67 protein-coding genes (2 of these 67 cut by a window edge) are annotated in these 57,671 nt (G+C 40.6%); 5 read left to right on the forward strand and 62 right to left on the reverse strand.

Annotated features, from left to right (window positions below; genetic code table 11):
* From panD to JOD45_RS07195, 10 genes are all read right to left on the reverse strand, one after another.
* On the reverse strand, nt 1-225 hold the 5' portion of the coding sequence (gene panD / locus JOD45_RS07150; protein ID WP_205003187.1) for an aspartate 1-decarboxylase. It extends 168 nt beyond the left edge of the window; 225 of the gene's 393 nt are visible here — the first part of the coding sequence; its start codon is at nt 223-225; the stop codon falls past the left edge of the window.
* Nucleotides 200-1,096, reverse strand: coding sequence for a pantoate--beta-alanine ligase (gene panC, locus JOD45_RS07155; protein ID WP_205003188.1), 897 nt, complete (start codon nt 1,094-1,096; stop codon nt 200-202). The genes panD and panC overlap by 26 nt, the downstream gene beginning before the upstream one ends.
* Nucleotides 1,097-1,106: 10 nt before the next feature.
* Complete coding sequence (gene panB, locus JOD45_RS07160; protein ID WP_205003189.1) at nt 1,107-1,928, reverse strand: 3-methyl-2-oxobutanoate hydroxymethyltransferase; 822 nt, start codon at nt 1,926-1,928, stop codon at nt 1,107-1,109.
* A 297-nt stretch (nt 1,929-2,225) separates the two neighbouring features.
* Entirely contained in the window at nt 2,226-3,212 is a 987-nt protein-coding gene (locus JOD45_RS07165; protein WP_205003190.1) for a biotin--[acetyl-CoA-carboxylase] ligase, read from the reverse strand.
* On the reverse strand, nt 3,205-4,398 hold the full coding sequence (locus tag JOD45_RS07170) for a CCA tRNA nucleotidyltransferase (RefSeq protein ID WP_205003191.1): 1,194 nt from the start codon (nt 4,396-4,398) through the stop codon (nt 3,205-3,207). Before JOD45_RS07170 ends, JOD45_RS07165 begins: the two co-directional genes overlap by 8 nt.
* Before the next feature lie 15 nt (nt 4,399-4,413).
* Complete coding sequence (gene bshA, locus JOD45_RS07175) at nt 4,414-5,541, reverse strand: N-acetyl-alpha-D-glucosaminyl L-malate synthase BshA (protein WP_205003192.1); 1,128 nt, start codon at nt 5,539-5,541, stop codon at nt 4,414-4,416.
* Entirely contained in the window at nt 5,538-6,251 is a 714-nt protein-coding gene (gene bshB1, locus JOD45_RS07180) for a bacillithiol biosynthesis deacetylase BshB1 (protein ID WP_205003193.1), read from the reverse strand. The genes bshA and bshB1 overlap by 4 nt, the downstream gene beginning before the upstream one ends.
* Before the next feature lies 1 nt (nt 6,252).
* Nucleotides 6,253-6,663, reverse strand: a complete 411-nt coding sequence (mgsA, locus tag JOD45_RS07185; RefSeq protein WP_205003194.1) for a methylglyoxal synthase — start codon at nt 6,661-6,663, stop codon at nt 6,253-6,255.
* Between the two features lie 10 nt (nt 6,664-6,673).
* Nucleotides 6,674-7,477 (reverse strand): 4-hydroxy-tetrahydrodipicolinate reductase, encoded by an 804-nt coding sequence (gene dapB, locus JOD45_RS07190; protein WP_205003195.1) that lies wholly within the window; start codon nt 7,475-7,477, stop codon nt 6,674-6,676.
* The gene (locus JOD45_RS07195) at nt 7,477-7,821 is read right to left on the reverse strand and encodes a MazG nucleotide pyrophosphohydrolase domain-containing protein (protein WP_205003196.1); all 345 of its coding nucleotides are present in this window, start codon (nt 7,819-7,821) and stop codon (nt 7,477-7,479) included. The genes dapB and JOD45_RS07195 overlap by 1 nt, the downstream gene beginning before the upstream one ends.
* A gap of 159 nt (nt 7,822-7,980) precedes the next feature.
* On the opposite strand from JOD45_RS07195, the gene JOD45_RS07200 reads away from it, so the two are divergent.
* Nucleotides 7,981-8,853: a YitT family protein gene (locus JOD45_RS07200; RefSeq protein ID WP_205003197.1), complete on the forward strand. Its 873-nt coding sequence runs from the start codon at nt 7,981-7,983 to the stop codon at nt 8,851-8,853.
* Between the two features lie 23 nt (nt 8,854-8,876).
* Here the strand turns inward: JOD45_RS07200 and JOD45_RS07205 are convergent, their stop codons facing one another.
* From JOD45_RS07205 to sleB, 41 genes are all read right to left on the reverse strand, one after another.
* Entirely contained in the window at nt 8,877-9,569 is a 693-nt protein-coding gene (locus JOD45_RS07205) for a zinc metallopeptidase (RefSeq protein WP_205003198.1), read from the reverse strand.
* Nucleotides 9,570-9,677: 108 nt separating this feature from the next.
* Entirely contained in the window at nt 9,678-10,454 is a 777-nt protein-coding gene (locus JOD45_RS07210) for a sporulation protein YpjB (RefSeq protein ID WP_205003199.1), read from the reverse strand.
* Nucleotides 10,455-10,531: 77 nt separating this feature from the next.
* Nucleotides 10,532-11,128, reverse strand: a complete 597-nt coding sequence (gene lhaT, locus JOD45_RS07215) for a lipoprotein heptaprenylglyceryl N-acetyltransferase LhaT (protein ID WP_205003200.1) — start codon at nt 11,126-11,128, stop codon at nt 10,532-10,534.
* A gap of 141 nt (nt 11,129-11,269) precedes the next feature.
* On the reverse strand, nt 11,270-12,037 hold the full coding sequence (locus tag JOD45_RS07220; protein WP_205003201.1) for a menaquinol-cytochrome c reductase cytochrome b/c subunit: 768 nt from the start codon (nt 12,035-12,037) through the stop codon (nt 11,270-11,272).
* A 32-nt stretch (nt 12,038-12,069) separates the two neighbouring features.
* Entirely contained in the window at nt 12,070-12,741 is a 672-nt protein-coding gene (qcrB, locus tag JOD45_RS07225) for a menaquinol-cytochrome c reductase cytochrome b subunit (RefSeq protein WP_205003202.1), read from the reverse strand.
* Between the two features lie 3 nt (nt 12,742-12,744).
* On the reverse strand, nt 12,745-13,251 hold the full coding sequence (locus tag JOD45_RS07230) for a ubiquinol-cytochrome c reductase iron-sulfur subunit (RefSeq protein ID WP_205003203.1): 507 nt from the start codon (nt 13,249-13,251) through the stop codon (nt 12,745-12,747).
* A 133-nt stretch (nt 13,252-13,384) separates the two neighbouring features.
* On the reverse strand, nt 13,385-13,852 hold the full coding sequence (locus JOD45_RS07235) for a YpiF family protein (RefSeq protein WP_205003204.1): 468 nt from the start codon (nt 13,850-13,852) through the stop codon (nt 13,385-13,387).
* Nucleotides 13,853-14,062: 210 nt separating this feature from the next.
* Complete coding sequence (locus JOD45_RS07240) at nt 14,063-14,608, reverse strand: ReoY family proteolytic degradation factor (protein WP_205003205.1); 546 nt, start codon at nt 14,606-14,608, stop codon at nt 14,063-14,065.
* 117 nt (nt 14,609-14,725) lie between these two features.
* Nucleotides 14,726-15,979, reverse strand: a complete 1,254-nt coding sequence (locus JOD45_RS07245) for a tetratricopeptide repeat protein (protein WP_205003206.1) — start codon at nt 15,977-15,979, stop codon at nt 14,726-14,728.
* Nucleotides 15,980-16,187: 208 nt separating this feature from the next.
* A complete protein-coding gene (gene aroA, locus JOD45_RS07250; RefSeq protein WP_205003207.1) occupies nt 16,188-17,480 on the reverse strand; it encodes a 3-phosphoshikimate 1-carboxyvinyltransferase in 1,293 nt (430 codons plus the stop codon).
* A 9-nt stretch (nt 17,481-17,489) separates the two neighbouring features.
* Nucleotides 17,490-18,590 (reverse strand): prephenate dehydrogenase, encoded by a 1,101-nt coding sequence (locus JOD45_RS07255; protein ID WP_205003208.1) that lies wholly within the window; start codon nt 18,588-18,590, stop codon nt 17,490-17,492.
* A 98-nt stretch (nt 18,591-18,688) separates the two neighbouring features.
* Nucleotides 18,689-19,543, reverse strand: coding sequence for a tryptophan synthase subunit alpha (gene trpA / locus JOD45_RS07260; protein ID WP_205003209.1), 855 nt, complete (start codon nt 19,541-19,543; stop codon nt 18,689-18,691).
* Nucleotides 19,530-20,732, reverse strand: coding sequence for a tryptophan synthase subunit beta (gene trpB / locus JOD45_RS07265; RefSeq protein ID WP_205003210.1), 1,203 nt, complete (start codon nt 20,730-20,732; stop codon nt 19,530-19,532). The genes trpA and trpB overlap by 14 nt, the downstream gene beginning before the upstream one ends.
* Nucleotides 20,719-21,375: a phosphoribosylanthranilate isomerase gene (locus tag JOD45_RS07270; protein WP_205003211.1), complete on the reverse strand. Its 657-nt coding sequence runs from the start codon at nt 21,373-21,375 to the stop codon at nt 20,719-20,721. The genes trpB and JOD45_RS07270 overlap by 14 nt, the downstream gene beginning before the upstream one ends.
* Nucleotides 21,372-22,136 (reverse strand): indole-3-glycerol phosphate synthase TrpC, encoded by a 765-nt coding sequence (gene trpC, locus JOD45_RS07275; RefSeq protein WP_205003212.1) that lies wholly within the window; start codon nt 22,134-22,136, stop codon nt 21,372-21,374. The genes JOD45_RS07270 and trpC overlap by 4 nt, the downstream gene beginning before the upstream one ends.
* Nucleotides 22,129-23,151 (reverse strand): anthranilate phosphoribosyltransferase, encoded by a 1,023-nt coding sequence (gene trpD, locus JOD45_RS07280; RefSeq protein ID WP_205003213.1) that lies wholly within the window; start codon nt 23,149-23,151, stop codon nt 22,129-22,131. Before trpD ends, trpC begins: the two co-directional genes overlap by 8 nt.
* A complete protein-coding gene (gene trpE / locus JOD45_RS07285; protein ID WP_205003214.1) occupies nt 23,144-24,646 on the reverse strand; it encodes an anthranilate synthase component I in 1,503 nt (500 codons plus the stop codon). The genes trpD and trpE overlap by 8 nt, the downstream gene beginning before the upstream one ends.
* A gap of 301 nt (nt 24,647-24,947) precedes the next feature.
* Nucleotides 24,948-26,042, reverse strand: a complete 1,095-nt coding sequence (gene aroB, locus JOD45_RS07290; protein WP_205003215.1) for a 3-dehydroquinate synthase — start codon at nt 26,040-26,042, stop codon at nt 24,948-24,950.
* Nucleotides 26,024-27,190, reverse strand: a complete 1,167-nt coding sequence (gene aroC / locus JOD45_RS07295; RefSeq protein ID WP_205003218.1) for a chorismate synthase — start codon at nt 27,188-27,190, stop codon at nt 26,024-26,026. The genes aroB and aroC overlap by 19 nt, the downstream gene beginning before the upstream one ends.
* Before the next feature lie 372 nt (nt 27,191-27,562).
* A complete protein-coding gene (gene ndk, locus JOD45_RS07300) occupies nt 27,563-28,006 on the reverse strand; it encodes a nucleoside-diphosphate kinase (protein WP_205003219.1) in 444 nt (147 codons plus the stop codon).
* 143 nt (nt 28,007-28,149) lie between these two features.
* Entirely contained in the window at nt 28,150-29,118 is a 969-nt protein-coding gene (gene hepT, locus JOD45_RS07305; RefSeq protein ID WP_205003220.1) for a heptaprenyl diphosphate synthase component II, read from the reverse strand.
* Between the two features lie 21 nt (nt 29,119-29,139).
* Nucleotides 29,140-29,850, reverse strand: a complete 711-nt coding sequence (locus JOD45_RS07310; protein ID WP_205003221.1) for a demethylmenaquinone methyltransferase — start codon at nt 29,848-29,850, stop codon at nt 29,140-29,142.
* 3 nt (nt 29,851-29,853) lie between these two features.
* Nucleotides 29,854-30,657, reverse strand: coding sequence for a heptaprenyl diphosphate synthase component 1 (locus tag JOD45_RS07315; protein WP_205003224.1), 804 nt, complete (start codon nt 30,655-30,657; stop codon nt 29,854-29,856).
* Between the two features lie 272 nt (nt 30,658-30,929).
* Entirely contained in the window at nt 30,930-31,139 is a 210-nt protein-coding gene (gene mtrB, locus JOD45_RS07320; RefSeq protein WP_205003287.1) for a trp RNA-binding attenuation protein MtrB, read from the reverse strand.
* 65 nt (nt 31,140-31,204) lie between these two features.
* Nucleotides 31,205-31,768 (reverse strand): GTP cyclohydrolase I FolE, encoded by a 564-nt coding sequence (folE, locus tag JOD45_RS07325; RefSeq protein WP_205003225.1) that lies wholly within the window; start codon nt 31,766-31,768, stop codon nt 31,205-31,207.
* A 175-nt stretch (nt 31,769-31,943) separates the two neighbouring features.
* On the reverse strand, nt 31,944-32,216 hold the full coding sequence (locus JOD45_RS07330) for an HU family DNA-binding protein (protein ID WP_205003226.1): 273 nt from the start codon (nt 32,214-32,216) through the stop codon (nt 31,944-31,946).
* Between the two features lie 267 nt (nt 32,217-32,483).
* Entirely contained in the window at nt 32,484-33,071 is a 588-nt protein-coding gene (locus tag JOD45_RS07335) for a hypothetical protein (protein WP_205003227.1), read from the reverse strand.
* Nucleotides 33,072-33,099: 28 nt separating this feature from the next.
* Entirely contained in the window at nt 33,100-33,345 is a 246-nt protein-coding gene (locus JOD45_RS07340; RefSeq protein ID WP_205003228.1) for a hypothetical protein, read from the reverse strand.
* A gap of 208 nt (nt 33,346-33,553) precedes the next feature.
* Nucleotides 33,554-35,032, reverse strand: coding sequence for a stage IV sporulation protein A (spoIVA, locus tag JOD45_RS07345; protein WP_205003229.1), 1,479 nt, complete (start codon nt 35,030-35,032; stop codon nt 33,554-33,556).
* A gap of 174 nt (nt 35,033-35,206) precedes the next feature.
* On the reverse strand, nt 35,207-35,920 hold the full coding sequence (locus JOD45_RS07350) for a hypothetical protein (protein ID WP_205003230.1): 714 nt from the start codon (nt 35,918-35,920) through the stop codon (nt 35,207-35,209).
* A 34-nt stretch (nt 35,921-35,954) separates the two neighbouring features.
* The gene (locus JOD45_RS16545) at nt 35,955-36,146 is read right to left on the reverse strand and encodes a DUF2768 family protein (RefSeq protein ID WP_205003231.1); all 192 of its coding nucleotides are present in this window, start codon (nt 36,144-36,146) and stop codon (nt 35,955-35,957) included.
* Between the two features lie 193 nt (nt 36,147-36,339).
* Nucleotides 36,340-36,600 (reverse strand): stage VI sporulation protein F, encoded by a 261-nt coding sequence (locus JOD45_RS07360; protein WP_205003232.1) that lies wholly within the window; start codon nt 36,598-36,600, stop codon nt 36,340-36,342.
* A 79-nt stretch (nt 36,601-36,679) separates the two neighbouring features.
* Nucleotides 36,680-37,735 (reverse strand): NAD(P)H-dependent glycerol-3-phosphate dehydrogenase, encoded by a 1,056-nt coding sequence (locus JOD45_RS07365; protein ID WP_205003233.1) that lies wholly within the window; start codon nt 37,733-37,735, stop codon nt 36,680-36,682.
* A gap of 44 nt (nt 37,736-37,779) precedes the next feature.
* Nucleotides 37,780-38,373 (reverse strand): glycerol-3-phosphate 1-O-acyltransferase PlsY, encoded by a 594-nt coding sequence (plsY, locus tag JOD45_RS07370; RefSeq protein WP_205003234.1) that lies wholly within the window; start codon nt 38,371-38,373, stop codon nt 37,780-37,782.
* 18 nt (nt 38,374-38,391) lie between these two features.
* The gene (der, locus tag JOD45_RS07375) at nt 38,392-39,708 is read right to left on the reverse strand and encodes a ribosome biogenesis GTPase Der (protein ID WP_205003235.1); all 1,317 of its coding nucleotides are present in this window, start codon (nt 39,706-39,708) and stop codon (nt 38,392-38,394) included.
* Between the two features lie 278 nt (nt 39,709-39,986).
* Nucleotides 39,987-40,583 carry a YphA family membrane protein gene (locus JOD45_RS07380; protein WP_205003236.1) on the reverse strand — a complete coding sequence of 199 codons (597 nt, stop codon included), beginning with the start codon at nt 40,581-40,583 and terminating at the stop codon, nt 39,987-39,989.
* A 96-nt stretch (nt 40,584-40,679) separates the two neighbouring features.
* Nucleotides 40,680-41,828 (reverse strand): 30S ribosomal protein S1, encoded by a 1,149-nt coding sequence (gene rpsA / locus JOD45_RS07385; protein ID WP_205003237.1) that lies wholly within the window; start codon nt 41,826-41,828, stop codon nt 40,680-40,682.
* 213 nt (nt 41,829-42,041) lie between these two features.
* Nucleotides 42,042-42,626, reverse strand: coding sequence for a 1-acyl-sn-glycerol-3-phosphate acyltransferase (locus JOD45_RS07390; protein WP_205003238.1), 585 nt, complete (start codon nt 42,624-42,626; stop codon nt 42,042-42,044).
* Nucleotides 42,623-43,300: a (d)CMP kinase gene (gene cmk / locus JOD45_RS07395; protein WP_205003239.1), complete on the reverse strand. Its 678-nt coding sequence runs from the start codon at nt 43,298-43,300 to the stop codon at nt 42,623-42,625. The genes JOD45_RS07390 and cmk overlap by 4 nt, the downstream gene beginning before the upstream one ends.
* A 267-nt stretch (nt 43,301-43,567) precedes the next feature.
* Complete coding sequence (gene ypeB / locus JOD45_RS07400) at nt 43,568-44,890, reverse strand: germination protein YpeB (RefSeq protein ID WP_205003240.1); 1,323 nt, start codon at nt 44,888-44,890, stop codon at nt 43,568-43,570.
* A 15-nt stretch (nt 44,891-44,905) separates the two neighbouring features.
* On the reverse strand, nt 44,906-45,634 hold the full coding sequence (gene sleB / locus JOD45_RS07405) for a spore cortex-lytic enzyme (RefSeq protein WP_380898118.1): 729 nt from the start codon (nt 45,632-45,634) through the stop codon (nt 44,906-44,908).
* 261 nt (nt 45,635-45,895) lie between these two features.
* Between sleB and JOD45_RS07410 the strand changes: the two genes are divergently transcribed.
* Complete coding sequence (locus JOD45_RS07410; protein ID WP_205003242.1) at nt 45,896-46,870, forward strand: asparaginase; 975 nt, start codon at nt 45,896-45,898, stop codon at nt 46,868-46,870.
* 57 nt (nt 46,871-46,927) lie between these two features.
* Here the strand turns inward: JOD45_RS07410 and JOD45_RS07415 are convergent, their stop codons facing one another.
* From JOD45_RS07415 to JOD45_RS07440, 6 genes are all read right to left on the reverse strand, one after another.
* On the reverse strand, nt 46,928-47,929 hold the full coding sequence (locus JOD45_RS07415) for a YpdA family putative bacillithiol disulfide reductase (RefSeq protein ID WP_205003243.1): 1,002 nt from the start codon (nt 47,927-47,929) through the stop codon (nt 46,928-46,930).
* 75 nt (nt 47,930-48,004) lie between these two features.
* Entirely contained in the window at nt 48,005-49,279 is a 1,275-nt protein-coding gene (locus tag JOD45_RS07420) for a Glu/Leu/Phe/Val family dehydrogenase (protein ID WP_205003244.1), read from the reverse strand.
* A gap of 261 nt (nt 49,280-49,540) precedes the next feature.
* Nucleotides 49,541-50,452, reverse strand: a complete 912-nt coding sequence (locus tag JOD45_RS07425; RefSeq protein ID WP_205003245.1) for a D-alanine--D-alanine ligase family protein — start codon at nt 50,450-50,452, stop codon at nt 49,541-49,543.
* A 246-nt stretch (nt 50,453-50,698) separates the two neighbouring features.
* Complete coding sequence (locus tag JOD45_RS07430; protein WP_205003246.1) at nt 50,699-51,307, reverse strand: genetic competence negative regulator; 609 nt, start codon at nt 51,305-51,307, stop codon at nt 50,699-50,701.
* A gap of 192 nt (nt 51,308-51,499) precedes the next feature.
* Complete coding sequence (locus JOD45_RS07435; protein ID WP_205003247.1) at nt 51,500-52,264, reverse strand: metallophosphoesterase; 765 nt, start codon at nt 52,262-52,264, stop codon at nt 51,500-51,502.
* A gap of 14 nt (nt 52,265-52,278) precedes the next feature.
* A complete protein-coding gene (locus JOD45_RS07440) occupies nt 52,279-52,650 on the reverse strand; it encodes a hypothetical protein (RefSeq protein WP_205003248.1) in 372 nt (123 codons plus the stop codon).
* A gap of 143 nt (nt 52,651-52,793) precedes the next feature.
* On the opposite strand from JOD45_RS07440, the gene JOD45_RS07445 reads away from it, so the two are divergent.
* From JOD45_RS07445 to JOD45_RS07455, 3 genes are read left to right on the forward strand one after another with little or no spacing between them, the layout of a single operon-like run.
* Nucleotides 52,794-53,015: a spore coat associated protein CotJA gene (locus JOD45_RS07445; RefSeq protein WP_205003249.1), complete on the forward strand. Its 222-nt coding sequence runs from the start codon at nt 52,794-52,796 to the stop codon at nt 53,013-53,015.
* A gap of 4 nt (nt 53,016-53,019) precedes the next feature.
* The gene (locus JOD45_RS07450) at nt 53,020-53,289 is read left to right on the forward strand and encodes a spore coat protein CotJB (RefSeq protein ID WP_205003250.1); all 270 of its coding nucleotides are present in this window, start codon (nt 53,020-53,022) and stop codon (nt 53,287-53,289) included.
* A 27-nt stretch (nt 53,290-53,316) separates the two neighbouring features.
* Nucleotides 53,317-53,886, forward strand: coding sequence for a manganese catalase family protein (locus tag JOD45_RS07455; protein WP_205003251.1), 570 nt, complete (start codon nt 53,317-53,319; stop codon nt 53,884-53,886).
* A 29-nt stretch (nt 53,887-53,915) separates the two neighbouring features.
* On the opposite strand, the gene JOD45_RS07460 is transcribed toward JOD45_RS07455, so the two are convergent.
* The 5 genes from JOD45_RS07460 to JOD45_RS07480 form a co-directional block, all read right to left on the reverse strand.
* The gene (locus tag JOD45_RS07460) at nt 53,916-54,365 is read right to left on the reverse strand and encodes a DUF2663 family protein (RefSeq protein ID WP_205003252.1); all 450 of its coding nucleotides are present in this window, start codon (nt 54,363-54,365) and stop codon (nt 53,916-53,918) included.
* A gap of 80 nt (nt 54,366-54,445) precedes the next feature.
* A complete protein-coding gene (locus tag JOD45_RS07465) occupies nt 54,446-54,718 on the reverse strand; it encodes a hypothetical protein (RefSeq protein ID WP_205003253.1) in 273 nt (90 codons plus the stop codon).
* Between the two features lie 3 nt (nt 54,719-54,721).
* Entirely contained in the window at nt 54,722-55,309 is a 588-nt protein-coding gene (locus JOD45_RS07470; protein WP_205003254.1) for a CPBP family intramembrane glutamic endopeptidase, read from the reverse strand.
* Nucleotides 55,306-56,805: a RecQ family ATP-dependent DNA helicase gene (locus tag JOD45_RS07475; protein ID WP_205003255.1), complete on the reverse strand. Its 1,500-nt coding sequence runs from the start codon at nt 56,803-56,805 to the stop codon at nt 55,306-55,308. The genes JOD45_RS07470 and JOD45_RS07475 overlap by 4 nt, the downstream gene beginning before the upstream one ends.
* Nucleotides 56,806-57,671, reverse strand: partial view of a YpbB family protein gene (locus JOD45_RS07480; RefSeq protein ID WP_205003256.1) — the 3' portion only. It continues 184 nt past the right edge of the window; the window shows 866 of its 1,050 coding nt (coding positions 185-1,050); the start codon falls outside the window, past its right edge — the gene reads right to left on this strand; its stop codon occupies nt 56,806-56,808. It lies immediately after the preceding gene.

Genomic DNA, 57,671 nt, shown 5'->3' on the forward strand with positions numbered 1-57,671 from the left:
TGCGGCGCCGTTAAGGCAAATCATTCCAGAACCGCGCTTACCTGCAATGACATATGTTTCAAACCTGGCACCATTATTATTATTTACTATTTGCACTTTTTCATTTTCGACAATATCAACGGATTCAAGTATGTCAGCGTCAATTGTAATACTGCCGACATAATTTAAATTGGCATCAGTAACCCTTGCTCTATGGATTTTACTTTTCATTAATGTTCGCAGCATATGGTTCCCCTTCTAACTTATTGTTGACATTTGCAACGATATTATCGATTAACCTGGCATGCTCATATTGAACAGCGCAAGCGATTATAAAACGGCCATTCAGCAGCTCTTTTGACTGTAGATCGGGATAACCGAGCACTTCAACATAATCAATCTTCCCGAGGCGGAGATGCGTTTCTAAATATAAAGTGACTTGGCTCTTAATATGAGCTGCTGACCTTTCTCCTTTATTAACTAATAACAAACCTTCTTTAAGCCCCTGATACAGATGGACAGCTTCTTTTCTTTCATCGGATGATAAGCGAATATTTCGCGAACTTTTTGCTAAACCGTCTTTTTCTCGAATAGTTTGGCATGGCACTAACTGAATAGGGTAATGAAAATTTTTAATCATGCTGTCAACAACAGCCACCTGCTGGGCATCCTTAAGCCCAAAAAACACTTTATCAGGCATTACGATATTGAAAAGTTTGACCAAAATCGTTGCTACGCCGTCAAAATGCCCCGGCCGGCTGCTTCCGCATAAGACATCGACACGATCTTTAACTGTCACCAGCATTGATTCACCTAGTGGATACATCTCGTCAACATTAGGATTAAACACAATATTGACGCCTTCCTTTTCTGCGATGATTTTGTCACGCTTAATATCTCTTGGATAAGTCTCAAAATCCTCATTAGGCCCAAATTGTGCAGGGTTAACAAATATACTGAGAACAACAATGTCGCACATAGCTTTAGCATGGCGGATTAACGATTGATGTCCTTCATGCAAATATCCCATTGTCGGTACAAAGCCGATGGTTTGCCCCTTTTCTTTCAATTGCTGAATGGTTCGATTCATTTCTTGAGCAGAATATATCATTTGCATAAGGCATCACCTACCGTACTTGGCTGTTAAACAGCGTTGTGTTAAATGAATGTTCTGGTTGCGGAAAAGCCCTTTGTTTAACGTCCGCCACATATGTCTTGAGGCCGGTGACAATATCATCAGAAATATGCGCGTATTGCTTTACAAATTTAGCAACACGCTCAACGCCGTAATCAATTAAATCATGGTAAACAAGAACTTGCCCGTCCGTTTTCGGGCCCGCACCAATGCCGATTGTTGGAATGGATAACTGTTCAGTAACAGCCTCAGCTAATTGCCATGGCACGCATTCCAAAACAACTGCAAAGGCGCCTGCCTTTTCAACTGCCTTGGCATCTTCTATTAATTGATTTGCTTCTTCTTCAGTTTTGCATTGAACTTTATAACCGCCTAAAACGCCGACAGATTGCGGTGTCAGCCCTAAATGACCGACAACCGGTACACCTGCTCCGGTTAAATGTTTGATCATATCAACGACGTTGCCGCTGCCTTCAACTTTAACCGCATGTGCACCGCCTTCCTGTACAAGACGCTTCGCGTGATGAAGCGTTTCAGATGCACTGCTGTGATAGGTCATAAAAGGCATATCAGTCACAACAAAAGTATCTTTAGCTCCCCGGCGAACAGCCTTTGTGTGCAGGATCATATCCTCCAGAGTTACATTGACTGTTGACTCATAACCAAGCGCCACCATTCCTAATGAGTCCCCGACAAGCAATAGATCAATGCCTGCTTGTTCAGCTAATTTTCCCGCCGGATAATCGTAAGCCGTCACCATGACTATCGGCTCATTGCCGATTTTCATCTGCTGAAAATCTTTTGTTGTTTTCATGTTTTTTTCCTCCTTTTTTTGCAGAGGAAGATGATTATAAATAGGTGTCCAAACTAGGCAATGTTTCCCGCACTTTTTGAACATCCTAACGGAATAATAAAAAAATCCTTCCCACAAAACGTCACTTTGTGAAGAAGGATTTGATATCCGTCGGCATAAATCATCCCTCTGTCCCAGTCCGCTATTGTGGATCAAGGCAGATCTTTTTTGATTGAAAATTTCGGTGTAAAAAAAAGCAATAGCGGTACAGCTCCTTATGGATGCCGTCCATAAAATCATTATAACAAATATAATGGATTATTGAGAAGATAATTCTATATCGGCTGAATAAATTTTATGAATATGGCCGTCATCATCCCTTAAAAGCAAAACGCCTTCATCATCAATGCCTTGAGCTAATCCGTAAATCACATCACCATTAGTCTTGCGGGCATAAATCTTCTTTCCTAGACTAATTGCATAAGATTCCCATAACAATTTAATAAAATGAAAACCTTCATCCATATACATTTTGTAGAGGCTTTCAATCTCCTTCAGAATGGCTTGAATGATTTCAGCCCGATCAAAAGTTTTTCCTGCTTCAATTCTTAATGATGTAGCAATGTCTTTCAATTCATCAGGAAAATCTTCAATGTCTGTATTCACGTTGATGCCGATCCCGATAATGATGGCTTTAACATCGGCCGCTTCAGCCTGACATTCCGTTAAAATCCCGACAAATTTTTTGCCTTTGTACAGAATATCGTTCGGCCATTTAATTTCACAGTCCAAACCTGTGGCACGCTTAACTGCTTTTACAACAGCAGCTGCGGTCAATAGTGTAAATTGAGGGGCTTTATTTATCTGGATATCAGGTCTAATGATCAGGCTCATCCAAATTCCAGCCCCTTTAGGTGAATGCCATTGCCGTCCCAGTCTGCCTCTTCCCGATGTTTGTTCCTCCGCCAGAACGACAGTGCCTTCTTCTGCCCCATCCTCGGCCAAATGTTGTGCTTCTTTCTGTGTTGAAGGCAATTCGTCTTTGCATACAAGACGATGTCCAAGCCGTTCGGTTTCCAATCCAGCTCTTATTCTAGCTTCGCTTAATTGATCCGGGGCATCAATTAATTTGTATCCCCTTTTATGAACTGATGCGATTGAATAGCCTTCATTTTCCAGTTCCTTGATATGTTTCCAAACAGCCGTTCGAGAACAGCCGATTTCATCGCTTATTTTTTGGCCGGATAAATAGTCGTTGCGGTTTTCAAATAATAATTTCAAAATATGGTTTTTCGTTTTAGACAAATGACATCACCCATCTTTTTATTTCCTCATAATCGTTTTGCAGTCTTCCGCAAAGGACTTCTCCCTCAATTTTGGATAATAGCTGCTCAATCCAAGGCCCAGGCTTTCTTTGAAGCCAACGGGATAAATCCTTGCCGTTGATATGTAAATGTTTGCGGTCATGAATAGGCATTTTGTCCCACAAATTGATAATATCGGCTTCTGTTTGTCCCGTTTGATCTCTGAAAGCCTTTTTGAGCCTTTCAACAGATAACGCTGAAGAAAGCCCTGACCGATAAAGGCTTTCTCTTGTCCACTCATGCTGCTTTTGCTGTCTATAAATGGCCGTATGCTTTAAAAGCCAATTTTTTTGTTTCTTTGACATTTTCCAAGCGCGGCAAAAGCCTGCTATATCATTAATATCCAGCTGTATCATAAGCGCACACCAGCGCTCCTCATCCGATAGCAGCTTTTCTAATGAAAGCGCGCTGAATTGCCGGCATTCAGATTGCTTATCCTTCAAACAGGGCAAGTATTGATGTATATCATTGTTAAGCAAGATGTGAAAGGCCTTTTGCAGGTTTTTGCCTTTTAATAATTTGGTAAACTCTTGATAGATCCTTTCAACCGAAATGTTTTTTAACAGCGGGGCAAGTTCACGGCAAGTGTTTTCAAGCGCCAATGGCATATCTAATCCTAGCTGGCTCATAAACCTCAAGCCTCTCAGCATCCGCAATGGATCTTCTTTAAACCTTACTTCGGGATCCCCTACCGTCATTAACCGGTTCTCTTTCAAGTCATGCTGCCCATTATAAGGATCAATAATGCCGCCGTCAATCGACAGTGCGATCGCATTCATTGTAAAATCACGCCGTTTTAAATCTTCGGTAATACTTGTTTCGAAATAAACTTGCTCAGGGTGTCTGTAATCGGCATATCCCGATTCTGAACGGAAAGTGGTCACTTCAAAGTTGGCGCCCTCTTCACGAACGATCACAGTTCCATGCTCAATGCCTACGGGTATCGTTTTGGAAAACAGTGCTTGAACCTGATCGGGCCGGGCAGAAGTTGTGATATCAATATCATGAACAGGTCGATTCAGTATATAATCCCTTACAGCGCCTCCGACAATATAAGCATCGAAACCATGCTGATGAAGTTTATTCAGAACCTTATAGGCCGTCTTAAACGGCGCCTTATTCAACATACTTGTTCACATCCATTATTTATCCAATACTTTCTTATAAATGGCTTCATATTGCTCTAAAATGTGCTGTGAATGGAAAATTGTCCGCGCTCTTTTAACCGCATTTTCCGACAATCTTTGATGCAGCTTTGGATCCTGCAGTATATTAACGGCTTTGCTTGCTATATCATCAATATCTCCAACATCCGTTAAATAGCCTGTTTCCCCGTCAACAATAACTTCAGGAATACCGCCTGCACGCGTGCCAACCGCCGGCACACCGCAAGAAGCTGCTTCTAGCAATATAAGTCCAAAACTTTCTTTTGATGATAACAGCAATACCAGATCACTAATAGACAATAAATCGGCGACATTATCTTGTTTGCCCAGAAACATCACTTTACTTTCAATGCCAAGCGTTTGAACAAGGTCCATAACAATCGGAAATTCAGGGCCTTCTCCAATCAGTAAAAGTTTGGCCGGCATTTCTTCTTGTATTTTTGAAAATACCTTAATCACATCCGGAACCCGTTTGACACCTCTGAAATTTGAAATATGAATGATGACTTTTTCGTCAGGATTGATCTGTAATTCTTCTTTTAAATGACCTGTATCTTGCTTATAATAAATGTCTTCATCAACAAAATTATATACTGGCATGATTTCTTTATTTGTTTTCAGCAAATCATGGGTTTGTCTGGCTAAGTCCTTTGAAACAGCTGTGACCATGTCGGATTGTTCAATTCCAAACCGGATCATGTTGCTTAAAGCGGGATCATATCCTAATACAGTAATATCAGTGCCATGCAATGTTGTCACAATTTTCAAACGGCCGCCGGCCATTTGTTTGGCCAAATAAGCGCAAACAGCATGGGGAACAGCGTAATGAACATGCAAAAGATCGAGTTCTTCCCTGACCGCAACATCCGCCATTTTACTTGCTAAAGTTAAATCATACGGCGGATAGCGAAAAACAGCGTATTGATTCACTTCAACCTCATGAAAAAAGATATTTCGTGATGTCTTCTCGAGACGGAACGGAATACTGGACGTAATAAAATGCACTTCATGGCCTTTTTTTGCCAGCATTTTCCCTAATTCAGTCGCTACAACACCTGATCCGCCGACAGTAGGATAACATGTAATACCGATTTTCAATTTCATGAAGATTCTCCTATTAAATACTTGCGCTTTAACGGCCTGCTCGTCTTAAAACCTTCAGCAAACAGTGTTTCCGTTTCTTTGCCATATAAACGGTCCCGGCTTTCAACAGCTTCAAGGTATCCGTTTGTCAGCGGCGTTTCAACATTGTCATCCAATAAAGTAAATTGGCTGCGGTAAGATTTTAGAGCATCCATTTTCACTTTATGAACATCAGTAATATCTACAACAAAATCCGCTTTATGAAACCCATTGATAAAATAATAATAAAGATCTTTTACTTTATGGCTCGGCAGGCCTTGAGCCCCTTGGTATTTTCTGATTTTTGCAGAAAACACAGCTTCTTCGACCAGGCGGCCGCAGTGACCGTGGTCAGGATGGCGGTCTTCAAAATACGGAGCAAATACAAGCTCGGGTTTATATAACCGGATAACGTCTACGACTTTTGCGATCATTAGATCATCCAATGCCAATCCTCTATCGGGAAACCCCAGATTTTCTCTGACAGCAAGTCCAAGTTTATCTGAAGCTTGTGAAGCTTCTTCAGCTCGCATGACGATATTTCCATTCGATGACAGCTCGGCTTTTGTCAAATCGCAAATCCCTACTTTAAAGCCTTTAGCTGTATGAAGAGCAATGGTGCCGCCCATCCCGATTTCTGCATCGTCGGGATGAGCGCCAAAAGCCAATATATCGAGTTTCACTTGTTCCATATCAATCATCCTTCTTCTTATGAACGAACTGACGCCAATTCAATTCACCGCGTTCTAAAGCATGCATTAACAATTCTCCTGTCGCCATATTGGTTGCAAGCGGAATTTCATATACGTCGCTGAGGCGAATCAGGGCATTAATATCCGGTTCATGAGGCTGAGCGGTAAGCGGATCGCGGAAGAAGATAACCATGTCCATCTCATTGTTTGCTATTAAAGCACCTATTTGCTGGTCGCCGCCATAAGGACCCGATTGAAAACGTTGAACATGCAAACCAGTCGCTTCCATGATCTTCTTTCCCGTTGTGCCGGTCGCAAACAGTTCATGTTTTTCTAAAATCGGTTTATAAGCTGTCGTAAATTGAACAATATCTTTCTTTTTTTTGTCATGGGCGATGAGTGCGATTTTCATATAAATCCCTCTAATCCAAAATATTTTCTAAACCGTAGACAAGCGTTTCTAATGTCATGACTGTTTCCACCGCATAACGGACACCTGTCATAAATGATTTTCGATTAAATGAATCATGACGCAAAGTAAGCAATTCTCCTTCTCCGCCAAAGAGAACTTCTTGATGAGCAACAAGGCCGGGCAGCCTTACGCTGTGAATATGCAAGCCCTCAATTTCAGCGCCGCGTGCCCCCTGTATGGTTTCTTTTTCATCAGGATGCCCCTGCTGTTTTGATTCTCTGACTTTTTGAACCAATTCCGCCGTTTTAACCGCGGTGCCAGAAGGGGCATCTCGTTTCTGATCGTGATGCAATTCAATGATTTCAACATCTGGAAAATACTTCGAAGCCATTTGGCTGAATTTCATGACTAAGACGGCGCCTATTGCAAAGTTTGGCGCTATGATGCCGCCAAGACGCTTCTTCTCCATCTCCTGTTCAAAACGAACGACGTCTTCACTGGTAAAACCGGATGTGCCGATGACAGGTCTTACGCCGTAATCTACAGCTGCTTGCAAATGCGCCTTTCCAGCTTCAGGGTGCGTTAAATCAATCAAAACATCGGTCTCAACATTAGAAAAGCATGCTTTAATATCTGTATAAATCGGTGCATCGATATCAGGCAATCCTTCTAAATCCTTAATGGACATCCCTTCATTTTTGTGGTCAACAGCTGCCGCAAGTTCGAAATGCGGCGTCTTAGAAATCATATGTATCGTTTCAGTCCCCATTCTTCCTCTTGGTCCAGCTACAACGATTCGGATTTTATTTTCCATTATTCAATTTCCTCCTTATTGTCTATCCTTGTCCAACGGTCTTTATCGCGTGTTTTGAATTTATGCATGACCATATCGAAGGCTTCTTCAATGTTGATATTCAATGAATTGGCCAAACAAATGATGACAAATAACAAATCTGCTAATTCTTCATCTATTGTCTTCGTTTCTTCTGTTTTTTTCTTAGGTTTTTCCCCATAGTAATGATTCACTTCACGGGCAAGTTCACCTAATTCTTCAGTCAATCTGGCCATTAGGGCAAGCGGTGAAAAATAACCTTCTTTAAATTGGCTAATATAATCATGTACTTCTTTTTGCATTTCTTTGATTGTTTTGTCGCTCACTTAGACATCACCCCATTAGTCATCTGTTGTTATCTTAGCGAAAATCAGTCCTGTTTGACAAATTATTTATCCTTGTCTATAAACAATTGATTGGAGACAGACTTTCATTTATAATTATTAAGTTGTGAAAATTGTGTCGGAATAAAGGGGGCGTTGCTTTTGAAATTATCATTGAAAACGAAGAATATCTTTTTTATTTTGCTCGGTGCTGCCATTTATGCCTTTGGCCTTGTCAATTTTAATATGACTAATAAATTGGCGGAGGGCGGAATCACGGGGATTACGCTAATTTTATATAACCTGTTTCATATTGATCCGGCCATCAGCAACATTGTCTTAAATGTCCCTTTGTTTATTTTGGGTTGGCGGACAATGGGGAAAAACAGCTTTATTTATACTTTAATCGGCACAGGAGGGCTATCCGTTTTTTTATGGTTATTTCAACACCTGACCGTCTTTTCTTTTACATTAAAAAATGATATGACTTTGGCCGCTTTATTTTCCGGTGTTTTCGTTGGCGGCGGCTTAGGAATTATTTTTAAATACGGAGGCACAACCGGAGGATCAGATATCATTGCACGCTTAGGCCATAACGCCTTTGGTTGGAGCATCGGCCAAATTATGTTTGCGATTGACGCTATCGTTATTATATCATCACTTATTTATCTTGATTACCGTCAAGCGATGTATACACTGGTTGCAGTATTTGTCGGCGCCAAGGTCATTGACTTTATCCAAAAAGGCGCTTATTCCGCAAAAGCAGCGATCATTATTTCAAAAGAAAATCAGGCTGTTGCTGATAAAATCATTAAAACGCTTGACCGGAGCACAACCATTATTCCTGCCAAAGGAGGATATACCGGCAATGATGTTAATGTTCTATATTGCGTTGTTGCCCAAAGCGAAGTATTTCGGTTAAAAAATGTCATTCGTTCGGTAGATCCGCACGCTTTTGTTGCTGTCAACGATGTACATGAAGTCCTGGGCGAAGGGTTTACGCTTGATGAAAACAAAAATCCATTGCATGATTAAAGCACTCAACAAAAGTGAGTGCTTTAATCATTTTCATTATTATTTAAACCGATAAACATTAAGATAAAACGGAGCAGTTCCAGAACAGCAACCAAAGCAGCAGCTACATATGTTAAAGCAGCAGCGGTTAATACTTTACGGGCATGGCGCTTTTCATCGCTTTGAACGATGCCTAAATCAACAATTTGGTTTAATGCTCGGCTAGAAGCATTAAACTCTACCGGCAAAGTGACGATTTGGAAAAGGACTGCCATTCCGAAAAAGATAACACCAATCAGCGCCGCTCCTGCAAGATGCAGAAGCATGCCTGCAAGGATAAATAGCCAAGATAGACTTGAACCAATATTTGCAAGAGGCACTAATGCATGCCGCATTCTTAACGGGGCGTAATCTTTGTCATCCTGAATCGCATGTCCCACCTCGTGGGCGGCAACCGCTGTACCTGCAATCGTATTGCCATGGTAAATATCAGTGGATAAACGAACAACCTTATCACTAGGATCATAATGGTCGCTTAACGTCCCCGGAACCTCTTCAATTTGCACATCGTACAGACCGTTGTGATCAAGAATGCGTCTTGCAACTTGAGCCCCGGTCATACCTGTTGAGTTTTCGACTTGGGAATACTTTGAATAAGCATTCCGAACTTTCGCCTGTGCCCATATTGGAATAATCATGATGATAATAAAGTAGATGATATATGCTCCGATTCCCATATATTAAGCAACCTCCACCTTAACTTGTTAAGGTCAATTTTAGTCAAAATAATGATCAAAGTCAATAAAAAAGTATTTTCGACAAAATGTTGTCAAACTTTATGAACATTAGTTCCCTTCATGCCGAACCTGACCTTTGTATTTTCTCCAAGAGACATACAATAATGTAATAATTGTTATCCCGCCAATGATAAAAATAACCGCATATAATTGCTTTTGAAATATCCCTTGACTGCTAGAGAACAATCGATCTAAATCACTGTATATTTGATCCAAATGATGGGCTGCGCTTTTATTTTGGAGCAGGGTCATGCGATCATTAGTGATTTCGTTGACCTCATTATTTACTGAATTTAATTCATGTTGATTGACATCAATCAGCATGGCCGGGTAAATCATCTCATAAACGTCCAAAAATTGATTCAATCCGGTTTGAAATTCAGTATCATTTCCTTGCTTCACAGCGCTGTCCATTTTTTTTAAGGGCGTAAGGAGCTGGCTTTTTAAACCTTTCCATAATGGATTTTGATTTGATGCCAAAGCATCTATGGCTAAGCGGAATTCAATCGCTTTTTGGCGTTTCTCTTTGGCGGATACTTCCTTATCTAAAATATCCATAAGATTGTTCATAGTCGTTTCAATAACGTAGTCTTTATCTTCACTGACCCCCAGAACTGTATCTGAGTAATTAGACCAATCTTTATTAAATACATTTAAATCTTTTAAAGCAGCTTCGTACTGATGATCGTCCACATTTTGAAAGATGCTATCGGATAAATCGGATATTTGATGCCATTCTTGATTTGATGTCTTCTCTTTGGCAAAAGAATGGATTGGAAAAACAATTAAAGCGAGGCATAATAAGAACATTATTCGGCTTTTCATTACTTGTCCCCCCTCTTTAAAAAATATATGAGAAGGAGGACAAAAGTAGACCCTGTCATATCATCTGGTTTGACAAATCAAATATCAGAGTTTAAAGACAGTTTATTTACCCTTTTATTTAAATAGTAAATGAAGCCGATGCTTAACCAGCTTAACCAAAATGTTAAATAACCGATGACGTGATGATGCGAGGAAAGATATGGGTACCATGGTGCCATATCAAAGACATAGTCAATAAAATCATTATGTAAAGTCCAAATAGCTGCAACAATCAAATGCCATGGCTTCATCCGGTAAAAAGGGGCATATAATAATCCCTCAATGGCCATGCAGCCATGAGAAAAAATAAGCAAAACATTCTCTGAATTTAAAGGATAACCGAAAATACCGGATACAGCATTCATTCCGACAGCCCACGCCCCGTATTTTAGCAATGTGACGGCCGCCAGAGCCTCAAATAGAGGCCAATGCCATTTAAGCAAAAAAGCAATTAACACGATACAAAAAAATAAGCTGGCTGTCGGGCTGTCTGGAACAAATATTAAAAATTTCAGCGGTGTATCTTTTAACTGGTATCTATACCAATAAAATCCGTATATAGTGCCTAATATGTTAATGATGAGCAAACTGATAATCACCCATCTTTGTCTAAGCAAATAGTAAATGATTGTCATTATTGTCTCCTTCATTCCTGGTATGTCTATGAATAGAATTGGCTTTCTGTAATGATAATAACAAGAGATCTCCATTTTAATTTAATTCTAAATTTTTATCCCAATCGCATGTTAAGAAAATAAGCCGGCTTAACAGCCAGCTTATTTTTTGCTTGATTTTGCTATGAATTCAGCTAATGTTTTTAAATCTTTTTTTGAACCCTTGAAGGCATTGGCGGGCATTTTCGGCGGAATGCCTTTTACAGCCACTTGTTCAACAAGTGAGGCTGGTATATTTTTACCGATAAATGACGGGCCGACTTGACCTTCAAGATTTTGTCCATGACAGTTTACACATGATTGGCTTGAGTAGATCTTATAACCTTTGGAGTTTTTGTCTATACTCACTTTCTTTACGATTTTTCCTTGTTCTGCGGCTTGTTTCCAGTCATGAGAAACGGTCGATTCCCAAGTAAGGTAAAATACGGAGACAATGGCCAACAGCATTAACCCTGTTGCCACAGGCCTTTTAAGCGGCCGGCGTTCAGGCCCCCTATCTAACCATGGCGCCAACAACAAACCGACGAGCGCAAGTCCCGGGATAATAATAGCGCCTATCACTTTATAATGGCCAGCTGCATACGGATATTTTAATAATTGATATAAAAACAGGAAGTACCAGTCCGGTAAAGGTATATAACCTGATTTGGTCGGATCGGCTTCAGCTTCAAGCGGTGAAGGCTCAGCCATGGTTAAAACTAGAAATCCAACAAGAAAAACGGCACCGACCATCCATTCTTTGAGCAAAAAATTAGGCAAAAAAGCTTCCGTTTTTCCCGGGTATTCCGAATAATCCTTAGGCGGAACAAATCCGCTGTTTTTCGGCACCCTCGAATCGCCAACAAATTTCATTCCTTTTCCGCGATGCATGACTCTCCCTCCTTTTCACATTTTTTGTTATCTTACAGCGGGCCGGAAATACCTTGTCTGCGAATCATGATAAAATGCGCAGCTAACAGTCCGAGCAAAACTGCAGGCAAGAAGAATACATGAATAGCAAAAAATCTGGCTAACGTTTGCGCCCCGACCACGTCACTGCCTTGCAGAAGGGTTTGTATCCAGCCGCCGATAAAAGGCACAGATGCTGCAATTTGCAAACCTACCTTAGTCGCAAACAGCGCTTTCATATCCCATGGCAAGAGATAACCCGTAAATCCTAATCCCAAGATAACGAAGAACAATAAAACACCGACTATCCAATTTAATTCACGAGGTTTTTTATAAGCGCCCGTAAAAAATACACGCAATGTATGTAAAAATACCATAACGATGGTGACACTAGCGCCCCAATGATGCATACCGCGAACAATTTGGCCGTAAGCCACTTTATTTTGCAAATAAAATACGGAATCCCATGCCCTGTCAATATCAGGAACATAATACATCACTAAAAACATGCCGGATAATATTTGAATAACGATTGTGAAAAAGGTTAATCCGCCAAAACAATAAACGAAAGCAGAGAAATGATAAGCGGGGTTGACATGTTCCGGCACTTCATGATCGGCTAAATCACGCCACATCGGTGTGATATCTAAACGCTCATCAATCCAGTCATAGAGCTTTGCTAACATGAATTAAGACCCCCCTCTTGGATGATCTTCCCCTAGATAGACCGTACCGCCCTTAACTTTTTGGTCATAAACATGAAGAGGCTCTGGCGGCGGTGTGCCCGGTATGTTAATGCCGCTTTTCGTATAGCGGCCGCCGTGGCACGGACAATGAAATTCGTTCGGAAAGGCAGGATCATTCCAGCTGACTGTACAGCCAAGATGAGTGCAAATCGGTGAAAGAGCAAGAATCTCTCCATTTTCCTTTTTGTAAATATAAGCAATTTTCTGTTCCTCAAATGTATGCCAGCCATCTACCTTTTTTACCTTAAACGTGAAGCGCTGCGGTTCATTTGTGAGTTGACTAACATTAGTCACTGCAACCATCTTGCCCGATGTTTTGTTTTGCAAGAGCGGGTCAACGGCAAATCGCAGCATCGGCATCAGCATCCCCGCAGCCATAAAGCCGCCGACACCTGTCAATGTGTAATTCAAAAATTGGCGTCTGGTGACATCATGCTCATTATTGCTCATAGATTCCCCCCCTAGTCTTATTCATTTCGGAAAAGCAAGTTATCGCACACAACGCTAGGATACCCTCATGATAGCTTAACTGTTCTATAATTGTCAATAAATATAGATAATTTAAATAATAGTATAAATGGCGTTAATTCTGAACCCTAACCTGCCATTCTTGAGTAATTTGTTTTAATAAATCGCCGACGCCATCATCAATAAATTTGACACGGTGCTTGCTTTCAATATGTTCAAGCGGAACTGCCGGCAGCCATAAGAGCTTATCCAATTGGGTTTCAATTTGTTTCCAATCTGCATCAGACGTCAGATAAAAGATAAACTGAATGCCGCTTTCTTTCAATTCATTTTCCCAATTTTTCAGCCTTTCAAGGCTTTTTTCCAAGCTTTCACCCCGTAAATATGTAAACGGCGGAACCATAATGACTCTTCCTCTTAATTGCTTTTCAATTTCTTTTGATAAAATCTGAATATATTCCCCCTCCCGTACAGAGTGCAATAATTGGCCGCCCCATGAAAAAGGGATAAGCGGGATAATGACACTATCAATATATTGCTTTTCTTGCAAATACATTTCGATATCTTTGACTTCCCACTTCATAGGCTTTCTCCTTTCCAAGAATTTTCAAAAACCGCCTTAGTTACAATTATTCAGAAGTGCTTTAATAAATCCCGAACACTTTGTGAATAACAGAAACTTTCCGACTATAAAGGGTGATGACGAAATCCTCATCAGAGAGCTGCAAACAAGCTGTTTCAGCCGCCGTTTGGCTTACAACGATGATTTCTGCAGTATAAAGAAAACCCTTGATTATTTATCAAGAGTTTCCAAATCATTGAGTTGTTTTGTTAATTTATAAAACCGTTCCCGGTCGCCATCATCGAGCGCCTTATTAATCTCGCGGTAAATGTTTTCCTTCTTAAAAGTTGTTTCTACATGGGTGATGACTTTATCGGCAATTTCTCCATATTTATCATGAAGATCCGGCTGATGATATGGATTATCTTCCAAAACAGCAACGTATTCTGGATAACTGTAAGGAGAGGAAAAATTGATTTGAACATAAATCGTTTCCTCTTGATTTAAGCGTATATCATGAAAGGCTTTTTCAGGGTCATCTGTTTTAACATGGTGTTTTCGATACTCAAAGGATATATTTTTAACCGATTTTTCGGAGATCACCATTGACCTCGGGCATCCGCTGACGTTATCAACAAATTTAAAAAGGCTCATTAAGTGATCATCGCTGATAACATAGTTGAGCAGCCAAACACACTCACGTCTCTTTAATTGATGATGATTTAAAAACCATTTTAAAAATAGACGCTTTTCATTGACAGATACGATTTGTTCCATAATCATCAACCCCTTTCATATTTATAGTACATGTTCAAAAACGCTGATATATAACTGTATTTTTTATAAAAATACTTATTTAATTTTAAAGATACCTTATATCATAATTCTTCATTCTCAATAAAAATCCTGCTCGATTCTTTCGACAAAAGCTTGCAAATCTTGATTATCAGGGTCAAAGGCAGCCGCTTTTCTTAAATTAGCCAACGCCTTCTTCCGATCCCCTGATTGCCAGAGCAGTTCACCGTACTCGCCTAGGAATACAGGATCATCTTGAAAGCAGCTGCTTATCTTTTCATAAACCTCTAAAGCTTTTTCAAATTGTTCTGTTTGGACATAAGCTTTTCCCATAAACCAAAGAGCTGTCGGATCGTCAATCGCCTCGGTTTCGAGTTGATGAATAATCCCTTCATAGTCTCTTTGTTCATATTTTATTTCAATCAAATGTTTTAATGCCTCAATATTATCAGGATTAATTTTTAAAGATTGATTGTAGTAATGGGCTGCTTTGTCCCATTGAGAAAGACCAGCTGCCAATTCTCCCGCTTTTAGATAGAGGCGTTCATTAAATTCATCGACTTTAATGCCTTCTTCAATGGCTGCGAGCGCTTCATCTTCAGCGCCTTCTTGCTGATAAGCTTGGGATAAAACCGGGTAAAGCGTACTGTACTGCGGATCAAGCTCTTTTAATTCTTCCAGAGCCGTAATGGCTGTTTGAAATTTTCCTGTTTGATAGGCTGTCATTCCTAAACCAAATAAGCCGTCCAGCGTTTTTTCTTTTTCCAGTCCTTTTTGATAATATATGAGAGCTTCCTCGAACTGTCCGTTTAAACTTAATGCTTCAGCAAGCTTCAATGCCACGTTTTCATGACTCAGCGATTCCGCATGCAGAACTTGTTTATAATAAGGAATCGCTTTGGACGGCTCGCCCACAGATAAATAAAATTCTCCTAAGGCAAATGATAAGACCGGTTCATTTGGAGATATTTTATAGGCATCTAACAATTTCTTTTCTGCTACTTCGTCAAGCCCTTGAAATTGATAGAGATCGGCCAGAAGCAGCTGGGCGCTTAAATAATTTTCATCTAATTGATGAATTTTAGACAAAAGTTCGATCGCCTTTTCTTCATTATCTTGATCAATGTTGAGTTCCGCTAATTGTATGAGTAGATGGCTGTCGTTAGGATATGTTTTCAAAAGTCTTTCATATATGCGTTCTGCATCTTCTATTAATCCCCAATCCTGATAGCATTCGGCAATTTGATAAGCTGTCTCGTCGTCGGCTGTTTTTAATATTTCTTTTAACATTTGCAGACCTTTTTCATGCTGCCCAGTTTCAACAAGTGTAATCGCTTGGCTGATATTATGCATAATACTTTATCTCCGCTCCTTATATGAACAATGATAAATTAAATATTAATAGAGAATACGCTTGTCTTCAAGGAAAAGGATGTAAAAAAAGAACTCCATACATTGTGTACGGAGTTTATCAACTATCGATGGAGTGGAGAGAAACCATTTGTCAATATTATAAAGGCAAAATTTGAAAAAGGCAATATTATTTTCTAAAAATTTTATTTTATCTAACACTTTCTAACAACGTTTCAAATCCCGGAAAAGAAACAGCAATCGACTCAGCATGATCGACCTTCACTGGTTCTTTAGCTGCCTGTGAAGCAATAGCCAGCATCATTCCAATACGATGATCACCGAAACTGTTGACGTTTCCGCCTTTTAAAGGCTTTCCCGGCTGGCCGTTAATGATCATGCCGTCATCCGTTTCTTCAATATCCGCGCCCATCTTTCTCAGCTGGCTGACTACAGTAACAATTCGATTGGTTTCTTTTACTTTGAGCTCACTGGCATCTCTGATAACCGTTTGTCCTTCAGCCTGAGTCGCAATAAGAGCGAGAATAGGAATCTCATCAATCAGCCTTGGAATAACCTCTCCGCCGATTTCTGCACCTTTAAGCGATGAATGGCGAACAACAATATCGCTGACGGGTTCATCATTCACAAGCCTTTCATTTTCCAGGGCAACATCAGCTCCCATTGCTTGCAAAATATCTAAAATCCCCGTACGCGTCGGATTAACGCCTACATTTTCTATGATTAAATGGCTGCCGGGTGTTATTAAAGCTGCCGCGATAAAAAATGCCGCGGACGAAATATCACCAGGAACTTTTATGTGCGTGCCTGTTAATTTTTGCGGTCCAACAATGGTATGCACCATCCCCTCAGTCGTTACCGAACCGCCGAAGGCACGAATCATTCTTTCTGTATGATCCCTTGATAATTCAGGTTCTCTGACGATAGTCGTGCCTTCTGTCTGCAGTCCGGCCAACAAAATGGCCGACTTGACTTGCGCGCTTGAAACCGGTGAATCGTATTCTATTCCATGAAGCTTTCTCCCGTTAACAGTAATTGGCGCCAGCCGATTGTCAGCGCGGCCAGTGATATTTGCTCCCATTTCCTTTAACGGCAGAACAACCCTGTCCATTGGCCGCTGATGAATCGAAGCATCGCCTACTAATACACTGTAAAACGGTCTTGCTGACAGAAGACCGATCAATAAACGCATAGCGGTTCCGGAATTGCCGACATCCAATACATCAGCCGGTTCACTTAATCCATCAATGCCATTGCCTTCAATAATCAGAGATTCGCCGTCCTTCTCAATCCTGACGCCAAGCTGTCTCATAATCTGCATCGTATGTAAACAGTCATCGCCCATCAGAAATCCGTCAATTTTCGTTTTCCCCTCAGCTATAGACCCTAAAAGGACTGCGCGATGAGATATTGATTTATCACCCGGGACTTTTATTTTCCCTTGAATTTTTTTATTATAACCATGAAATATTGTACTTGTCATAACTATCACCTAATCGTCGAGATATGTCTTATACTTATTTTTTTCCAATACTTCCATCGCCAAATCGCGATGTTTAGAAGATTGAAACGTTAAACGCAAGACGCCGAAAATACTTTCGCGCAATTCAATGACATTAACGTTAATTAAGTTAATATTGTGTTCGCCAATTATCCTCGTGACATCGGAAATGGCTCCCGGCTGATCCAGAACATCGACATAGAGATCAAATATGCCTGGGATCGCACCTTTTTCTTTTTGCGGGAAGCCGTCGCGAAAAGCTTTTGCATCTGCAAAAAATGCTTTAATTTTATCTTTGTCATTTTCGATAAGCATTTCTTTGATTTTCGCCATTTCATCATCCCATGATTGGAACAGTTCCAGCATCATATCACGGTTATCTGAAATGATGTCTTGCCACATGATCGGATCAGATGAAGCAATCCGCGTAATGTCTCTAAAACCGCCTGCCGCTAAACGGCGCAGACTTAATCCTTGACCGGAATACTGTTTCAAATGAAGAACAAGACCTGAAGCAATGATATGAGGAAAATGACTGATTAACCCGACCGCTTTATCATGCTGGACCGGGTCAACAGCCATAAATTTGGCCCGTGTTCCTTTCAGCCATTCCTTCAATCGCTCAACTTGTTCAGCATGTGTTTTTTCATCGGCAACAATAAAATAAAAGGCATTTTCAAAGAGATCAGGCTTAGATGCCTGCACACCGCTTTTATGAGAACCTGCCATCGGATGGCCGCCGATAAATAAATAGCGGTCGCATAAATATTCTTTCGCTTTTTCCATTATTTTTCTTTTGGTGCTCCCAGTATCGGTAATTAAAACATCTGGTTTCAGCTCTAAAGATGCCAGCTCTTTAATGATACCTAAAACGCTGTTAACCGGTACGGAAATGATGATTAAATCTGCATCCGCTGCTCCCTGAGACAGTTCTGATGCATACTCATCAATAATGCCGAGTGACTTTGCTTCATTAACGGATTTAATTCGGCTGTCATAACCGATAATTTGTACGTCATGTACCCTTCGTATCGCCTGGGCAACAGATCCGCCTATCAAACCTAAACCAATAATAAAAACTTTTTTCTTCATCATATATGTCGTCCTTTAAGATTGCTAAAAATTCTGGGAAAAATGTGCCGATTATTTAATAGCCTGCTATTTTGCCCGCGAAGTGCAGAGACATTGAATTAAGAATAAGCGGTGCTCTCCGTTCCTTTGTTTTGATTTGGCGCTTCGAACGGTCCGAAAAGCTTAACAGAAAGAGTCCGTTTGATTTCTTCTACAGCCAGCGGGCGTTGATCATCCTTAGCGAGTTGATCAATCCTGTTTTCGACTTCTCGTACAATGACGCTTCCGACAATGAAACCATCACAGAAGGGCGAGAGTTTTTCGACTTGCTGATAAGAGGAAATGCCAAAGCCGACAGCAATCGGCAAATCACAAGCCGACTTTACATTTTTCAGAAAATGGTATACATCAGGATGAAATTCATCTCTCACACCCGTTACGCCAAGTGAAGATACGCAATATAAAAAACCCTCGGATGCCTCTCCGATTTTCTTCAATCGTTCAACCGAGGTTGTCGGTGCGACGAGAGAAATTAAAGGAATTTGATGAACTTTAGCTTTTTCCCTTAATAAACAGCTTTCTTCAAACGGCAAATCGGGCACAAGAACAGCATCTATATCGCCATTTTTCGCCAATTTAAAAAATTGTTCTTCTCCTAATTGTAACAAAAGATTATAGTAAGTAAATATAATTACCGGAATTTTTAATCCCTTTTCCCTCATGATAGGAACCAATGACATAGCTCTTTCCAAAGTCATCCCGCTGTTCAGTGCACGAATCGAAGCTTTTTGAATAACAGGACCGTCCGCAAGCGGGTCAGAATAAGGAATACCGAGTTCAATAGCATGAGCGCCCAAAGATTCTAACATTAACGCTAAATCAACAGTTGCATCAGCATTAGGATCACCTGCTGTAATATATGGAATAAACAGCATTTTATTATCTTTGGAAATATAGCGGCTAAACCGAGACATGGCTCCCGCCCTCCTTCAAAACTTTCCTTATCGTTTGAACATCCTTATCGCCGCGTCCGGATAAACAAACTAATATTGACTGTTCAGGCGGCATGGTTTGGGCTTTCTTGAAGGCCAGCGCCAAAGCATGAGCGCTTTCCAAAGCAGGTAAAATACCTTCTTTTTCGCATAATGCTTGCAATGCCTTAACAGCTTCGTCATCCGTAATGCTTTCATAATGAGCCCGGCCGATTTCCGCCAAATAAGCATGTTCAGGTCCAATGCCAGGGTAATCTAATCCGGCTGAAATTGAATAAGGTTCCAAAATTTGCCCTCTGTCATCTTGGAGCAAGTAGGTCAGCGCGCCGTGAATCACACCCTTTCGCCCCTTATTTAAAGTAGCCGCATGTTCTTTTGTATCTGTACCTTTTCCGCCGGCTTCGGCACCAAATAGCTGTACATCATCTTCAAGAAAAGGATAAAACACGCCCATCGCATTACTGCCGCCGCCAACGCATGCACAAACTGCATTCGGCAGTTTCCCTGTCTTGCTCAACATTTGTTCCTTTGCTTCTTCCCCTATGATTCTTTGAAAGTTTCTGACCATCAAAGGATACGGGTGAGGACCAACGACAGAACCGATTAAGTAAAAGGTATCATCAACATGGGAGACCCAATAACGGATAGCTTCATTAGTAGCATCCTTTAATGTTTGGCTGCCGCTTTCAACAGCAACCACTTCCGCACCTAAGAGCTCCATGCGAAAAACATTTAAAGACTGGCGTTCAATATCTTTTTTTCCCATAAAAACGATACAAGAAAGCCCTAAATACGCTGCGACAGTGGCTGCAGCTACGCCGTGCTGCCCCGCACCTGTTTCTGCAACAATTTTTTGTTTGCCCATTCGCTTTGCCAAGAGCCCTTGGCCAATGGCATTATTTATTTTATGAGCGCCTGTATGATTCAAATCTTCCCTTTTCAAATAGATTTGCGCGCCGCCGATTTCAGCGCTTAACCGCTTTATGGGCGTGATCGGCGTCGGTCTTCCTGAATATTCTTTCAAAGTATGCTGGAGCAGGTTAAGAAATTCACTGTCATTCATAGCATCTGTTAGAGCGGCTTCCAACTCTTCTAAAGCATACATCAAAGTTTCGGGTACAAATTTGCCGCCAAAGGCTCCGTAACGTCCTAGATGATTAGGTTGTTTCATAAATAACCCCCGCCTTTCTCTCAATTTGCCTTATTTTAACCGGATCTTTCTTCAGTTCGGTTTCAATGCCTGAAGCTATATCAATCCCATCCGGTTCGTACGCCAATAAATGATCAATATTGTCCGGACCTATTCCCCCGGCAATAAAGCAATGAACGCCTTGTCTTTTGGCTTCTTCCATATACAGCGGGATATGCTTCCAGTCAAAAGAGATCCCGCTTCCTCCCCATTGGACCGTTTTTGTGTCAATAATAAAACCGTCAACAACACCCTCATATTTCCGCATCTTAAAGACAGTATGCTGATCTTGATGGATGGCTTTCCAAATCGGTTTTTTTACTTGAAGCTTTAAATCAACTATTTCATCGACTGTTTCGTTGCCGTGGCATTGAATAACATCAATCGGCAGTCGCATGGCAGCATCCTGAATAACTGCGGCCGGACTATTGACAAATACAGCGACAAGTTTTTGGTACGCTCTTAAACCAATTTTCCGAAACCAAACTTCCGCCTCGCTGACAATTACAGAGCGTCTGCTTTCTTTCGCAAAAACGATGCCAATAAAATGTGCTTTGCTTTGAATTGATAATGCCAAATCATTTAATGAATGGTTGCCGCAAAATTTAAGCAGCGGCTGTTTCATGCCATCCCCTCCCCAAAGAGACATGCCAAACCTTCCTTAGGTGCCGGCGCGGTCATTAATGCTTCACCAACTAATGCACCATTCACTTGCCTGCTGATTAACAAATCAATGTCATTCGCCGATTTTATCCCTGATTCGCTAACGATGACAATGTCATTTGGGATCATCGGCAGCAATTGCATTGTATTTTGTATATTAGTTTCAAAGGTTTTGAGATTACGGTTGTTAATGCCGATGATTTCGGGTTTGAATTCATTTAAGACGGCCGTTAATTCATTTTCATCGTGTACTTCAACCAGAACTTCCAGGCCAAGATGGCAGGCCTCGACATAAAACTCATAAAGCTTTTTAGCAGGGAGAGCGCCGGCAATAAGCAGCACAGCATCCGCACCGATTAATCGGCTTTCTTCTAATTGCCTCTTATCAATAATAAAGTCCTTTCTGAGAACTGGAAGATCGACAGCAAGCTTTGCTTTGATAAGATTTTCATTTGACCCTTGAAAATAGATGCGATCAGTTAAAACTGAAATAGCATCTGCCCCTGCTTCCGCGTATTCGCGGGCGACAGCTCCCGCATCAACCTGCTCTTTAAATAGTCCTTTCGATGGAGAAGCTTTCTTAATTTCGGCGATAATGCCGAGCCGGCGGTTTGAATGAAGCAGCGCTTTTTTGAGCGATTTTCGGCTAATATTTGCCGTTTCATCAGGCATAACTAGTGTTTTGCATTCTGCCTTTTTCGTTTCAAGTATCTGATTAAGCATGTGTTTTCACCTTCTTAATTAACCTTAATTTTTGCAGTTGATCATACCCCGCCCCGCTGTATAATGCTTGACTTGCTTCTTTCACCCCTTCGGCAATGCTTTCTGTCCTGCCGTAAACATACAATCCGCAAGCTGTATTAAGCAGAACTGTATGAATAGCTGCCTCAGCTGCACATCCTTTAAAAACAGCTTCGATCAAATCAGCGCTTTCCTTAGCATTTGCGACTTGAATGGCTGAGAGCGGATGCCTTTTCAGCCCGACATCCTCAGGCGATATAGAAAATTGCTGTATATCGGTTCCTTCAACAAGAATCATCTTTGTCTTTCCGGCGATTGTCGCCTCGTCCAGCCCATCTTCCCCTGTCACAAGCAGGATACGTTTCGCACCTAATCTGACAAGGGATTGAGCGATCTTTTCGGCTAAATGATAATCATAAACGCCGATAAGCTGTTTCTCGCATGAAGCGGGATTGACAAGCGGGCCAAGAAGATTAAAAGTCGTCCGAAATCCTAATTCCTTCCTTGGTTCTGCAGCGTATTTCATAGATCGGTGATAATTCTGAGCAAACAAAAAGCATAAATGATGTTCCTGGAGGGATTGTACGGCTTCTTCCGGTGTTGATTGCACCGGAATGTCTAACAGCTCGAGGACATCGACGCTGCCGCTTTTAGACGAAACGGCGCGATTTCCATGTTTAGCCACTTTAACATCCATGGATGATAATAAGATAGCCGATGCCGTTGAGATATTAAATGTTGATGCACAATCTCCGCCCGTGCCGCAAGTGTCCATGACATCTTCTTCATGCTCAATTTTCAAGGCATGAGCCCGCATTGAGCGGATGAATCCAGTGAGTTCGTCAACTGTTTCTCCCCGGAATCTGATCATTGACAGAAGACTTGCGATTTGAACCGGCGTGGCCGATCCATTCATAACCATTTCCATCGCCGACATCGCTTCGCTTTCAGTCAGAGTACCGCCGTTTAATATATATTCCAATGTTTGTTTAAACATATTGACCCTCCTTGTCTGCCGCAAAAAGAACCCGGGCTTTTTCTGCCGATTGAAGCAGCGCCCGCGCCTTATTAAAGGTCTCCTCCCATTCCGCTTCAGGGGAAGAATCCGCTACTATCCCGGCACCTGCTTGAATATAGGCGCTTCCGCCGATACATGTAAACGTTCGAATAGTAATGCACATATCAATATTGCCATCGAAACCTATATAACCGACAGCACCGCCGTAAAAGCCTCTGGATACGGGCTCAAGCTCGTTAATAATCTCCATGGCTCTTATTTTAGGAGCCCCTGAAAGCGTGCCGGCAGGAAAAGCGGCTATCAGTGCATCAACAGGCGCAGCCTCTTCTTTGAGCGTTCCTTCAACAACCGAGACAAGGTGCATAACTTTTGCGAATTTTCCAACTTCCATTAGTTTATTGACCTTGACGCTGCCAAACTCTGATACTTTGCCGATATCGTTTCTTGCCAAATCAACGAGCATTAAGTGCTCAGCCCGTTCTTTTTCATCTCTTATAAGTTCTTCTTGCAATCGATGATCAGACTCTCTATCTTTGCTTCTGGGACGGGTGCCCGCTATCGGATGAATTTCCGCCGCCCGATCTTGAACTTTGACCATTCTCTCGGGTGAACTGCCGACAAGTTCATAACCGGAACCTTTAAAATAAAATAAATACGGCGATGGATTAGTTACCCTTAACGTTCGATAGAGATCCCACGATGATACAGGCAAATCAATCTCCAGCCGATGAGATAAGACTGTTTGAAATACATCGCCCGCACCAATATAGTCTTTAATTTTTTCTGCTTTCGCACAATAGTCTTGTTTACGCATGGTTGATTTAATAGATCGATGATGATGTTTAAAATGGTTAATATCTTGAGAAAAACGAATGAAAGAATGGTGCAATGATTGGTTCCGGATTCGGCTGACGATATGGGTCAGCCGGCTCTTCTCCTTTTCGATAACCGCTTGCCGTTCATTTGCAGATAGAGATTCCTCCAACGTGATATAATGAATGACGTTAACCATCTGTTCAAAATGGTCAAAAGCAATAATTGTCCTGCAAAAAATAAATTCATATACCGGTATTTGCAGATCATTGCGGGGATGCCGTGGAACTCTTTCAAAATCACAGACCGCATCATAGCCGATACAGCCTACTGCTCCCCCTGAAAAAGGCAAATCTGTATGGATTGTCTTGACATTAAAAAAGTGTTTAGACTGATTGATGATATTCTTGAGCGAACTTTCTTTAATGAGAACGCTGCCGTTTGTATCTTCTAAGACAAAAACATCATCATGTTTCTTGATATAAGCAAAGGGATGAATACCAATAAACGAATACCTGCCCCATGCCGATTGATTATCACGGCTTTCAAGCAGATAACAGAATTGGTCTTGAAAAGATTCAGCAATCTCAATAGGAGTCAAAACATCTGTAAAAAAACTGTCCTTAAGAGGGATTGTGACGTACTTTCTATGGGGATTCATTTTCTCACTCCTCCTTGTCATTAAAGGGGGAATGAGTGCTGCGAGGTCAAGAGAAGGCAAAAAACCCATGGGTATAGAAACAGCCCATGGGTATACTTATCCAATCTTCAAAAATAACCCTCAGCTCAACTCTTCTCTATACACTCATTCTCATCTCAACTGGAATGTTCAAAAATTCCGGAAAACAGGCGGCCTGTTTGCCCTCTTTTTTGAACGCTTATTTAACTAAACTCAACTCATAAACTCATCTTTGTAAACTTTATGAAATTATAAATAAAAAATTGCAAATTGTCAACAGTTTTTATTTATTTTTCTTCATGAAAGCAGATAAAACTTCTTCAACTTCCTCAATGGCAACTGTCTTAGTTTCTACGGATCCGATCTCTTTCATTAGCACAAAACGCAGGCTGCCTGCTTGAGTCTTTTTATCATAGCGCATACGATGCAAGATGTTCTCAATATTGAGTCCTGCCGGCACTTGTGTTGGCAGCCCTAAAGCTTTAAGCCATGATGAAACTTTATCTATCGGCAGCTTGCGCCTGTAGTGCGCTTCACTTAAATGCATGGCAAACACCATCCCAATGGCTACTGCTTCTCCATGCGCCAGCCTGCCGTATCCATATTCACTCTCAATCGCGTGGCCAAGTGTATGGCCAAAATTCAAATGCGTTCTAATTCCTGATTCACGCTCATCTTGACTGACAATGCCCGCTTTTACCCGGATGCCTTCTTTGATAAAAGGCTGGATATTCTCCGGAGTCATTGCCGTCTCATTAGGGACAGCCGCTTTCAATTGATCGAAAAACTGGACCGAATCAATTAAACTATGCTTAATAAGTTCTGCAAAGCCTGAACGGCGTTCCCTTAAAGAAAGTGTTTCAAGGGTTTCGGAATCATAAATAACAGCAGAGGGATGGTAGAAGGCGCCTATTAAATTCTTGCCCATTTTATGGTTGATCGCCACCTTGCCGCCAACACTTGAATCATGGGCAAGCAATGTTGTCGGCATTTGAATGAAGCCAACGCCTCTTAAATAAGTAGCGGCAACAAATCCTGCTAAATCACCGACAACACCGCCTCCAAGCGCAACAACACATGTACGGCGGTCCAGCTGTTTTTCCAGCATATCATCCAAAATTTCCTGATAGACTTTCATGCTTTTAGCATTTTCACCTGACTGTACAGTGTAGATATATGTTTTGAATCCTGACAGCGCCTCGTATACCTCGTCTCCATAATAACGTCCAACCTGATCATCAGTAATGATATAGAAACTCGAATATTGATCCGGTATCAATTCGGCCAAACGAAACCTTAATCCTGGACCAATATAAACAGGGTAATCAGCGTGCTTGGTTTGAATAATTAACTTATCCATTAAAAATTCATCGCCCATTCCTGATATTTTTCGAAAGCCTCTTTCATTTCTTCTATTCTATCACTTGGAAATTTCTCCATCATTGCCTGGGCAATTTCCCAAGCGACAACACTTTCACATACAACACTTGCCGCTGGCACCGCACAATTGTCTGAGCGTTCAATGCTCGCTGAAAACGGTTCTTTTGTTTCGATATCAACACTTTGCAAAGGTTTATAGAGCGTTGGAATAGGCTTCATAACACCTCTCACAACGATAGGCATGCCAGTCGTCATCCCGCCTTCAAATCCGCCGAGGCGATTTGTTTTTCGAGTATATCCTTTATCTTCTGACCAAATGATTTCATCGTGAACTTGGCTGCCCGGTTTTTCAGCTGCCCTAAAACCAATGCCAAATTCAACGCCCTTAAAAGCATTGATGCTTGTAACGGCCATAGCAATGCGCGCATCCAGTTTCCGATCAAAATGAACATGGCTGCCCAACCCCACAGGCACGCCTGTCACGATCACTTCAACAACGCCGCCGAGGGAATCACCGTTCTTTTTCGCTTCATCAATGGCTGCTATCATCTTTTGTTCAATTTCTTTATCCATGCAGCGAACCGGTGAAGCCTCGGTTATCGACTGTATGTCTTTAACAGATGAAGCATATTCTTGTTCATCTTTCACGCCGCCGATTTCGACAACACGGCCGGCTATCTCAATGCCGAATTGGGATAAAAGCTGCTTAGCCACTGCGCCAAGCGCGACGCGGATCGTTGTTTCTCTTGCAGATGACCGCTCCAGAACATTTCTCATGTCCCGATGTCCGTATTTAATCGCACCGTTAAGATCGGCGTGTCCAGGTCTCGGACGAGTCACTTGCTTTTTAACTTCTTGGGAGGCATCAATAGGGTCGGGCCCCATAATATCCTGCCAATTTTTCCAGTCTTTATTTTGAACAACCAATGTGACCGGCGCCCCAGTTGTTTGTCCGTGCCTGACGCCTGATAATATTTGAACTTGATCACTTTCAATTTTCATCCTGCGCCCTCGGCCGTAACCGCCTTGTCTGCGCTTGAGTTCACGATTTATTGCATCTGCCGTCAGTTCCAAATGGGCAGGCAGTCCTTCAATAATGGCCGTTAATTGCGGGCCGTGTGATTCACCAGCTGTTAAAAATCTCATTGTTTATCCGTTATGAAAAACTTATAAAACTATAAAATAGTTTTATATGGCTGTCGGTTTTTCAGTAACGGTCTCCCTCCTTGTCCAATTTATTTTTTTAAAGGATGTTATACTATCAAAATCTTAATAAGTCAACATTTAATCATTATTCTATCAGAACATGCTTCTGATGTTCTTTTTGATTGTAACATATTTTCAAAATAATTTATGAATAATGTATTGCTGCTTTTACTCTCTTTGCATTGCGCCGCCTGAACTTATGAAGGCATATGCAGCAACATCACGGGTGCTAAAAAACCAGCCCTAAAGGCTGGTTTTTCATTAGTTATACAGCAGCGCTCGCATGTGTTTACAGCGAACACAAACCGTAATTTATACCCATTTATTTATCATTTTTTCGTAGCTGATGAGATCGCTTTCATTGAAAAATAAAGCAATTTCACGTTCTGCGCTCTCCGGAGAGTCAGACCCGTGAATGATATTTTGGCTGACTTGTACGCCAAAATCGCCGCGAATCGTTCCTGGCGCTGCTTCTGCAGGATTTGTGGCTCCCATCATTTTTCTCGCCTGAGCAATAATATTTTCTCCTTGCCATACCATGGCAAAGACTGGCCCGGAAGTAATGAAACTAACCAGCTCTCCGAAAAACGGCTTATCTTTATGTTCGCCGTAATGCTTTTCAGCAAGCTCTTGGGAAACCATCATCAGTTTTGCTCCAACAAGCTGAAAGCCTTTGCTTTCAAAGCGGCGGACGATCTCTCCGATTAAATTCCTCTGAACACCGTCAGGCTTGACCATAAGAAATGTTTTCTCCATAATGATCTCTCCAATCCTATGTACTCTATATGTTCGATAACGAAAAGGGACAATCATCCCTTTTGTAAGACAATTATCGAACCTGTAAATAGTATAATGTTTGTATCAGCCTAAGTCTATCAAAATTTTTTCACAAATACAAATTAATATTTTCTTATGCCAATATAATCGGCAATTTCCCTGAATGAACGGGTTGATGAATGGTCAGGGAGATCATTAAGGATATTATAGGCTTTCTTAAGATATTGTGTGCTTATTTCTTGGGAAACTTCAATGGCGTCCGATTGTTTGATTAAGTTGATAACACCGTCGAAATCTTGTGCGGAAGGATTGTCCATATCGAGCGTTCGTTTAACAGCCGCTTTAATGTCTGAATGCCGGAAAGCCATGAGCGTCGGCAGAGTAATATTCCCTTGCTTCAAGTCGCTCCCGGCAGGTTTGCCTAACTGCTTTTCAGTCCCTACAAAGTCAAGGATATCATCTGTGATTTGATAAGACATACCCATGAAATACCCGAAATAATACAGCTTGCGCCCAATAGATCGGGAGGCGCCTGAAGCAATTGCCCCCAGTTCACAGCTAATAGCCATGAGCAATGCTGTCTTTCGTTTGATTCTAAGCAAATATTGTCGAAGATTTTGCCGGTAATTAAACTGATCTTTAATTTGCTCAATTTCTCCTATGCTCATTTCCCGCATCGCTTTGGCCACGACTTGGTTTGCATATGGATTTTGAATATCCGCCATTATATCAATTGCTTTGGCAAACAGATAATCGCCGGCATACATAGCGGTACGGTTGTTCCATTTCGCTTTAACCGTCGGCTTGCCCCTGCGCAGTTCCGCATTATCGATGACATCATCATGAACAAGGGAAGCAGTATGTATAAGCTCCAAGGTAATGGCAGCTTTTTTTACAGCGGGATCGTCTTTTTTTCCGTAGCGCGAAGACAGCAATACCAATATCGGCCTGATTCGTTTTCCGCCGGCTTTTATCAGCTCATAGCCCGCTTGATGAAGCGTCGGATGGTCGGATGCGACGGCTTCCTCTATTCCTTTTTCAATATCATTCAAATCTCTTTTAAGTTCTTTATATATTCTTGTCAGTGACATAGCCATTCACCTTTATATTATTTAATCGTCTTGCTTTACCGCATAGTGGACAGCTGCGATCCCTCCCATAAAAGACTTGATTTTCACATTGGAAAACCCAGCTTCCTGAAACAGGCCCGCAAGCGTCTTTTTATCTGGAAAGTTCTTGGTTGATTCGTACAGCCATACATACTCATCATAACTATTTGCAAAATATTTGCCTAATAGCGGCATGATGTTTTTGAAGTAAAAAAAATAAAGCTGTGTATAGACAGGGATAGTAGGCTGAGATGTTTCTAAGCATACAACCATCCCTCCCGGCTTTAAAACACGGTGCATTTCTTTAAGAACCGTTAAGTAGTCAGGAACATTCCGCAAACCGAATCCGATGGTTACATAATCGAATTGATTTTCCTCATAAGGCATTTTCATGGCATCGCCATGTACCAGCTCAACATTCGCCAATTGTTGTTCGCTGACTTTTTTTTCAGCGACTTGAAGCATATTTTCGCTGAAATCTAATCCATATACACGCCCGCTGTCTCCCGCTGCTTCCGCGAGCGCTATTGTCCAATCCCCGGTTCCGCAGCAAACATCCAAAGCTTTCTTTCCAGGCTCGACGTTCATGATCTTCATCGTTTTTTTTCGCCATGATTTATGGCAATTGAAGCTCATCAGCGAATTCATAAAATCATATTTTTTGTATATCGTTTGAAATACATCATGTACCTTTTCACGCTTTGCTTCGCTCATTTTTTAACCTTCTTCCGCTAGCCGTTGATCGTAAAATACGCGACCATCATTTTCAAATATTGATTTCAAAGAACAATGCTTAAGAAAAGCTGCAAATAATGGAGAGTCTTTCAGGGTTTGTTCCAGCCGTAATTTTATTTCCTGAAAATGATAATCTATTTTCTGCAAAGTCACTTTCGGGGTGTTAGGCTTCTTATTAAGGATATCCAGATGATGAAAAAATGAAAAAGGATGGTCACTGCCGCTGTTAACTGCATGTCTTTCAAAGGACAGTCTCTTTAACAGGAAGTAATCAAACATGACTTCTGCCCAATCAGAAAATCCCAAATGCGAAGCGATTTTAGTGACGAGTGCCGATTCAATGCGGCCAAGCTGATGAAGCAAAGTTGACCACTGAATATGGTCGTTGGCAAAAAACGCCATTTTATATTCGTTAATTTCTTGAATAGCCCCAGCTATTTGCTTGGTCATCTTCAAGTCAGGAATATTTGTTAATATAAAATAGTAAAGAGCACTGTAATAATCCCCGCCAAGTACGGTAAGCTGCCTTTCCTTGATGCTTCCCTGGTCGATTAATTTCTCATTGGTGACCTTATCATGAGTATCAAGGGCAATCTGGACGAGCATCATGACGATGACATAATCATTCATTTCTTTGTAAGAGCTGTTCTCTTTAAAAAGCAAATAGAAAGCTAAGAGTTTGTCTTCATCTATGTATGGTTGATTTAAGTATTTGCCTAAGTATGGGTGTTCTATAGTATGTATTAACTTCTTTTTAATATCTAACAGCACTTCATTGATGGTCATTATATGTCCCCCACACTAATCAAGAATAAGTCGTACCGCTCTAAAAGCCTCTAAATATTATATCATAAAACATATCTGCCAATAAACAATAAAAGCAGGGCAGCCTGCTTTTATTTTAAACGTTAGAAATGTTGTTCTGACTGCTTATCGCAGCAGCCGCTGCATCTAAAGGCTGTCAGCCGACAAATGTTGTTTAAATTAAAAAAGCGGTTAACAAATACAATTTTAGAACCTTGCTATCTTTTTATCGATCCGCTTAGTGACATTTTTGCTTATTCTGCGTTAATAACACCATGTCTCGTTTGGATAGTCGCTTTGCCCCGAACTTTGACTGCAGCCGTTTGTTCGGTAAATTGGCAAATAATCACTTCTCCTTTATCAAGTTTTTCAATATGGTGAAAGCGCGTATCGGCGCCTCTTGTAAGCCCCATGACATTGACGCCGTTTTCCTCTGCTTTTATCACCATGAAGTCATTAGACATATTTTCAGCCAATAAAAACCCTCCTTGCAAGAACAGAATTTTCAAAAGATAACATTGACAGCCAGTTATTCTTTAATTAGCATCATGGCCTCGGATCGGGCAGAGGCGTCCTTTTGGAAAATGCCCCGCACTGCAGAAGTTACGGTTTTAGAACCAGGCTTTTTCACGCCGCGCATCGTCATGCACATATGTTCCGCTTCAACAACAACAATGACCCCGTGAGGATTAAGTTTATTTACAATGGCATCCGCAATCGTTGTTGTAATCCTTTCCTGCAGCTGCGGACGTTTCGCAACAGCTTCCACCGCCCGTGCCAGCTTGCTTAATCCAGTTACTTTTCCGCCCCTTGGGATATAGCCGACATGAGCCTTGCCGTAAAACGGAACTAAATGATGTTCACACATTGAATAAAAAGGGATGTCCTTAACAAGCACTAATTCTTCATGGTCCTCGCCAAAGACTGTTGCAAAGTACGCTTCCGGATCTTGCTTCAGCCCTTGGAAAACTTCTTCATACATTCTTGCTACACGTTTCGGTGTATCTAATAATCCCTCACGTTCAGGGTCTTCGCCAATAGCCTCAATAATCATTTTAACTGCTTTTTCGATTTTCTCATGATCTACGCTCACAGTGAATCCTCCATTCAAAACGACCTGTCTATCAAAGAAATATTAGCACAACCGCTTATTAAAAGTAAAGGAAACGCACTGATTAGCAAAGCCTTAGCGAGGATGGCAGCCTCTTTCTTGCAAAAATAAAAAAAGAGCCGGATTTGGCTCTTTTTTCTGCCCTATGTATTGATGTTTATTTAACAGCGTCCTTTAGGGCCTTACCTGGCTTAAAGGCCGGAACTTTGCTCGCAGGAATATCAATTTCCTCGCCTGTTTGAGGATTGCGACCTTTTCTTGCAGAGCGTTCGCGAACTTCAAAGTTACCGAATCCTATTAATTGAACCTTACTACCTTCTTTGAGAGCGTCAGCAATGTGTTGGAACACGGCATCTACAGCTGCAGTAGCATCTTTCTTAGAAAGTTGCGCAGATTCCGCAACAGCATTAATTAAATCAGTCTTATTCAATGCCTTCACCTCCTCTCAAATAATGTCATTCAAAAATGCTTTTCTTTTTCAAATGCATTATCAAAGCCTATCTTATACGAAGTTATAAAGGAATTCAACATTTTTTAATAAAAGATCCACAAAGACTGCTTTCGTGAAAATTCTAATATTATTTATCATAATAACCATTTTTATAGAAAGTCAAACCTGCAGGCCCGCAGTTTTTTATTTTCATTGATTCTATGTATGCCTATCTCTTAAAGCGATATTCCCGCACCATAAAATCCATTATATTTCTTTTTTATCCTGTTTGATAGTCTGAGGTGTCATCATTGGCATAAGGCTGTTAATATTTTTTGTACAGGCAGCCGCATCTATTATGTCTTGATCATTAATGTTTCCCGCTAGACGTTCCGCATAGATTTCTCCAATAAATCTGCCAATGCCGTAATTATTTTTCGTCTGCGAATGCCAGTTGTTCTGTGAATTTTCCCCTATTGCAACAGCTGAGTTAATAGAAGAATCATTAATATTAATATCATTAAACTGAAAGTTTTGCTGAATAGTCTCCTCACCTTCATGACTGTCCTCTTCGCCCGCTGCTTTTTTCGTTTGGTCATCAGGACAACTGTGTTCTTCCTTGCAAAAGTTATCAGTGCAATGATTCACAGGCATATCAATATTGTCATTGTCAATAACAATTTGAACGGTATCATGAACCTTCCCATGGCTGACTGACCCAAATCCATAATTGTCCTTTTTCGAACTGTGCCAGCCATTGGCTTGAATTTGTCCAATAAAAACACCGGAGGAAGTATCGATATTATTAATAGACAATTGCTGAAAATTAACTTCTGCTGTTTTTTTCAATCTCATACGGTTCCCCCCCTGCTGCCAAGGTTCGTTATAAACCTTGGCCTTGAACACTTGGATCATTTGTCGCTGTACTGATCGGATTGTCAATACCGTCCATATCGTTCACATTGCCTGAAACAAATTGTGTATTAGATATCCCTATAAAAAAGCCGTTCCCATAAGCACTTTTGCCGTAATAAGTCCACCCGGGCATGTTGCTCTCTCCAACCGAAACCGTTGAATTGCGGGCTTGTGAATTGACATTGATTGAACCAAAACTAAAATTTACAGCCATCATTTATAACCCCCTCGCAAGAACGTTTCAGGAGAGTTAACACGATTTCTTATTCAGGCTCTTGTTTTTTACAGCTTCACAACTATGTTATGAGCTTATGGGTCCGTCCTGTGCATCACGATAAAGGCTGATACGCTTTTAATCAAGCTTTTATGCGCGCAACATACAAAAAAGACCCTCAGCTGAGAGTCTGTGGACAATGCAACATTTATAATATTATTGCGATCAGCCCGCCGGAACCTTCATTGATAATCCTTTCTAAAGTTTCCTTCAGTTTATATCTGGCATTTTCAGGCATTAGCGATAACTTCGCAGAAATCCCTTCCCGAACAATCGAATTTAGCGATCTGCCAAAGATATCAGAATTCCAAATCGACAGCGGATCATCTTCAAAATCCTGCATCAAATATCTGACAAGTTCTTCACTTTGTTTCTCAGTTCCAATGATTGGCGCAAATTCAGATTCGACATCGACTTTGATCATATGGATGGAAGGCGCAACAGCTTTTAGACGTACACCGAATCTTGAACCTTGACGAATAATTTCCGGTTCATCCAAGCTCATATCAGTTATCGCCGGCGCTGCAATGCCGTAGCCGGTTTGTTTAACCATCGTTAAGGCATCGGCCACTTGGTCATATTCTCGCTTAGCATAGGCAAATTCTTGCATCAGCTGAAGCAAATGATCCTTTCCTCGTATTTCTACGCCAACGACTTCTTTCAACACTTGATCATACAAGTCGTCAGGCGCATATAAATCAATTTCCGCTATGCCTTGCCCCATGTCAATACCCGAAAGCTGGGCATCATCAATAAATTCATATTCATTAAAATACCCGACAACACGGTCAACGTCACGCAAACGCTTAATGTCTTTGACAGTGTTTTTGACCGCATCTTCATAGCTTTCTCTAAGCCAATGATTTTCATGAAGCACCATAACCCAGCTTGGCAAATTAACATTAACCTCAAGGACTGGGAATTCATATAATGTTTCTCTTAAGACATTATTAATATCGTGTTCGGTCATATTTTCAACGCTTTGAGCCAACACTGGAATATCATATTTTTCCGCTAATTCTCTTCTCAGCGACTCTGTATCGGGATGATGAGGATGAGCGGAGTTAACAATCATAACAAACGGCTTTCCTACTTCTTTAAGTTCTTCAACAACCCTTTCCTCAGCTTCCAAGTAATCTTGACGAGAAATTTCACCGATTGATCCGTCTGTTGTTACAACAATTCCCAGTGTTGAGTGTTCTTGAATAACCTTTCTTGTTCCAATTTCAGCAGCTTCTTGAAAAGGGATCGGTTCGTCATACCATGGCGTATGAACCATGCGCGGACCGTTTTCATCTTCAAAGCCTTTGGCTCCAGCGACCGCATAGCCAACGCAGTCTACAAGACGTATATTGACTTCAAGGCCTTCATCAACCTTGACGGCAACAGCATTATTCGGAACAAATTTCGGCTCTGTTGTCATAATTTGTTTTCCTGCGCCGCTTTGCGGCAATTCATCCTGCGCCCGGGCGCGCTCTGCTTCATTTTCTATATTGGGCAAAACAACAAGCTCCATAAACTTTTTAATAAAAGTTGATTTACCGGTACGGACTGCCCCAACAACGCCAAGGTAGATATCCCCCCCTGTTCTTTCGGCGATATCTTTAAAAATATCGACTCTTTCCAAATTAAACACCCTCCCGATCTCCAATTTCAATCATTGACGTTATTCAATACTATATAACTATGACTTTGTCCATTAAATATGCCAACTAAACTTCAATTTCTTTGATCTAAAACCATCCTGAAGAAAATAAAAAACCTCTCTCATATAAGTATTGTAAGAGAGGGCATTTGATGACTACTTTACTAAAAAAACAATACGGTTATTTTTTACGGTATACGGCAAGGATTTCACAGGAACATACAATGAATGTTTGGCTAACAGTTCGCGCAAGTCTTCTCCTTCATGAACATCGTTTTTATATTTTTTATAAGCGCGTTTGATATCGGGCAAATAATTGATATAGACATGCGAATGATTATCCATAATAAACCCCAACGGCTTTCCGCTGTATGGACTGGTCACTGTCGGCGGTTTTGTGTAACCGAGATCCTTAAAGTCAATTTTATATCTTTTTTCCGTAATGACGCCGCCAAGGGGAGAGTAACCCTTATTGTACCGGTAATCTTGAATTTGCTGTTCTATTTCTTGAACTTTATTAACCAAGGTCAAGTCAAATACTTTAACCTGTGGATTTTTCTCTGGATGAATGAGAACATATTCGAAATAACCGCCTTTGGAATACGCATTGGACGGCGGCTCAGACATGTATTCGGGGACTAAACGTTTAAAATCGATCCTGTATTTTTCATATATTGGCGTGTGTTCGCTGCTGTTCAAAATCGGCAGAACACCCGTATCTTTTTTATAATCTAAGACGGCGCTCTGCACCTCATCAAGCTGCGATTGATAAGCTATGTGGCTTTGCGAAGCTTCCAATTCTTGCCCCATACATCCCGAAAGCGCAACAACAATCAATAAGCTGTAAATGATGCCGAAACAATAACGCATGTACAGTCACCCTTTATGTATTGTTCAATTTCAGCTATGTTATCATAACAAGTAACATTAAGAGCCCGCCGATAATAAAAATAAAATACGAAAAAAAAGATAAGGCAAATCTAAAGATCCCCTTCAATTTACAGCGGCTTAACATGATTAAAAGGGCAGCGGCAATCATTAAACCCATCGCAATAAATGATATCCACATCTGAATGAAACCTGGGCTCACTCTCATCCCTCCTCCCTTGTATTATAACACAATACTATCAATTTAAATATTTCTGAACATAAAAAACAGAAGGAAGCACTGCTTCCTTCTGAGTGACTAAACCCTTCCGTACATCGACAGCCCTTCCTGAATTGATTGTGTATTCAATATACCGTATGCCATAAGACAATAGATTGTCTCTGACTATGGCCTAGTTTTTTTACTTTTGATCAAACATTTTTGACAAGGAAGAAAAATTCATAGGAATATTATTATTCACGATCGCCTTAACAATGGCATCTTCCTTTTGCTTCGGAACAGATACATTTGCTAATCTAGCTACTCGATGAACAAGTTGTCTCACCGTTTGTTCATCTTGAAAATTGGCATTGGCAACTGAATTAGCAAGCGCAAAGATATCTTCTTTTTTTACATTTGTTTTCTTTTCAATTTGATCAAAAAAAGGATTGTTCGGATCCAATGAAAGTCCTCCTTTTCCCTGCTTTCATGACATTATATGCGAGGAGCCTTTCATTGTGCGCCAAACGGTAAGGCTGGCCTTAAAAAGGGCTGTCTTCCTTCTCCATCCTTTGCATTAATATATCGGATAATTCACCGATTTCATGAGTCTTGACTCTGCCCATCAGTTCATCAACTGCTTTTTTGGCAGGCTTATCGTTGAATAGCAACTCATATATTGCCTTTGTAATCGGCATGTCAACCTCTTCTTTTTCTGAGAGATAATAAGCCGCTTCAGTCGTTCTAACTCCTTCGACAACCATACCCATTTCATCCAGTATTTGATTTAAATCATAGCCTTTGCCAAGGAGGTTTCCTGCACGCCAGTTTCTGCTGTGAACGCTTGTACAGGTGACTATTAAATCCCCCATGCCTGCAAGACCTGTAAAAGTTAATGGATGAGCGCCCATTTTTGTGCCTAAACGGGTGATTTCAGCCAAACCTCGGGTAATCAGTGCAGCTTTAGCATTATCTCCGTAATTAAGACCGTCGGAAATGCCTGCACCTAATGCAATAATATTTTTCAGTGCACCGCCGATTTCAACCCCTATGACATCATGATTGGTATAGACCCGGAAATTTTGGTTGATAAACATATCTTGGACCTTTCGGGCGGCGTCCTTATCATATGATGCTACTGTTACCGTCGTTGGCTGCTTGTGGCAAACTTCTTCGGCATGACTCGGGCCTGATAATACAGCAACAGCTTTTCTAAGGTTTTCCGGGATTTCTTCTTCGATGATTTCGGATACTCGTTTTGATGTGCGCGGCTCTATCCCTTTTGTACCGTGAATAAATAACACAGGCTTCTTCAGGAAAGGCTTTACCTGGCTTAATACATCGCGAATCGCCTTAGTCGGCGTAACAACTAAGATCGTATCGACATCCCGAACCGCTTCTCCTATATCGGCTGTGCCTTTAATATTTTCCGGCAAAGCAATATCAGGCAAATAGCGTGCATTCGTATGGCGTTGATTAATTTCGTCGATCTGTTCCTGTCTTCTCGCCCAAAGGTTAATATTATATCCATTATCAGCAAGAACGATTGCCAACGCTGTTCCCCAGCTTCCCGCTCCAAGCACTGCTAATTTGTCCATCAAAATCCTCCTCTGATTTGTGCAAATATGATTGCGAAAGTTTTCTAGGCCCCTTTTTGGCCAAGTTTATTTTCTTCTCCGCGAATTAATCGTTTAATATTAGTTCTGTGCTGCCAAACAGCAAGTAAAGCAATAAGAGCATCTACATATATGTAACTTAATGGTAAGTTTTTGAACCACCAAGAAATAATCGGTGTTAAGATTATAAGGATAAGGGAACCTAATGAAACAAATCTCGTGATTAAAATAACAGCAATAGCAACGATTCCCGCAATCAGTGTCGGAAGAAAAGATAGCATGGCAAATACGCCAATAGTGGTTGCCACACCCTTTCCGCCTTTAAATCCAAAAAAGACAGGGAAATTATGTCCGATAATAGCAAATAACCCGGTAACAGCTACTGCCCAAGGGTCTAAATGCATCGCTTTTGCCAGCAATATAGCGATGACCCCCTTAAGCACATCAAGCAGCAATACACATATTGCCGGCCCGACCCCCAAAACGCGAAGCGTATTTGTTGCACCGGCATTACCGCTTCCATATTTGCGGATATCGACTTTTTTTATTTTTTTAGTCATCAGGTAACTGAAGCTGATAGACCCAATCAGGTAGGCAATAATAAATGATAATATAAACATAATACCCCCCTAGACCTCCTATTTATCATGCTTTTTTCGAGTTAAGATCTTAATTGGCGTGCCGACGAAGCCAAAAGTGTCTCTTATTTTATTTTCTAAATATCGTTCATATGAAAAATGAAGCAATTCAGGATCATTAACAAACAAAACAAATGTCGGCGGTTTCACCCCAACTTGGGTCGCATAATAAATTTTTAGCCGTTTGCCCTTATCTGAAGGCGGAGGCGTCATCGCAGTTGCATCCATAATAACATCATTTAAGAGACTCGTTTGCACTCTTAAGCTGTGATTTTCTGAAACTGTCCGGATCATTGGCAGTAAGTGATGAAGCCTTTGTTTGGTCAAGGCAGACAGAAAAACTATCGGTGCATAATCAAGGAATTGAAAATGGTCACGGATTTTTCGTTTGAAATTTTCCATTGTTTTATTATCTTTTTTTACGATATCCCATTTATTTACAATAATAATGATGGCTCTTCCGGCTTGATGAGCATAGCCGGCAATTTTTTTATCTTGCTCAATAATCCCTTCTTCGCCATTGATTACAACAAGGACAACATCTGAGCCTTCAATGGCTTTTTGAGCCCTGAGAACACTGTATTTTTCCGTTTTTTCATAAACTTTGCCGCGCTTTCTAATACCGGCCGTGTCAATGATAACATAGTTTTGGCCCTCTCTTGTGAAAGGCGTATCAACAGCATCTCTCGTCGTTCCGGCTATATCGCTGACAATGACGCGATCTTTGCCTAGAATGGCATTAACAAGAGAGGACTTTCCTACATTTGGCCTTCCGATAATTGAAAATTTAATGGTTGTTTCATCATAGTCATCTTCTTTGTTTTTTGGAAAGTGAGCCACAACCTCATCCAATAAATCGCCTAAACCGCGGCCATGAGCACCGGATATAGCAATCGGCTCGCCAAAGCCTAATGAATAAAAGTCATAAAGATTCATTTCTTGTTTAAAATCGTCAATCTTGTTCACACCAAGCACAACAGGCTTCTTTGATCGATATAATAGACTTGCCACTTCTTCATCGGCACCTGTTAAACCGTCTTTGCCGTCAACGATAAACAAAATAACATCCGCCTCATCAATGGCGATATGCGCTTGTTCGCGCATTTGCACTAGAAGCGGTTCATCACCTAATTCAATGCCGCCTGTATCTATAATATTAAAATGATGATTTAACCATTCTCCAGCTCCGTAAATACGATCTCTCGTCACGCCGGGAATATCCTCCACAATAGCTACACGTTCACCTACAATCCGATTAAAAATTGTAGACTTTCCCACATTCGGTCTGCCGACAATGGCTACAACTGGTTTTGCCATACTTGCACATCCTTTGTTCTAGAAGTTAAAGATTAGAGATCATGTATTCATAAACATTTATGTAATAGGACCGTTTTAAACGCTAACAGAATGTTCTTTCCTTAGCTTTATCATCTTACCAAAAAAGTATTAGACACTCAATCTATTTTAAGGAAAACAACTGCAGTTATATTGGCGGCCGAGAAGATGCTCATGCTTTTTAAGGCGCATTTGAACGGATGCGCCAATGATGAGTGATGAAGTTTTGTTCCCTCTTTCTCTTGGGAGCTCGCAGCAGTTTATTTTTCAATTCGCCCAATAGAAGATCTATTTAATGTTTGATATAACTGATGGCTGATTCTATGTATAAAATGCCAGCTGATTGTTAAAAAAGTCAAAAAAGCTAATCTGTCAAGAAATGGATAGTCGCCAATGATAAAGTCTTTCGGGGACAGCACAATACTCATGACCCATTCTGCCTGGCAGAAGCCGATAATGATGACTGCAAGGCGTATTTTAAAGGGCTTTACAAGCAGCTGAACAACCAAAAATATCGCCGCAAAAAACAGCCATTGGTTAATCTTCAAAAGAATTGCCGGTTCATACAAGGTGTATTTGGTATAAACAATATAAAGCATCATGACAAACAAATGCACAATGATATAATAGCCTAATTTCAAATAAGAAGATCTTCTCAGCAATCCTAAGCCAACGGCAAAGAATAAGATATAAGCAGCATTTATTTTAATCATATTAACATGTATAAAAGCTCCCGAAAAAATGATGGCTATTAAACAAGCAAAACTGGCCCAAAACCTTAACGGCCGATATCCCATTATAAAAGTCGTCCAAACCCATATTCCCCACATCACCCAATAGAACACAATGCCATCCATAATTATCACCTCATATTCATTATGGAAGCATTGACTGAAAATTAAACACATAAAAAAAGCGCTCCGGAAGGAACGCTTTTTATGTGTTTAGTTATTTTATTTATATTTCTTAAGCTGGTCGCCTATCATGTCACCAAGTGAAAATCCTGTGTTATTGTCATCGTGCTGCTCTTTCATATGGTCGGTTTGTACTTGTTTCGGCTCTTCCTCTAATTCACGAATGCTTAGGGAAACGCGTTTTTCGTCAAAATTAACGTCAAGAACCTTTACTTTAACTGTTTTACCTTCAGTTAACACTTCACCAGGCGTACCGATATGACGGCGGGATATTTCCGAAATATGAACCAAGCCTTCCACACCTGGAAATAATTCAATAAATGCACCGAACGGCACTAATCTTTTCACAGTACCTTCCAATACATCTCCAGCCTTGATTCTGCCTTTCGCTTCTTCCCATGGACCCGGCTGCGTCTCTTTAATAGATAATGAAATCCTTTCATTATCAGTATCAACTGAAAGAACTTTAACTTTAACTGTATCGCCTTCGGAAACAACTTCCTGCGGTGTTTCAACACGGTGATGAGCCAGCTGGGAAATATGGACAAGACCATCCACACCGCCGATATCAACGAATGCGCCGAAATCAGTAATTCGCTGAACCGTTCCTTCTAAAACATTGCCAGGTTTAATTTCGCTCAGCGTTTTTTGTTTGGCAAGCGCCGCTTCTTCGTCCAAGACCGCACGATGCGATAAAATAACCTTGCGTTTTTCTCGATCAAGTTCTACAATTTTCACGTCAAGCTTTTTACCTTTGTACTCGCTGAAATCTTCAACAAAATGCCGTTCAACAAGGGAAGCTGGGATAAAACCGCGAACGCCTAAATCAACAACAAGCCCGCCTTTAACCACATCGGCAATTTCAACTGAAAACGTTGTCTTTTCATTGTATTTCGCCTCAAGATCTTCCCATGCTTTATCTGCATCAACTTCCTTTTTGGAGAGGACGAGTTCATCATCAGATAATTTAGTCACTTTAACCTCGACGTCATCCCCAGCGGAAAGAATGTCGCTGACTTTCTCAACATGCAAGCTGGATAATTCACTAATAGGCAGGATACCCTCCATTTTATATCCTACATCAACCAAAGCATGCTTTTCCTCTACTTTGGTAATTTTCCCTTTAACGATATCGCCGATTGATAATGCATCAAATGTTGCCATTTCATTATTCATGTCTTCAACCATTGACAGTGACCTCCTTTAATTGAAACACAAAAACATAAAAATGCCTTTATTTTAACATCTTACAAATATCTTCATTTGTCAAGTAGTATGATATATAAAGTCTTAAATCGGTTAATGATCATTTATGGAGTGACCTTTAGCAGAAAAGCTGCATCAGCATATTTAAGCTTCTTGCAGCTTTACGCCGAGACGGGGATTTCTCCTTAATGCCGTCTATGATTTATGTTGGTCAATTAATGCTTGAATATGTGTCATGATTATCTCAGTTGCTTCAGCAGGTTTTGCTTTTCTTGACTTTAATTCAGAAAAGTCTATCGGCTCGCCAAAAACAACTTTAATAGGTTTAAAGAGTTTATACGATCCTATAATGGCGCAAGGTACGACATGCGCATTCGTTCGCAATGCAAAAAAACCGGCTCCCGACAGGCCTTTTTTTAACTGATCAGTCTTATTTCTCGTCCCCTCTGGGAAAATCGTCATAGTTTTCCCTTCTTCAAGCAGCTTCATTGTCATCTTAAAAGCTTGCCGGTCTGAATGTCCTCTTTTTACTGGTATCGCATTGAGTCTAGTAATTAATTGTTTTAACAAAGGAATTTTAAATAATTCAGCTTTTGCCATAAAGCTTAACTCGCGCGGACAAGCACAGCCTATCATAGGCGGGTCGAAATTAGATAAATGGTTGCTGCAAAGCAAAACGCCGCCGTCTTTTGGAACATTTTCTTCTCCAATGACTTTATAGCGAAAGAAAAGCTTGAAAAGGCCTGAAACAATAGGCTTTCCAAAGGAATAAAGACTCACGCTTCACTCCTCTCTTTCACCTTTTTTAAGATAAGGTTAACAACATCTTCTATACTCATTGACGTTGTATCAATCTCGAACGCATCTTCAGCCTTAATTAACGGAGAAATTTCTCTCTCGCTATCAAGCTTATCTCTAGTCGCAATCTCCTCTTTTAATTGATCAAGCGGTGTTTCGATCCCTTTTTGTTTTTGTTCCTTATAACGTCGTAAAGCTCGCTCCTCAACGGATGCTTTCAGAAAAATTTTCACTTCAGCATTTGGAAGAACGTGGGTGCCAATATCGCGCCCATCCATGACTACACCGCCCTCGGTTGCCATTTCTCTCTGTCTTTTAACCATTTCTTCCCTGACCTCTCCATGCTGGGAAACCAAAGAAACATGATTAGTGACATTCTGATACCTAATTTCTTCCGTAACATCCTCGCCGTTAACCAAGACCTTTTGTCCATTTTCTGAAGGGACTAATTTTATTGTCGTTTCATCGAGAAGCATTCCTAAAGCAGCACCGTCATGAAGATCGATGTCTTTTTTTAATGCTTTGTACGTAAGGGCCCTGTACATGGCGCCTGTATCTATGTATATATATGAAAGGACGTCCGCGACTTTTTTTGCAACTGTGCTTTTGCCTGCCGCTGCAGGTCCATCAATAGCTATTTGAATTCTTTTATTCATAGTTCCTCCCCAATTCCAAGCAAATCCTTTAGAAATGATTAAAAAGTATTTTTGTTTAATTGAGATATCATAGGCAATAAACGATTAACATCTGTTATTATGGTTGTCCTGCCTTACCATGATTACTATACCATATTAGCGAGGATGTGTTCCATTACTTTCCCGCTCATTTCAACCATATATTCATCTTTTTTGATTTTTTCATCAGGAAAAAGGGTATGGAGACTGCCGGGGACATTCTCCATACCTGTATGCATACATTGCAGCTTAATCGGTAAGCAGTTCTGTTTTTTCTTGCTGCCCATTATCGGCATTAATCAGTATTCTATAAGTATCCCTTCCTTTAGTTCCTAAGAATTCGTAGCACAGTGTGTTTTTGCCCAGTTCATTTTGATAAACGACCAAATGGGTTTCTTGAACTTTTACATTTTTGTTTAATGTCTTCAAAGCGTCTTTTTCTGATAGTTTCGGTTTTAAATCAATGTTGACTTTTTGATTGATGAGATATTCTGTTTGATCGAATGCCATGATCTGTCCATTATCCATGGCGACTTTAACATTAACTGTGGCAGGATAGATCCTAACATTGTTGACCGTTTTTACAAGAGTAAACACACCGATATGTTCATACTGATCACTTTTAACCAAAGTCATATTTTTAAAACCGTGTTGCTTTAAAAATTGTTCAGCTTTCTTAGATGCCTTATATAAACTGATTCGATCGTATTTAACCGGGCGGTGGTCAATAAACCATATGAGATAGCCGCCTTTGCTTGATACAGACGCAACAATGTTTTGACCTGTTTTCTTATTTTTAATCGTCATATTATAAGAATCGAAATAGGCGCCTTTGCCGCTTTTTTGTGCGGTAATTGTTGAAGAATGGTTTAAATGAAGAAATTCTTTTGTTCTTTTTACGGCTTGAGCTTTTGAGATGCGCGGACCTGGCAAATGATTTAATCGGCCTTCTTGGCTGGCGCTCATCTGTTCTACTTCCGGACCCCATTTATTCTCAAAATTCCCAATTTTACCGTCTACAGTTTTTAAACCATCAATAATTTGATTGTCTTTTTTTTCATTTTGAGATGCCAGCGCCATTTCAACATCCATCCATCTCAAATGATTTTTCATTATTTTGTTTTGCACATTTCTTAAATCAGTTTCTATTTTGTGCGATTGTTTATATAATTTTTCAAGCTGATGATATTCTTGAGCCGACAACGGCTGATTACTTTCGTTTTTAATGGATGCTTGATAACTGAAACGGCTTAAGTTGCTTAAATATTCATTCGTTTTATTAAAAGGCATTAAAGTTAAAGGCAATTCGCCTACCGCGCCGTGAGCCATCGTTGCTAACTGCCAAACTTCAGCAAGCTGCGGCCTCATCGTATCCCTTGAGCTCATGGCGAGCGTTGTTCCAAGCTTATTATCTAGTTGATCTACATAATAAGCCAGTTCGTGATAAGCTTGCTGATAATCATTCTCCGCGTGAATAAGAACAGCATTTTTTTCTCTATGTTCCTGGTACCCCCAGTAACCTACTCCAGCTACAACAAAAACGAGTAATACAATAAGCGCAGACCGAATCACAATTCTCACCTCCGATTATTTTGTAAAAATATGCTTGCCTATTTTCATAATTTGCGGACGCGTCCAAATCCATGCCGAAGTGGCTGTATCAGGATTAAAATAATAGAGGGCGCCGTGCGTTGGATCCCATCCATTGATGGCATCCATCACTGCTTGCTTAGCCATTTCATTAGGCGTCAACCAAATTTGTCCGTCGGAAACCGCTGTAAATGCTCCTGGCTGAAAGATAACGCCGGACACTGTATTCGGAAATTTAGAGCTTTGCACCCGATGCAATATGACAGATGCGACTCCCACTTGTCCAACGTAAGGCTCACCGCGGGCTTCACCATATACAGCGTTAGCCATTAAGTTAATGTCACTTTGCGAAAACCCTTTTGGAATGTTTTGGTTTGTTTTTTGTTGCGCTTTTGTTTTTGCACTTGATTTCCCCGCATAATTATTTGGCGGATTTCTATAGTCGTACTTGGTGACGGCGACTAATTTTTGTCTTGTTTTAAGCCCTGCTAAACCATCTACTTTTAACCCAAACTTTTCTTGAAAGTTTCTTAAAGCCCAATAAGTTCCCCATCCAAAAACACCATCGATTTTCCCGCGGTAAAAACCGATATATTGCAGCCTTGCTTGCAGCTCAATGACATCATTACCAACCGACCCCCGGTGAATCACCTGATTCGTAAAGGCTTCAGCTTGTTTTGGGCTTTCAGCCGGCAGACTGCCTATTACAATCAACAAGGCTAGGATGCTCGCCAAGTATAGTTGACGCTTTAATAACATTTATTAGTCCTCCTTGATTATCTGCATTGTCATTTTATAAGCGTAGTTTTTCTTAATAAAGAAAAATTATGCAGACATAAAAAAAGCAGATCAGCAATCCCGCCGCATTTTAATAAAACCGGGATTTAATGATCGGCTTCACATGCGCTGTCCTGTTCACTATTTTTTTCTGCCGCAACATGTTATTTTATAATTAGATAAAAATCTTCAATGATGGAGTTGACACCTATGAAAAAAAGAATTTTGATCATTCATACAGGCGGGACTATTGCTATGGCAGAGGACATAGCAACAGGCGCGGTTAAACCAAGCGCTGATCATCCTCTTAAAAATATTATGGACACGCTTAACCAGTGGGCAGACATTACGGAAATTGAATATCTTAACGTCCCGTCGCCGCATATGCAGCCAAAGGATATGTTTGAATTATCTAAATTCATTAAACAAAAATTTGCTGACGGACAATTTGACGGGGCTGTTGTGACACACGGTACTGATACACTAGAAGAAACAGCCTATTTCCTTGACCTTGTTTTAAATTTGGAAGAACCTATCGTGGTCACAGGATCAATGCGGTCCAGCAATGAACCTGGGTATGACGGACCGCCGAATTTAATTGAATCCGTAAAGACAGCGGCGAGCGATGAAGCCCGCGGCAACGGCGTTCTTGTTGTGTTAAATGATGAAATCCATACAGCAAAAAACGTGACAAAGACACACACAAGCAACGTTGCGACTTTCCAAAGCCCGCAATTCGGACCTATCGGCATTGTTACAAAGAGCGGTGTCTTTTTCCATCATCACCGCATCGAAAGAGATTTTTATAATATTCATAACTTGAGCAAAAAGACAACTTTACTAAAAACATATGCCGGCATGGAGCCTGACCTCATCCAATCTGTTGGAGAAAAAGGTTATGACGGTCTTGTTATCGAAGCTTTAGGACAAGGCAACCTCCCGCCTGCAGTAGTCCCTGAGATAAAAAAATTGATCGACCAAGGTCTGCCGGTTGTCATCGTTTCGAGATGCTTCAACGGTATAGTCCAAGATGTCTATGGATATGAAGGCGGCGGAAAACAGCTGAAATCTATGGGGGTTATTTTCAGCAACGGTCTAAATGGCCCAAAAGCGCGCCTAAAGCTTATGATAGCACTGGAAAAAACAAAAGATCCGAAAGAACTCCAAGACATTTTCCTAAGATAAAGAAAAAAACAGGCACACTGAAGCAGCCCCTGTTGATTCGGCAGGGGCCGCTTCAAACTACGCCCGATTTTCTTTATCTTTTTCAATAATTGATTTAGCAATTGCTTCACCATGCCAACGGCCATTTTCTATAAATATTTCATTTGCATTGTTTCCTGCGGCAATCACACCCGCTATAAATGCTCCGCTAACGTTGGTTTCCATTGTCTCTGGATTATAGAACGGCCTTCCGGTCTCCTGGTCAATTTTAATACCGATTTTCTTTAAGAAGTCATGGTCGGGATGATAACCTGTATGAGCAAAAACATAATCATTAGCAATTTCGTGAGTTTCGCCGTCTTGGGTCGTATAGATAACAGAGTCCTCTTTAATTTCTTTAATATGACCTTTAAAAACCATTTTAACTTTATTATGCTTAACCAATGATTGAAATTCAGGCAATATCCACGGTTTGACGCTTGGAGAATAATCTTCGCCCCGATAGATAACCGTTACTCGAGCCCCTGCCTTTTCAAGTTCCATCGTTGTATCGACCGCAGAATTCTTTCCGCCGACGACAACAACATCACAATCAAAGAAGGGATGCGCTTCTTTAAAATAATGAAAAACCTTCGGAAGGTCCTCACCGGGAACACCCATATAATTTGGGTTGTCATAATAACCGGTAGCGATGACAACAAAACGAGCCTCGTAACGGACTTCTTCTTGGTGTTTTTGACGAATGGCGGTTATTTCAAATGAACCGCTGTCTTGCTTTTGAACGTTTATAACCTTTTCAAAAGCATGGATTCTTAATTTTTTCCTTCGAACAACTTCTCTATAATAAGCAAGCGCTTGGTTTCGCTTAGGTTTTCTGCCTTCGATAACAAAAGGCATTTGGCCAATTTCCAATTTTTCACTCGAACTGAAAAATTGCTGGTGAGTCGGATAATTATAAATCGCTTGGACAATGTTGCCCTTTTCTATAATTAATGGATTGTAGCCATTTTCTTGCAAGTAAATGGCTGCGGATAAGCCGCAAGGTCCTGCGCCAACTACAATTACGTCTTCCTTTATCATTGTTTAAACCCCCGATATAAAAAACTTCCCCTATTGATAATAGGGGAAGTGCTCGGCTATTGCAAATGATAAGAATTAAATCCAGCCGCGGAATCTTGATGCTTCTGCCATTTTTCTAACGCCGACCATATAAGCGGCAAGCCTCATATTGACCTTGCGGCTCTCAGCGGTTGTATAAACATTGTCAAACGCTTTAACAAGCACCTTTTCCAAACGTTCGGCAACCTCTTCTTCCGACCAATAAAAACCTTGGTTATTTTGTACCCATTCAAAGTAAGAAACGGTTACACCGCCGGCGCTTGCCAGAACATCCGGCACTAGTAGAATGCCGCGCTCAGTTAAGATTTTTGTTGCTTCTAAAGTCGTCGGGCCGTTAGCCGCCTCAACAACAATTTCAGCTTTTATTTTGTCTGCGTTTTCATGAGTAATCTGATTTTCAATAGCAGCCGGAACTAAAATATCGCAGTCAGATTCAAGCAATTCTTTATTTGTGATTGTATTTTTAAACAGCTTTGTGACCGTACCGAAGCTGTCGCGACGATCAAGCAAGTAATCGATATCTAAACCTTCCGGATCGTACAAAGCGCCGTAAGCATCGGAAATACCCACAACCTTAGCGCCAGCATCATGCATAAATTTAGAAAGATAACTTCCGGCATTGCCAAATCCCTGAACAATGACACGGGCACCTTTGAGGTCAATACCGCGTTTTTTGGCAGCTTCGCGAATCATGATTGTTACACCTGTAGCTGTTGCTGCGTCACGCCCATGCGAACCGCCCAGCACCAATGGTTTTCCGGTAATAAATCCCGGAGAGTCAAACTCTCTGATTCTGCTGTATTCATCCATCATCCAGGCCATAATTTGTGAGTTCGTAAAAACATCCGGCGCCGGAATGTCTTTAGTCGGACCTACAATTTGGCTGATTGCCCTTACATACCCGCGGCTCAGTGCTTCAAGTTCATTAAAAGACATTTCACGCGGGTCGCAGATGATGCCGCCTTTGCCGCCGCCGTACGGCAAATCAACAATACCAGCCTTAAGGCTCATCCAAATTGACAACGCTTTCACTTCTTTTTCAGTTACATCAGGGTGAAAACGTACACCACCCTTTGTTGGGCCAACTGCATCGTTATGTTGCGCTCGGTAGCCGGTAAATATTTTAGTTGAACCGTCATCCATTTTAACTGGAATTCTTACAGTGAATAAACGCATAGGTTCCTTAAGCAATTCATATACCTCATTCGGGTAACCGAGTTTGTCCAATGCTTCATGAATCACTGATTGAGTTGATGCGAGTACATCATTATCTTCAACTTTTGGGTTTTCCGAGCCGTTATTGGCTACCATTTCTAATTACCTCCTGTGACTTTCCATCAACATCTGTCCATCTACAGATGACCAATAAATGGGATATATTTATTAATCCAAAAATGACTTAGGATTCTATTTACACATTAACTATAGTGAATTCGCTTTAATTTTTCAATACATGTATAACAAAATTTAATAATTTTTTATGCAGAAAAAACAATATGTTAAATAGGATTGAAAACCCTTTACAGCCTGAAGAAAAAATGGAACTTTCCTTCAAGTGTAAAGGGGATGAAGCTATCCGGCCTGAACCGTTAGATTTACCAATTTCTCAATCATATCGTCATAAGAGATGCCGATTGCCTTGGCTGCATCCGGGAATAGGCTGGTCGGTGTCATGCCTGGCAATGTATTGACTTCTAATATAACTGGATCACTGCCGTCGTTTGGCAAAATAAAATCAACGCGGGAGTATGTTTCACATCCTAATTGTTTATGAGCCAGCACAGACCATTCCTGAAGTTTCTTTGTGACATGATCCGGAATTCTGGCAGGAACATAGTGCGCGCTCATTCCCGGTGCATATTTTGCCTCATAATCGTAAAATTTATTCTTTGGAACGATTTCAACAACCGGAAGCGCTTGTATATCCTCTCCTTTTCCCATCACTGAAACAGTCAATTCTTTTCCTTCGATGAAAGCTTCAACAAGCGCTGTGTCATCATATTCCAATGCCTTTTCTACGCCTTCTTGAAATTGGTCATCATTTTCCGCAATGGTTAATCCTATCGTCGACCCTTCTCTGTTAGGCTTAATGACTACAGGATAGCCGAAAGGGGATGATTGAACGTTTTGATAGCGGCTGACCGTGCAGCTATCAGCAACACGAATGCCGGCCTTTTCAAACATCACTTTGGCGCGCGCCTTATCCATCGCTATTGATGATGCCATAACGCCTGAACCAACATAAGGGATGTTAAGGATATCAAGAAGCCCCTGTATGCGACCGTCCTCGCCGTATTTTCCGTGCAGACCGATAAATACTAAATCTGCCTGCAAATGAATAATGGGATCTAAATGATTAGGATCAAAATCAATTCCGACAACTTCATGACCTTTTCTTTTAAGGGCTTCCATGACACCTTTGCCGGTCGATAATGATACTTCCCGTTCCGAAGATGTTCCGCCATATATTACCGCAATTTTCATTTTATTTCCTCCTTGATGCAAACCTCAACAAAACAAATCTCATATTGTTTTATTATATTAGTATTTCTCTGTCTTGAAAATAAAAAAAGCTATTTTCATAATGTACAAAAAGATTATCACACTTTATCATTAACAGCATAATATAGTGATCTTTTTCATAAATATAAAGAACATAAAGAAAACCCGCCTGAACTGCGGGCTTGACGAATTAATTTTAATTCAAGTCAAGAATACCCTCACCAATGGTTATTGTGAGGTTCCTTTTTCTATAAAATAATGATACAGTTGCTTAACGGCATCATTTTCCATAATAACTTTTCCATACTCAATTAATCGATGGCTTGTCATCGTTGATGGATATCCAAATTCTGCGAGCACTGCGATCAGGAGGTCAAAGTCATTGATAAGTTCATCATCTTCGTCATCAAAATGTATATAATATCTATTATCAAAATGATATAATTTTCCGCCTGTCATACCTAAATGATACAGCTTATCAGCTAAAGCAATAACATCTTCAAAGTCATCAATTTTGTACAGGATATCATCGCATTCATCAAGAGTGACCTGCATTTCAATATAATCGTCGTCATCATCAAGCAATTCATCATTATTAAATGACTTGGATACAATGACAACCATGCCTTGAGCCGGTAAGGAAAACACTTCAACTTCTATAGGACCCTCTGCTTGAAATCCAAGTTCATCATCTGCTTCCATTATCATATCTCTAAACAGCTGATGCACTTTGGGTAAATCATGCCACATATCCTCTTTTGATATGCCGCGTTCTTTTAAATCATCAAAGGTTAAAAAAATTTTTATCTTATCGCTATTTAGTCGCTCCAACCGCATTTTTCGCCCTCCTTACCATACGCAAACTTTTTATACTATATGCTTAGTGCCTTTCCGTTGTTCATCTGAGGACGTTCAAGTTTGAAAAATAACTTTAATCATCCTCGTTCTGAACAGCAACTCATAGATTGTTTTAATGTAGTATACACTGGAAAAGGAAGAAAGGACAAGCATAAACATTCAAAAAAACATTTATTTTGCTGATCTTAAAGTTAGCAAAAGGGTGTCCGGCGGCGCACCTAACCTTAACGGATGCCAAGTCGTGCCGTAACCTTTGCTGACGATCAGCATTCCGAATGGATGTTCCTTAATTCCGCCTTTTTCCCTTAATCCCCAGCCGAACAGCCGAATTTGTCCGCCGTGGGTATGCCCGCTGATAACAAGCGGTATCCGATGATGTTCATGCAATTGATATTTAATATCCGGATTGTGGCTTAATAAAACTGTTGTCCCTTTCTTTCTTCCTTCTAAAGCTTCATCGAGTCTATCCAAATGATTGGTTACATCATTGATACCGACAATATTTAAATGATCTTTCCCCCTTTTGAAGACTAGCGCTTGATTATCTAATATTTTAACCTGAAATTTTTTAAATATTTGTTGTAACGCTTCTCTGTCGACATATAAATCATGGTTGCCCCATATAAATATGATAGGTCCAACCTGAGATAAGCGCCGAACATTTTCTTCGACCCTGGAAAAAGGGACGCCGGTTTCTGTCAGATCTCCGCCAATGACAACAATATCGGGTTGGCTTTTTATTTGTTTTAACAGCTTAAATGATACTAACCGCCGATGAATATCGGAAATGAAGAAAATTTGATATCCGTCAAAAGCTTCAGGCAAGTCTTCTATCGTTATATCGACATCAAGGACAATATGGCGATGAGCCTGGAAAAACATATAAACCAAAATAACAGCCATTGCTATGATGATTACCAATAGGCCCCATAACATTTTACTGTATCCTCCTAACTTTCCCGCTGACGCTCTGGCTTCCATTTATCGTATGATAATAGCAAATGTATAGATGTGCCGATGATAATCATCAAAACCATGTACATATGATCTAAAATGAGCCAGACCATTCCTCCAAAAATCACTAATATATCAAAGCAAAAAGCAATACTCGACTGCTGCATCAAACCTTTAATGCTGTTCCTTAAGGCATAAGATAAAATCAATATACAAACCATCCACAATACGGATACTTTCAAAAAGTCACCCGGGAATAAAATGTAATCAGATAGGATAGATAACAAACCATTTTTCGGCCCAGGGGCAATAGCGCCGGCTTGATAAGCAAGTAAGATTCCTGCCGTTATCCAAACCAATCTCCTCATGTAAAACCTCCCATACCACATTGTATGAAAGGCTATTTGACGGTTGACTTATCCCATTAATTTTTTCTGCATGAAACATTTGACAAGCTGTTAAAACATATAAAAGCAGTAATGAACAACTTTTTGGAAAAGGAGGCATCAATATGTCCACAAATAGAAAGTCTTACCACCCTTTCGCCAGTCCCCATGACCCTTGTCCGCCGCAAACAATTAAAACTTATGAAACACCGCCGAATTTGTATTTAGGTTTTCAGCCGCCGGGATTAGAGCAATTCCCGCCTTTTGAAGCGTTAAAAAAAGGGACGCTTTGGCCGGCGCTGTACTCGCCATATTCAAGTCCTTATAAAGATGATAAAAAGGGGTGATTAAATGTCTGAAGAAAGATCCCTTCCCAAGGATTATTATGAATGCATCGAAGAACTGCAAGCGATAGATTTTGTATTAGTTGAGTTGACATTGTACCTTGATACCCATCCAGATGACTTGGAAGCTCTTAAACAATATAATACCTGTGCGAAAAAGCGCCAGGAACTGAAAGAAAAAATCGAACAGAGATACGGTCCTTTACAGGAATTTGGAAACAGCTATTCATCATACCCTTGGAAATGGGCGACAACACCTTGGCCATGGCAAATATAACTGTGTGAAAGGTTGTGATGACCTTATATGTGGCTATACGAAAAAAAACTTCAATATCCTGTAAAAGTAAGCACCTGCAATCCTAAACTTGCCAAATTTCTGATTGAACAGTATGGCGGTGCCGATGGAGAACTCGCCGCAGCGCTTCGCTATTTAAATCAACGCTATACCATACCTGACAAAGTCATCGGACTGTTAACAGACATAGGTACAGAAGAATTCGCACATTTAGAAATGATTGCGACCATGGTATACAAATTAACAAAGGACGCAACGCCTGAGCAGCTTAAAGAGGCGGGGCTTGGCGCCCATTACGCAAACCACGATAAAGCTTTATTTTATGAAAATGCGGCAGGCGATCCGTTTACGACAACTTATATTCAAGCTAAAGGCGACCCGATCGCCGATCTATACGAAGATATTGCTGCAGAGGAAAAAGCTCGCGCCACTTATCAGTGGATCATCAATATGTCGGATGATCCGTTTATCAATGACGCTTTAAAATTCTTAAGGGAACGGGAAGTTGTCCATTCACAGCGCTTTAGGGAAGCGGTAGAGATATTAAAAGAAGAACAGGGCAAGAAAAAATATTTTTGATGCCTGCAGCCCCAGGCATCTTTTTTTCGTTATTTATGATATAAATTGATGTCTTTCTCCTTATCAAGAAACTCTAAAACTTCGCTTTTTCCCTTCCAATCCATTTGCTCATACCATAATTCATGGTTTCTATCTATGATCTCTTTTCTGAGTTCATCGTAATCTTCATCCGCATCATCGTAATTTTTCCTGGCTATATGCCAAGCAATTGTCATAATGAATGCCGCTATTCCCAACAGCCATAAAAACGGATCACTAATAATAGATGAAAAGTCAGAATAAGCCTGCATTGATTCGAGTTTGTAAAAAAATAAATAGTAAATAAGCGCGCTGTATACAACGATTGCAGCCAGTCCAACCATTGAGCGCCGTTTTTTAAATTTAGCCTCTTCTTCTTTGCGTTCGATAAGCTTTAATAATATACGATAAGTGATATCAGGTATTTGCCCGCTGTCCCTAAGTTCCTTTAATTTACTCATAAGCGAACCCTCCTATTTCCATCGTATGTTGCGCCATTTAGAAATAGGACAGGTAATTGAAGCTTATTTGATACAGAATTTTAAAAGATGAAGAGCGATAAAACGATAACGCATAACGTGATGAAAAACATCCATAAAATAATATCCGTAACGAACAACGGGTTATTTCTTCTATTGCTTCTCGTCAGCTCTTCCTGCGTTTCATCAGATTGGTTATTTTGATAAGGCCGCCTTCTGTATACCCTCTCTTCATCAGACTTATGATATGATTTCTTTCTGCGATGATGTCTCGAACGCCTTGGCGGCAATGACTCCTCTGTATAATCCCATTCCTTTAATTCTTCTTGATTCATTGCTCATGCCCCCCGTCGTTTACTTGACTGCCATTTCAAAATGATGCCTAATGCCGCATCAATCGTATAATGTGCTGCGATCGGTACAAGAAGCTGCCCAGTTGTTTCAAATAACCAACCCAAATAAAACCCAAGAATAATGACCGTTAATAGAAGCAGCGGTTTTTTTATATAACGCCAGTGAACGAATGCAAAAATCATGCTTGCGATAAACATGCCGAATTTGTACTGAATAAGCCCCCTGAACAGTATTTCTTCAGAAAATGCGACAACGGCCATGCTAAAGATCACATGAGGATACGACAGGGCTTGAAAAACCCTTTCGTTAACACCGTCATCCTCAAACCACCGTTTAGGGGCGACTTTATCAATCATATATTCTATTAAAACAACGAGAAATCCTGTTCCAAAACCATAAACGATAATATCAATAAGTTTGGCTTTCCACAGCGACTCGAACCAAAGACGAGGATCCTCTATAAACAGCAAGGCAAATATGATGCCGGCAAGCAGAATAAACCCTTGAGAAAAGTAAAGGGATTTAATCACTTCTTTATTCGATAATTGATCTAAATATGTCTTATTTGTCATCTTATGCCTGCTTTCTCCCCTAATAACTGTCTCAATGTTTCTCTCCAAGAATTCGACGTTAAGGGTGCCTTTGGATCTGTTTCCTTCGCTTTTTTGAATTCATTAATAGAGGACCCGCAGTAATCACAGCATTGAGCCATTGTTTTTGTCTTTCTTTCGCCGTAAAATTTCAGCAAAGCTTCTCTTCGGCATCCTTTTGTTTTCAGCCAACTTTCCATGTCATCGAGTTCCTGGAGCTTTTGTTTCTTACGCGACTGAATTTTTCTTTCTATATAAGCGCCGAGTTCCTCTATTGCATAGGCTTTGATATTGATTTGGCTTAATTGGTATTGCAAAAAACGCGCAGCGGTTTCACTGCAGCCTTCTTCCATAAATAACGATAATGTATCAGTTTCGGTCAGCGGATAGCGAGACATCATCCTCTGCAAAATACGCGGCAGCGTTTCCTGATCCGGATACTCACTCTCAATGAGAGCCTGCGGAAGAACCCGGTCTTCATCACAATAAAAAGCAACAGCGATGCTTGGCAGGCCGTCCCGTCCGGCTCTTCCTATCTCTTGAATATATGAATTGATCTCCCTTGGATAATGAAAATGGATAACGAACCGGACATTTGGCTTGTTAATCCCCATACCGAAAGCATTTGTACAGCAAATAATATCAAGCTGGTTATTGAGAAATTGATGTTGAATCAAAAGGCGATCTTCCATCTGCAGACCCCCGTGATAATAGGCGACCCGCAAATTTGTTTGATTTTCTATCATCCGGGACAGTCTTTCTGCCCATTCCCTGCTATAAAAATATATAATACCCGGTCCTTTTATATTTGAAACAGTTTCAATGGTTTCGGTAATTTTCCTGTCAATATGATTTAATTTATAGACATGCAGAGCAATATTTTCACGATCAATACTGTAAATATGCTGACTGGCGCCAGTTATTCTCAGCTGAGTGAGAATGTCATGACGCACTTTGGCATTGGCTGTTGCAGTTAATGCAAGACAGGCCGGGTTCCCAAGCGATTCCCTGACATCGGCTAGCTTTAAATAGTCCGGTCGAAATTCATGCCCCCATTGTGATATGCAATGCGCCTCATCAACAACAAATAAACTGATTTGACATTTGGACAGCTTATGAATGACCCTGTCCGTTTGCAGCATCTCAGGCGAAATAAACAAAAATTTTAACTGTCTCAGCCTTTCTAAAATGATTGCTTTCTCCTTCGCATTTAAAAAACTATTTAACGACGCCGCGCGTTTTTCTCCTAACATATGAATCTGTTGGCATTGATCTTCCATTAAAGATAGTAAAGGCGAAACGATAACCACTAATCCCCTCATCATATATCCCGGCAAAAGATAGCATAGTGATTTTCCGCTTCCGGTCGGCAGCATGGCAAACACATCTTTTTTATTTAAAACATCTTCAATCACTTCGCGCTGCCCTTCTCGAAACTGCGAGTAGCCGAAACGATCTTTTAAAATTTTTTCCAGCATCTATGTCTCACCTTCTCTAGCCATCACCAATCTTATTTGGAAATAACTGATCTGATCATCAACTCTTTCTTTTACTTCCCGAAGCCGTTTTGTCGAGAGCGATGAGATCGCGTGTTGAATCTTCTTATAGTCTTCCGTAGGAACATAATTCATCACATTAAAAGCAGGATCGTTCATCGCGATTTCAACAATATGATCTTCAATGGTTCCTGCTGATAATCTCCGGCGCTCGGCAATTTTATGTAAAGGATAGCCTTTTTTTATATAATGGTAAGTTGTATTAGCAGAATGTGTTAATCGTATATTGTCAACTTGATCAATGAATAAGCAAAGCGTCGGAAACTTAGAACGGTTGTCGATAATCGTCTTAACGGAACTTTGCAAACATGCTTGAAATAAAAGTGTCGTTTCGTATTTATCTAAATGCACTGCGGATGCAATTTGTTCTAATGTTAGTCCAACCTTCTGATAGCCCGACAATTGCTTAACAAAAATGAAAGCTTCCAAGTCGGATCTATTGCTTAATAAAACCTCAAGTTCCTTTTGACAACGCGCGGCCAGTTCAAAGCGGTCATATTCAAGACGTTTAAAAAACTTCTTGGCCCATTCTAGGATCTCTCTTTCATTCGTTACTGGCAGATAAGATTTTTGATAATGAAGCAGATGCGACAAACTTTGAATGACAAGTCTCAGCCTTTTCCAAAAAATCTTGGACAAGCCGGCATATTGAAAACCTATTAAACCATTAGGCAGTCGGCAATCATCTTCACATTCTCTTAAACATTGCTTACCCTTTTCAGAAAGCGTATAGCAATCTTTCCGGTTCTTGATCATAAGACCTTGTTTTTCATATTCTTCGTAAACCG

It is taken from the genome of Scopulibacillus daqui (assembly GCF_016908855.1).
GTDB lineage: Bacteria > Bacillota > Bacilli > Bacillales > Sporolactobacillaceae > Scopulibacillus_A > Scopulibacillus_A daqui.

Bases quoted from the DNA above. Each gene is read 5' to 3' on its own strand.
- trpE (WP_205003214.1), bottom strand. From the start codon at position 24,646: ATGAATCCCCATAGAAAGTACGTCACAATCCCTCTTAAGGACAGTTTT.
- JOD45_RS07350 (WP_205003230.1), bottom strand. From the start codon at position 35,920: ATGCGTTATTGTTTCGGCATCATTTACAGCTTATTGATTGTTGTTGCG.
- hepT (WP_205003220.1), bottom strand. From the start codon at position 29,118: ATGTCACTGACAAGAATATATAAAGAACTTAAAAGAGATTTGAATGAT.
- JOD45_RS07435 (WP_205003247.1), bottom strand. From the start codon at position 52,264: ATGTTATGGGGCCTATTGGTAATCATCATAGCAATGGCTGTTATTTTG.
- mgsA (WP_205003194.1), bottom strand. From the start codon at position 6,663: ATGAAAATCGCACTCATCGCCCATGACAAAAAAAAGAAAGATATTGTT.
- JOD45_RS07450 (WP_205003250.1), top strand. From the start codon at position 53,020: ATGTCTGAAGAAAGATCCCTTCCCAAGGATTATTATGAATGCATCGAA.
- JOD45_RS07255 (WP_205003208.1), bottom strand. From the start codon at position 18,590: ATGAAGAAAAAAGTTTTTATTATTGGTTTAGGTTTGATAGGCGGATCT.
- JOD45_RS07415 (WP_205003243.1), bottom strand. From the start codon at position 47,929: ATGATAAAGGAAGACGTAATTGTAGTTGGCGCAGGACCTTGCGGCTTA.
- JOD45_RS07420 (WP_205003244.1), bottom strand. From the start codon at position 49,279: ATGGTAGCCAATAACGGCTCGGAAAACCCAAAAGTTGAAGATAATGAT.
- plsY (WP_205003234.1), bottom strand. From the start codon at position 38,373: ATGTTTATATTATCATTTATTATTGCCTACCTGATTGGGTCTATCAGC.
- bshB1 (WP_205003193.1), bottom strand. From the start codon at position 6,251: ATGGAACAAGTGAAACTCGATATATTGGCTTTTGGCGCTCATCCCGAC.
- JOD45_RS07470 (WP_205003254.1), bottom strand. From the start codon at position 55,309: ATGACAAATAAGACATATTTAGATCAATTATCGAATAAAGAAGTGATT.
- JOD45_RS07315 (WP_205003224.1), bottom strand. From the start codon at position 30,657: ATGACCATCAATGAAGTGCTGTTAGATATTAAAAAGAAGTTAATACAT.
- JOD45_RS07425 (WP_205003245.1), bottom strand. From the start codon at position 50,452: ATGAAAATTGCGGTAATATATGGCGGAACATCTTCGGAACGGGAAGTA.
- JOD45_RS07235 (WP_205003204.1), bottom strand. From the start codon at position 13,852: ATGAAGTGGGAAGTCAAAGATATCGAAATGTATTTGCAAGAAAAGCAA.
- JOD45_RS16545 (WP_205003231.1), bottom strand. From the start codon at position 36,146: ATGAGAGTGAGCCCAGGTTTCATTCAGATGTGGATATCATTTATTGCG.
- trpB (WP_205003210.1), bottom strand. From the start codon at position 20,732: ATGAAACAACCTAATCATCTAGGACGTTACGGAGCCTTTGGCGGCAAA.
- JOD45_RS07340 (WP_205003228.1), bottom strand. From the start codon at position 33,345: ATGGCTGTAAATTTTAGTTTTGGTTCAATCAATGTCAATTCACAAGCC.
- JOD45_RS07210 (WP_205003199.1), bottom strand. From the start codon at position 10,454: ATGAAAAGCCGAATAATGTTCTTATTATGCCTCGCTTTAATTGTTTTT.
- JOD45_RS07310 (WP_205003221.1), bottom strand. From the start codon at position 29,850: ATGAGCGAAGCAAAGCGTGAAAAGGTACATGATGTATTTCAAACGATA.
- ndk (WP_205003219.1), bottom strand. From the start codon at position 28,006: ATGGAGAAAACATTTCTTATGGTCAAGCCTGACGGTGTTCAGAGGAAT.
- trpD (WP_205003213.1), bottom strand. From the start codon at position 23,151: ATGTTTAAACAAACATTGGAATATATATTAAACGGCGGTACTCTGACT.
- aroA (WP_205003207.1), bottom strand. From the start codon at position 17,480: ATGACAAGTACAATATTTCATGGTTATAATAAAAAAATTCAAGGGAAA.
- JOD45_RS07365 (WP_205003233.1), bottom strand. From the start codon at position 37,735: ATGGACAAATTAGCAGTGCTTGGAGCGGGAAGCTGGGGAACAGCGTTG.
- cmk (WP_205003239.1), bottom strand. From the start codon at position 43,300: ATGAATAAAAGAATTCAAATAGCTATTGATGGACCTGCAGCGGCAGGC.
- JOD45_RS07380 (WP_205003236.1), bottom strand. From the start codon at position 40,583: ATGGATGGCATTGTGTTCTATTGGGTGATGTGGGGAATATGGGTTTGG.
- qcrB (WP_205003202.1), bottom strand. From the start codon at position 12,741: ATGTTAGCAAAGCTCTATGACTGGATTGATGAGCGTTTAGATATCACA.
- JOD45_RS07230 (WP_205003203.1), bottom strand. From the start codon at position 13,251: ATGAGCAATAATGAGCATGATGTCACCAGACGCCAATTTTTGAATTAC.
- panB (WP_205003189.1), bottom strand. From the start codon at position 1,928: ATGAAAACAACAAAAGATTTTCAGCAGATGAAAATCGGCAATGAGCCG.
- JOD45_RS07465 (WP_205003253.1), bottom strand. From the start codon at position 54,718: ATGAATCAAGAAGAATTAAAGGAATGGGATTATACAGAGGAGTCATTG.
- panC (WP_205003188.1), bottom strand. From the start codon at position 1,096: ATGCAAATGATATATTCTGCTCAAGAAATGAATCGAACCATTCAGCAA.
- JOD45_RS07460 (WP_205003252.1), bottom strand. From the start codon at position 54,365: ATGAGTAAATTAAAGGAACTTAGGGACAGCGGGCAAATACCTGATATC.
- JOD45_RS07170 (WP_205003191.1), bottom strand. From the start codon at position 4,398: ATGTTGAATAAGGCGCCGTTTAAGACGGCCTATAAGGTTCTGAATAAA.
- der (WP_205003235.1), bottom strand. From the start codon at position 39,708: ATGGCAAAACCAGTTGTAGCCATTGTCGGCAGACCGAATGTGGGAAAG.
- lhaT (WP_205003200.1), bottom strand. From the start codon at position 11,128: ATGACAATCATTTACTATTTGCTTAGACAAAGATGGGTGATTATCAGT.
- JOD45_RS07430 (WP_205003246.1), bottom strand. From the start codon at position 51,307: ATGCGGTTGGAGCGACTAAATAGCGATAAGATAAAAATTTTTTTAACC.
- JOD45_RS07240 (WP_205003205.1), bottom strand. From the start codon at position 14,608: ATGGAACAAATCGTATCTGTCAATGAAAAGCGTCTATTTTTAAAATGG.
- trpA (WP_205003209.1), bottom strand. From the start codon at position 19,543: ATGTCTCGGTTTAGCCGCTATATTTCCAAAGATAATAAAATGCTGTTT.
- bshA (WP_205003192.1), bottom strand. From the start codon at position 5,541: ATGAAATTGAAAATCGGTATTACATGTTATCCTACTGTCGGCGGATCA.
- JOD45_RS07475 (WP_205003255.1), bottom strand. From the start codon at position 56,805: ATGCTGGAAAAAATTTTAAAAGATCGTTTCGGCTACTCGCAGTTTCGA.
- trpC (WP_205003212.1), bottom strand. From the start codon at position 22,136: ATGCTTAATCAGATACTTGAAACGAAAAAGGCAGAATGCAAAACACTA.
- mtrB (WP_205003287.1), bottom strand. From the start codon at position 31,139: ATGTCTAATGACTTCATGGTGATAAAAGCAGAGGAAAACGGCGTCAAT.
- JOD45_RS07335 (WP_205003227.1), bottom strand. From the start codon at position 33,071: ATGAGATTGAAAAAAACAGCAGAAGTTAATTTTCAGCAATTGTCTATT.
- aroC (WP_205003218.1), bottom strand. From the start codon at position 27,190: ATGAGATTTTTAACAGCTGGTGAATCACACGGCCCGCAATTAACGGCC.
- JOD45_RS07440 (WP_205003248.1), bottom strand. From the start codon at position 52,650: ATGAGGAGATTGGTTTGGATAACGGCAGGAATCTTACTTGCTTATCAA.
- JOD45_RS07220 (WP_205003201.1), bottom strand. From the start codon at position 12,037: ATGCATCGCGGAAAAGGAATGAAATTTGTTGGCGATTCGAGGGTGCCG.
- rpsA (WP_205003237.1), bottom strand. From the start codon at position 41,828: ATGGTTGAAGACATGAATAATGAAATGGCAACATTTGATGCATTATCA.
- JOD45_RS07270 (WP_205003211.1), bottom strand. From the start codon at position 21,375: ATGAAACAGCCGCTGCTTAAATTTTGCGGCAACCATTCATTAAATGAT.
- JOD45_RS07205 (WP_205003198.1), bottom strand. From the start codon at position 9,569: ATGGGAATCGGAGCATATATCATCTACTTTATTATCATCATGATTATT.
- JOD45_RS07445 (WP_205003249.1), top strand. From the start codon at position 52,794: ATGTCCACAAATAGAAAGTCTTACCACCCTTTCGCCAGTCCCCATGAC.
- JOD45_RS07455 (WP_205003251.1), top strand. From the start codon at position 53,317: ATGTGGCTATACGAAAAAAAACTTCAATATCCTGTAAAAGTAAGCACC.
- JOD45_RS07410 (WP_205003242.1), top strand. From the start codon at position 45,896: ATGAAAAAAAGAATTTTGATCATTCATACAGGCGGGACTATTGCTATG.
- dapB (WP_205003195.1), bottom strand. From the start codon at position 7,477: ATGGAAAATAAAATCCGAATCGTTGTAGCTGGACCAAGAGGAAGAATG.
- aroB (WP_205003215.1), bottom strand. From the start codon at position 26,042: ATGGGCGATGAATTTTTAATGGATAAGTTAATTATTCAAACCAAGCAC.
- JOD45_RS07245 (WP_205003206.1), bottom strand. From the start codon at position 15,979: ATGCATAATATCAGCCAAGCGATTACACTTGTTGAAACTGGGCAGCAT.